The organism is Streptomyces sp. bgisy130 (genome assembly GCF_057708345.1).
The window spans coordinates 1-54,733 of the sequence record NZ_JBYISA010000042.1; the positions used below are offsets into that span (position 1 = coordinate 1).

Below are 54,733 nucleotides of genomic sequence, written 5' to 3' on the forward strand. Positions count from 1 at the left end.
CAGGCCCGTCACCGCACCCCGACAGCCCCGCGCAGCGGCCCCGCCCGCCGCAGGCGCAACGGCGGGAAAGCCACAAACGTCGGCCGAGGCAAAGCGCAGCGCGAGGGCTCCGCGCAAGCGGGCAACAAACGGCGAGCAACACCCACGGCGGGAAAGCCAAAAACGTGGGAGGAAAAGCACTTGCACAAGACCGTTAGACTGCCCCCATGGCAGTTCTCCCTTGGGTTCATTAGACGGCGTAGCTCGCCCTCGGACCGTCCGTCCAACCCGCCGTCCCTGACCCTGGAGCTTTTCCCGTGATCACCGCCTCCGGCCTTGAGCTGCGCGCCGGCGCCCGCATTCTCATCGAGTCCGCTTCCTTCCGTATCGCCAAGGGCGACCGCATCGGCCTCGTCGGCCGTAACGGTGCCGGCAAGACCACCCTCACCAAGGTGCTGGCGGGCGAGGGCATCCCCGCTTCCGGCACGGTCACCCGCGGTGGCCAGGTCGGCTATCTGCCGCAGGACCCGCGTACCGGCGACCTCGATGTGCTGGCCCGCGACCGCATCCTGTCCGCCCGCGATCTGGACACCGTGCTGCGCAAGATGCGCGAGAACGAGGACCGGATGGCCAACGGCAAGGGCGCCACCCGCGACAAGGCGATGAAGAAGTACGAGCGCCTGGAGACCGAGTTCCTGACCAAGGGCGGGTACGCCGCCGAGGCGGAGGCCGCGACCATCGCCGCCAGCCTCGGTCTGCCCGACCGTATCCTCGGCCAGCCGCTGCACACCCTCTCCGGTGGTCAGCGCCGCCGCGTCGAGCTGGCCCGGATCCTGTTCTCGGACTCCGACGTCCTGCTGCTCGACGAGCCGACCAACCACCTCGACGCCGACTCCATCGTCTGGCTGCGCGACTACCTCAAGACCTACCGCGGCGGCTTCATCGTGATCTCCCACGATGTCGACCTGGTCGAGACCGTCGTGAACAAGGTGTTCTATCTCGACGCCAACCGCTCGCAGATCGACATCTACAACATGGGCTGGAAGCTCTACCAGCAGCAGCGTGAGGCGGACGAGAAGCGCCGCAAGCGCGAGCGGGCGAACGCCGAGAAGAAGGCCGCGGCGCTCAACTCCCAGGCCGACAAGATGCGGGCCAAGGCCACCAAGACCGTCGCCGCGCAGAACATGGCCAAGCGCGCCGACAAGCTGCTGGCCGGCCTGGAGCAGGTGCGGGCCGCCGACAAGGTCGCCAAGCTGCGCTTCCCGGACCCGGCACCGTGCGGCAAGACCCCGCTCACCGCCGAGGGCCTGTCGAAGTCCTACGGCTCGCTGGAGATCTTCACCGACGTCGACCTGGCCATCGACAAGGGCTCCCGGGTCGTCATCCTCGGCCTCAACGGTGCCGGCAAGACCACCCTGCTGCGGCTGCTGGCCGGCGTGGAGACACCGGACACCGGCGAGGTCCGCCCCGGTCACGGCCTCAAGCTCGGCTACTACGCCCAGGAGCACGAGACCCTGGACCCGGACCGCACGGTCCTGGAGAACATGCGGTCCGCCGCCCCGGACATGGACCTGGTCGCCATCCGCAAGACGCTGGGCTCGTTCCTGTTTTCCGGGGACGACGTCGACAAGCCTGCCGGGGTGCTCTCCGGTGGCGAGAAGACCCGGCTCGCCCTGGCCACGCTGGTCGTCTCCTCCGCCAATGTGCTGCTGCTCGACGAGCCCACCAACAACCTCGACCCGGCCAGCCGTGAGGAGATCCTCGGCGCGCTGCACACCTTCACGGGCGCGGTGGTCCTGGTGACGCACGACGAGGGCGCGGTGGACGCGCTGGAGCCGGAGCGCATCATCCTGCTGCCCGACGGCGTCGAGGACCTGTGGGGCCAGGACTACGCGGACCTGGTCGCGCTGGCCTGACCGCGGCGGATGGATCATGCCGTATGGATCATTCGGCCGATGTGTGATCCATCATCTGAGTGAGAACGGCTCGTACACCGGCGAGTCTGCGGCCTACGGCCGGGTCCTTGGGGCCCGGCCGTCGCCTTTTCGGTCGCACCCCACCTGACCTGCCACTTCTCGCGGGCGGCCGGGCGCGGGCGGCCGTCGGCACAGTCGGAATGTGTGATTCCGGCGCGTGCGGCCGGGCGTCCGCCGGCAAACGATGTCGTATCGACCTTGCGGAATGGGTGGCCAGGAAGCCGGGGAGGGGTGATCATGAGAGTCCAGAGCGCACTTCCCACGAGGAGGCACGGGTGGCCGAGACTCTGAAGAAGGGCAGCCGGGTAACCGGCGCCGCGCGCGAGAAGCTCGCGGCAGACCTGAAGAAGAAGTACGACTCCGGTGCGAGCATCCGGGCGCTGGCCGAGGAAACCGGCCGCTCCTATGGATTCGTGCACCGGATGCTCAGCGAATCCGGTGTGGTCCTGCGCGGTCGCGGCGGAGCCACGAGGGGCAAGAAGGCCGCATCGGCCTGACGGCCGCGACTCCGGGTACAGCGGTGTCCCCCCGGTCGGCCGAGCAGTCGACCGGGAGGTTACCGTTCAGTCACTTACGCACGCAGGTGCGGCTGGCTGACTCGGAGGCGCTCATGACTCTGCTCGACAAGGACGGCGTGCGGCTCACCGTGGACGGTGCGATCGCCACGGTGACCCTCGCCAACGCGGCCAAGCGCAACGCGCAGTCGCCGGCCATGTGGCGGGCGCTTGCCGAAGCGGGGTCGCTGCTGCCGGGAAACGTACGGATCGCGGTGCTGCGTGGTGAGGGCAAGTCCTTCTCCGCGGGCCTGGACCGTCAGGCGTTCACGCCCGAAGGCTTCGACGGCGAGCCGTCGTTCATCGATCTGGCGCGCGGCACGGACGACGTACTGGACGCCACGATCGCCGAGTACCAGGAAGCATTCACCTGGTGGCGGCGCACCGACCTGGTGTCCATCGCCGCCGTGCAGGGGCATGCCATCGGTGCCGGCTTCCAGCTGGCGCTCGCCTGCGATCTGCGGGTGGTCGCGCCGGACGTCCAGTTCGCCATGCGCGAGACCAGCCTCGGGCTCGTACCGGACCTGACCGGTACCCACCCCCTGGTCGGGCTGGTGGGCTACGCCCGCGCGCTGGAGATCTGCGCCACCGGGCGCTTCGTACACGCCGAGGAGGCCGAGCGGATCGGCCTCGCCAACCTCGTGGTGCCCGGCGACCAACTCGATGCCACGGTGGCCGACTTGGCGGCGGCGCTCACCGCCGCGCCGCGCGATGCCGTCATCGAGACCAAGGCCCTGCTGGCCGGTGCCGCGGGCCGTACGTACGAGGAGCAGCGCCGCACCGAGCGGGCCGCCCAGGCGCGCCGGCTGCGCGACCTCGCGGGCGTGGGGGAGTAGCACCCCGTACCGCCCGGTTCACCTGCCCGAGCCGCCCGGCCGCGTTCTGCCCCGGCCGGGCCGGCTCATCAGCTCCGGTCCACCGCCGTGACCAGCACCGCGACCGTCGAGACCGCGGGCGGCCCGGCCACCACCGCCTGCCGTACGGCGCAGGCCACATCCAGCGGCCGGTGACCGGGCGCGGTCGCCAGCTGGATCAGCGCATGCCCGTCGGTCAGCCGCACCGGACGGGACGGACCGCCGAGCACCGGCGCCAGCCGGGCCACGCCCGCGACGCCCCGCGCGACGGCGGCGGCACCCGCCGCGCCCTCCTGTGTCGCACCGGTCCGGTCACCCGTCGCGGGCGCGGCGGGCGGCACCTCTCTCTGAGGAGCGGAACCGGCTGACCTGTCCTCCGCCGTGGCCTCGTCCGCTTCCATCAGGCCGGTGACCCGCAGATCCACCACGCCCACCACCAGCCCCAGCCCCTGGATCGACGCCTCCAGCAGCGCCGCGCGCACCTGGTCGGCGAGCACCGGCAGCGGCCGGTCGGCCACCGCGGCGAACTCCGCCTCGATCCGCAGCGGGCCGGGCGGCAGCGCGCTCGGCGGCGCCGGGACCGCCGGTTCCGGGGCGTGGCCGGGGTCGGCGACGGACAGCCGCAGCGAGCCGAGGCGGACACCGGCCGGTGTCCCCGCGGAGGCCCGCAGCGCCCCGGCGGCCGCCTGCTCGGTGATCCACGAGCCGTCCGCAGGCCCGCCGAGCGGCAGCAGCCGGCCGATCCCGAGCTGTGTGCGGACCGTCTGCGCCCACTGGTTCACGGCCACCGCGTCACCCCTTTCCCGGAAGGTCCCCGGACCGTCTCCGGACACGTCCCGGACCACGCCCCCAGCCTGCCGCAGACCCGCCCGCACGGCAGGGCGGTGGGCCCGGTGGCGCCGTATGGAGCACTCGCCTGCCGCATCCCCGGAGCGGGCCGCGGACACCCGGCCTACTGTGGGCAGCGGAGCGGGCGGACCGCTTCTCCCCGCGGAAAGGGATACGGCGATGAGCGAGAGCCAGCAGCACGCAGAGGGGCCCAGGACGCCCGCCAAACGGGGCGGCGGCGACCCCGCGACCCGGGGGCGGACCACCATCGCCGACGGTGTCGTGGAGAAGATCGCCGGTCTGGCGGCCCGGGACGTCATCGGTGTGCATGCCATGGGCAGCGGCCTGGCCCGTACGCTCGGCGCCGTGCGGGACCGGGTGCCCGGCGGCGGCAGGTCCGCGACCGCGACCCGGGGTGTCAAGGCCGAGGTCGGCGAGGTGCAGACCGCGCTGGACCTGGAGATCGTGGTCGACTACGGCGTCGCCATCGCCGATGTCGCACGGTCGGTCCGGGAGAACGTCATCTCCGCCGTGGAGCGGATGACGGGCCTGGAGGTCGTCGAGGTCAATATCGCGGTCAGCGACGTCAAGCTGCCCGACGAGGAAGACGAAGAAGAGGGAGCGGAGCCGCGGCTCCAATAACCGGGCCCGTCCGGAGTGGCAGCGAAGGAGCGCACGATGAGCATGGCCGTGGTCGGCCTCTTGGCCGGCATGGCGCTGGGCTTCGCCGGATACTTCGGCGGCTTCGGCGCCTTTGTCCTGGTGGCGGCGCTGGGCGCGATCGGGTTCGTGGCCGGCAGGTTCCTCGACGGGGACCTGGAGGCCGGCGATTTCTTCCGTCCGCGCGGCGGCGACCGCGACCGGCGGCGGTGAAGCCGGGTGGCGACGGTGTCCCCGCCCGCCGCTGCCACCGCCGTACCGGCGGGTGAGCGGGGCGCGACCAGAATCGCGGACCGGGTGGTGGCGAAGATCGCCGCACGGGCCGCCCGGGAGGCGCTGCGTGCGGAGTCCCCGCACGCCCGCACGGACGCCCATGCGACGGTGACCGTGCACCGCCGCGAGGACCACCTGCACTTCGGAGAGGCGCGGCTGCGGATCGCCGTGGAGCTGGGCTACCCCTCCGACATCGGCGGACAGTGCCGGGTGGTGCGCCGCCGGGTCACCGAGCGGGTGACGGAGCTGGCGAACATGACGGTGCCCGAGGTCGCGGTGGAGGTCGAGCGGCTGCACTCCCCGCTGCTGGACCGTACGGACCGCGGGAGGGTGCGATGAGCGACGAGGACGAGGAGCGGTCCGATACCCGGCGGCTGCCCACGCTCGACAAGACGCCGGACGGGGCGGGCGGGACGGGCGGGACGGACGGGGTGGACAGGACGGGCGGGGCGGACGGGGCGACACCGTCCGGTGCGGACACCGCGGCCACCGGCACCGCCGACCATGACCGAGTGCGGCGCTTCCGGTCGGCCCGGCGGGTGCCGGCCGCCCTGGTCGCGCTGGTGCTGCTGGCCGCCGCGGGCCTGTTGCTCTACGACGTGGTCTCGGTGCGCGCCAACCGCCCCGCGATGACCTGGCGCCGTTGGCTGGCCCGCGAACTGGGCACCCGTCACCTCGACAACCCCTGGATCCTGGCCCCCGCCGCGCTGGCCATGGTGCTCGGCATCTGGCTCGTCGTCACGGCCGTCACGCCCGGACTGCGCCAGGTGCTGCCGATGCGGCCGGCGGCACCGGACATCCGGGCCGGGCTGGACCGCGCGGCCGCCGCGCTGGTGCTGCGCGACCGGGCCATGGAGGTCGCCGGTGTGCAGTCCGTACGGGTGGCCGTCAGCTGCCGTAAGGCCAAGACGCACGCCGTCTCGCACTTCCGCGAACTGGACGAGGTCCGCGCCGACCTCGACACCTCGCTCGGCGAGGGGCTGCGGCAGCTGGGCCTGGCGCACGAACTCCGCCTGACCGTGGACGTCCGGCGCCCGAAGAAGAGGTGAGCGAGCGATGCGCAGGGTCCGCGGAAGGGTCAACCGGGTGCTGCTCGGTCTGATCGGTGTGGTGCTGTTCGGCGTGGGCGGCCTGGTGCTGCTCGGCGGCCTCGATCTGCCCGCGAAATGGCACCTCGGACTGCCCGCCGGCTGGCCCTGGTCCCGTCCGGACCAGGTGCTGCTCTCCGTACGGCAGCGCACCCGCTGGACGGACCAGGGCTGGTGGTGGCCCGTCGTCATCGCCGCGCTCGCCGTCTTCCTGCTGCTGGTGCTGTGGTGGCTGCTGACCCAGCTCCGGCGGCACCGGATGAACGAGATCCTCGTCGACAGCGGCGACGGCGAGGGCGCCCAGCTGCGCGGCCGGGCGCTGGAGGCCGCCCTGACGGCCGAATCGGAGGCGCTGGAGGGCGTCGACGGGGCCGGTGTGCTGCTGACCGGCCGCCGGGGCGAACCGCATGTCCGGGCCGTGCTGGCGCTCGCCCCGCACGCCGACCCGGGGACCGTCGTCCGGCGGCTGTCGGACGAGGCGGTGGCGCACGCCCGCCGCTCGGCCGGGCTGGACCGGCTGCCGGCCGAGGTCCGGCTGCGCCCGGTCAAGCACCGGCCCGAGCGGGTCAGTTAGGGCCTCCGGACGACCGGCCCGGGGCCGCCGTCCGCCCGGTGCGTCAGAACCCGTGCCGGGCCCCGCCGTCCACCGGCACCATCACGCCGTTGATGTACGACGCGGCCGGCGACAGCAGGAAGGCCGCGGTCCGGCCGAACTCCTCCGGCAGGCCGTAGCGGCCCAGCGGGATCGCGGCGCAGTTGCGGGCGCGGGACCCCTCGGGGTCGCCGGAGCGCGCGTCGAGCTGGGTCATCCGGTCGGTGGCGATCCGGCCGGGCAGGACGCCGAGCACCCGGATGCCGCGCGGCCCCAGCTCGTTGGCGAGCGACTTGGCGAAACCGGCGAGACCGGGGCGGAGCCCGTTGGAGATGGTCAGTCCGCCGATCGGCTCGTACACCGAGCCGGACAGCACAAAACCGATCACCCCGCCCTCGGGCAGCTCGGCGGCGGCCGCGCGGGCCAGCCGTACCGCGCCGAGGAAGACCGACTCGAAGGCCGACTGCCACTGGGCGTCGGTGTTGTCGGCGGCGGTGCCGGGTGCCGGGCCGCCCACGCTGATGAGCACTCCGTCCAGCCGGCCGAAGCGTTCCCGGGCCGCGGCCAGCAGGCGGCCGGGGGTCTCCGGGTCGGCGTTGTCGGCCGCGAGGCCCAGGGCCCGCTCGCCGAGCGAGGCGGCCGCCGCGGCCGCGCTCTCCTCGGTGCGTCCGGTCAGCACGACCCGGGCGCCTTCGGCGACCAGTTCACGGGCGGTGGCGAAGCCGAGGCCACGGGTCGCCCCGGTGACGAGGTACGTCCGGTCGGTGAGTCCTAGATCCATGGGCCCTAGTGTGCCCGTGCCCCGTCCTGGAGACCGAAGGCGGTCCCCACCAGGCCGATATGGCTGAAGGCCTGCGGGAAGTTGCCCAGCTGGCGCCGGGCGGCCGGGTCGTACTCCTCGGACAGCAGCCCCACGTCGTTGCGCAGGCCCAGCAGCCGTTCGAACATCTCCTGGGCCTCGGCCCGCCGGCCGCTCAGCTGCAAGGCGTCGACGAGCCAGAACGAGCAGGCCAGGAAGGTGCCTTCGCCGCCCGGCAGCCCGTCGACCGAGACGCCCTCGGTGCTGTAACGGCGTACCAGACCGTCGTGCGTCAGCTCCCGGCGCACCGTGTCGATGGTGCTCAGGACCCGCGGATCGTCCCCCGGCAGAAAGCCGACCCGGGGGATCAGCAGGGTCGCGGCGTCCAGTTCGCTGGAGCCGTAGAACTGGGTGAAGGTGCCGCGGTCGGCGTCATAGCCGCGCTCGCACACCTCGCGGCGGACCTCGTCGCGCATCGCCCGCCAGCGGTCGGCGTCCCCGCCGAACCTCGGATACGTCTCGATCGCCCGCACCGCCCGGTCGGCCGCGACCCAGGCCATGACCTTGGAGTGCACGAAGTGTCGGCGCGGCCCGCGGATCTCCCACAGCCCCTCGTCGGGGTCGCGCCAGGTGGACTCCAGATAGTCCACCAGCGCCCGCTGGATGCTCCAGGCGTGCTGCTCGGCGGGCAGCCCGGCCGAGCGGGCGATGTGGAAGGAGTCGAGGACCTCGCCGTAGACATCGAGCTGACGCTGTTCGACGGCGGCGTTGCCGATGCGTACGGGCGCGGAGTCGCCGTACCCGGTCAGCCACGGCACCTCGGCCTCCGGCAGCCGCCGCTCACCGGCCAGCCCGTACATGATCTGAAGGTCGTCGGGGGCGCCGGCCACCGCGCGCAGCAGCCAGTCCCGCCAGGCGCCGGCCTCGTCCAGATATCCGGCGGAGAGCAGGCAGTTCAGGGTGAGGCTGGCGTCGCGCAGCCAGCAGTAGCGGTAGTCCCAGTTGCGGACGCCGCCCAGCTCCTCGGGCAGCGAGGTGGTGGGGGCCGCCACGATGCCGCCGGTGGGCGCGTAGGTGAGGGCCTTGAGGGTGATCAGCGAGCGCATCACGGCCTCGCGGTACGGCCCCTTGTAGCGGCAGCGCGCGGACCAGGCGTGCCAGTCGTCCAGGGCGTCCTGGAGCGCCGTGAACGGTTCGATCTGGGTCGGCCGGGGCTCGTGCGAGGGGTGCCAGGTCAGCACGAACGCGGCGCGCTCGCCCGCGGCGACGGTGAAGTCCGAACGGGTGCTGAAGTCCTTGCCGTAGGTGGTGCTTTGGGCCGGGGTGCGCAGCCACACCGAGTCCGGTCCGGCGATCGCCACCCGGCAGCCCTCGGTGGCGCGCACCCAGGGCACCACCCGCCCGTAGTCGAACCGCAGCCGCAGCACCCCGCGCATCTCGACGCTGCCGCTGAGGCCCTCGACGATCCGTACGAGGTCCGGCGCCCGGTCGCGCTGCGGCATGAAGTCGGTGACCCGGACGCTGCCGGTGGGGGTCTCCCAGACGGTGTCGAGGATCAGCGAGTCGCCGCGGTAGGAGCGCTGGGCGCGGGCGTCGGGGGAGCAGGGGGCGAGCCCCCAGTGGCCGTTGTCCTTGCCGCCGAGGAGGGCGGCGAAACAGGCGCCGGAGTCGAAGCGCGGCAGGCACAGCCAGTCGATGGACCCGTCGCGGCCGACGAGTGCGGCGGTCTGAAGATCGCCGATGAGCGCATAGTCCTCGATACGTGGGTGCACTCAGCGCCCCTTCCCGCCCGGAGGGTGCGCTACGCGGCGGTGACGGCTGTCCGGGTTACGGGTTGGCCGGGGCCGGCGCCGCCTCGTCGCCGGCGGCCTCGGTCTCCCCGGAACCGGCGGCTTCCTCGGCTTGCCCGCCGTCGCCCGCGGCCGCGGCGGCCTCGGCCTCCCGGGCCTCTTCGGCCTCCTTGGCGGCGGCCGCCGCCCGGTCGCGGCGCTCACGGCGGACGAGGACGATCCAGCCGACCGGCACCGCGGCGGCGAACAGCCACCACTGGACGGCGTAGGCCATGTGCGGGCCGATGGAGTCGTGGTCCGGCTCGGGGACCAGCTCAGGGGTGTCGCCGGCCGGCTTGGGCGCGGTCTGCTCGATATAGCCGCCGAGCATCGTCCGGCCGGTCCGCTTCGCCTGCTCCGCGCTGTTGATCAGCATGACCTGGCGGGCGGGCAGGCCCCTGGTGTCCTTGATGCCGCTGGCGGCGGTGGTCTCGTCGGCCATCATCCGGCCGGTGACGGTGACCTTGCCCCGGGGGGCGGCCGGGACGTCCGGGAACTTGGTGAGGTCGTTGCCGGCCGAGACCCAGCCGCGGTTGACCAGCACGGCCCGGCCGTCGCCGAGGACCAGCGGGGTCACCACGTAATAGCCGATGCTCTGCTCGTCGGCGGCGGTGCGCTGGCGGACCACGACCTCGTGGGCCGTGTCGTAGGTGCCGGTGGCGGTGACCGTGCGCCACATGTCGCGCCGGGGCAGCTCCCGGCCGGGTGCGGTCAGCGCGGAGACCGGAACCGCGTCGGCGGCCAGGCTGCGCGCGATCAGCTGGTTCTGCGCCACCTTGTGCTGATGGCGGTGGAACTGCCAGTAGCCCAGCTTGATCATGACGGGGATCAGCACAAGACCAAGGAGGGTGAGGATCACCCACTGCCGGGACAACAGGAAGCGGTACACGGCTTCGACGGTACCTGGGGCGCCGGAGCCGCCGAGCCGGGGGTCCCCCTGGGGGTACCGCCCGGCGTCCGCCGGGGGAGGCGGCCGGGAGCCGGCCGGGCCCGCCGTGCCGGTCCGGGTGGCCGCCCTGGTGGCCGCCTTGGTGGCCGTCCCCGGTACAGACCCGGTACAGACCCGCTTCGGACTCGGTTCAGACCCGGTCGACGATGCCCACTCTGCCGTCCGAGCGGGCGCAGTGCGCGCCGCAGTACCACTTCTGGTCGGCCTCGACGCCCTGCCCGATGATCTGGCAGCGGCAGTGCTCACAGATCGGCGCCATGCGGTGGATGGCGCAGGCGAAACAGTCGAAGACGTGCACCGCGCCCTGCGCGTGCACCTCGAACGTCATGCCGTATTCGTTTCCGCAGACCTCACAACGTGCCATGCGCCACAGCGTGCGGGCGCCACCCGCGCGCGGCGCGGTGCCGACGGGTGTGTTGGGCGGGCTTCACCCGGACGCAGGCGCCGGGGCCACGTCCTGGAGCAGCTGCATGAAGGCCGCCTCGTCGATGACGACCGTGCCGAACGAGGCGGCCTTGGCGGTCTTTGAGGTCCGGGCGTCGGGGTCGTTGGTCACCAGCAGGCTGGTCAGCCGGGACAGGCTCGTGGCGACATGCAGCCCCGCCTCGATCGCCCGGTCCTCCAGCAGCTCACGGTCCACGGAGGTGTCACCCGAGAAGGCGACCCGCATCCCCTGGACCAGCCGGCCGCCGGACTCGTAACGCCCCGGGTTGGGGTACGGGCACGCCGGGCGCTTACGGGACGGCCGCCAGGACGTGGGGCGGTAGGACGAGGCGGCGGCACGCTGCCGGGGCGCGGGGGTGTCCGACCACTCCGTCAGCGGCTGGCAGCTGAGTAGCGGCAGCCGCAGATTCTCCTGCGCGGCGCGCCGCAGGCTGGGACGGAACGCCTCGGCCAGCACCCGGGCGTCGTCCAGCGCGTGGTGGGCGCGCTCCTGCACCACGCCGTAATGGGCGGCGAGGGACTCCAGCTTGTGGTTGGGCAGCGGCAGCCGCAGTTCCTTGGACAGGGCGATGGTGCACAGCCGCTGCTGCACCGGGGCGGTCGCCGCGGCGCGGGCGTACTCGCGGGCGATCATCGACCAGTCGAACATGGCGTTGTGCGCGACCAGCACCCGGTCCGCCAGGCGCCGGGACAGCTCCGGGACGATCTCCGGGAAGAGCGGGGCATCGGCGAGCACGGTGCTCGTGAGCCCGTGGATCCAGACCGGCCCTGGGTCCCGCTGCGGATTGACGAGTGTGTACCAGTGGTCCTGGACGTCGCCCTGGGCGTCGAGTTGATACACGGCTGCCGAGATGATCCGGTCGTCGCGGGCCAGGCCCGTGGTCTCGACGTCGACCACCGCGTATCCCTGCGGATACGCGGACGGCCAGGGAGCCGGCGGCGTCTGCGGGCCCGGCTGCTGCCCGATCTTCGGCGCGATCGGGTCGGCGGCTGCTGCCATGCGGTCTTCGAGCATGGTCACTGAGGATACGGGCCACCACTGACAGCCACCGAACCGCATCGGATCACCTCGGAGGGACACAGACCTGGCGCCCCCGCAGTTTGCGGGTGGGCGGGGGAGTTGACGGGGTGTGGGGGTGCTCACCTGACCCGCCCACCCCCCGAAGGGGGGTGGGCGGCGGGGAAAAAACAGCAGGCTGCGCGGCGGGGAAAAAACAGCAGGCCCTAGAGGGAGCGCGGGAAGGGGGCCTGCCCCAGGAGCGGAGGCGCCCCAGAAAGTGGACCCGCCCCAAGACGGCGGACCTGCCCGGGGGAAGGAAGTCAGCCACCCGGAACGGCCGAACAACACCCCCTGGAGAAAGGGGGCATATAGAAATCCCCGGAAGGAAGCAGGCAAAACACCCTCCCTCCGTGCCTTGGTGAGAACCACACGAACGGGCGGCTCGGCCCGCCCGAGTGCCGCCACGCGAAGCCCAGCCGCGGGCGAGGCCCCGAGCCGCAAGTCAGGAGCCGGCCACCCCAGCGGAGACCAGTGAGCTGACCAGCGCCTCCAACGAGACGGTGAACAGCCGGCCGGTGTCGGCCGGGCCGGCCAGGGCGCGGGCCAGGGCCGGATCGTGCTCGGCGGTGGGGGAGTCCCACAGCTCGCCCTCGCTCGGATGTTGTTCGGGGGACCGCTCGCGGTTGCGCTCGACCAGGACGAAGCCGACGACCTGGAACTGGACCGCCCGCACCGCCTCGGCGGCCGTCTCGCCGCGCAGCCCGGCGGCGTGCATCTCATGAACCAGTGCTTGCTGCGCGGGCAGGAACATCCGTTCCGTCAGGCCGCGTTCGTGCACCATCGCGATCAGCTGCGGGCGCTCGCGCAGCGCCGAGTGCAGTGCGCGGGCGACCGACACGATGCGGGCGTGCGGGGTGTCCCCGGTGGGGTGGATCTCGCCCATCTCCCGGACGGTGCGTTCGACGAGGGCGTCCAGCAGCGACTCGCGGTTGCCGACGTGCCAGTAGATGGAGGTGACGGCGGTGCCCAGTTCCGTGGCGAGGCGGCGCATGGTCAGCGCGCCGGGGCCGTCCGCCCGCACCAGCCGGGCGGCGGCCGTCAGCACCTCTTCGCCGGTCAGCGCGGTACGTGTCATGTTCCCCCACTGTTCCCATCCGCCGATCGCTCAACTATCGGTCGACTATCGCTCAACTCCCGTGCGTACACGACCCTTTACCCTTCATCCCGCTCGGTGTAACAGTGTTACAGACGCCTCGCACGACCCCCGCAAGTCACCGACGACGATGGGTGGTACGCCATGGCACGCATACGCTACGGAGCACGCACCGCGGCGGAGATCACCGCGGCGCGCACCGCGAGCTCCACGTTCCCCGAGATCTGGTCCACCGGTGTGGTCGCCGTGTGGGAGAGCGACCCGGACGCGGTCGCGGCCGTGCTGCCGCCGCCCCTCGAACCCACCGGGCGCCCGCTGGTCCGGGCCACCATCAGCAAGGTCGAGCTGCCCGGTTACCCCCTGGGCGCCGGCTCGGTCGCCGTCGCCGCCGCCCATCGCGGCGTCGAGGGCTGGTATCCGCTCGTGATGCCGATGACCCACGAGCGGGCCCTGACCGGCGGGCGGGAGGTCTTCGGCGAACCCAAGAAACTGGGAGAGGTCACCGTCGAGCGCGACGGCCCGGTGGTGCGCGCCGCGCTCGCCCGGCACGGCATCGCCTTCGTCGAGGTACGCGGCGCGGTGAGCGGACCGCTGCCGGTCCCCGAGCCGGTCCGGAAGACCGACTTCTACTTCAAGTTCCTGCCCGCCGTGGACGGTTCGGGCTTCGACCTCGACCCGGTGCTGGTGCACTGCCTGCGCCACGAGAAGGTCCGCAGGCTGGAGCGGATCACCGGCGATGTCGTCCTGCGCGAGTCGATGTACGACCCCGTCGCCGACCTCCCCGTCCACACCCTCGTCGAGCTCACTCTCGGCGAGAAGACCACCGACCAGCAGGGCCGGGTCGTCGAGCGGGTGAGCGCCGAGTCCCTGCTGCCGTACATCCACCAGCGCTACGACGATCCGCAGCAGGTCCTCGACGGTCCGCCCGAGGGGAGCGACTGATGCCGCTGCTGCCTGGAGAACCCAGAGAACAACGCCGAGCCCCCCGGCCCGAGAAGCGGTCGGCCCGAGCGGCACGGAGAGGGGAGCGGGCATGGAGCTGACAGCGGGACAGGTCGCGGTCGTCACCGGCGCCGCGAGCGGCATCGGCCTGGCCATGGCGCGCCGCTTCGCCGCGGAGGGGCTGCGGGTGGTGCTCGCGGACGTCGAGGAGGAGCCGCTGCGGGCCGCCGCCGACGAGCTGACCGCGGACGGCGCCCAGGTCCTGGCGCGCACCGTGGATGTCGGGGTGCGCGCCGAGGTCGTCGCCCTCGCGGATGCCGCGTACGACACCTTCGGCGCCGTCCATCTGCTGTGCAACAACGCGGGGGTGGGCTCCGGCGCCGAGGGGCGGATGTGGGAACACGAGCCCAACGACTGGGCCTGGGCGTTCGCGGTGAACGTCTGGGGCGTCTTCCACGGCATCCAGTGCTTCGTTCCCCGGATGCTGGCGGGCGGCGGCCCCGGCCATGTCGTCAACACCTCCTCGACGGACGGCGGCGTCGCCCCGCTGCCCACCGCGTCCGTCTACGCCGTCACCAAGGCGGCCGTGGTGACCATGACCGAATCGCTCTACGCCCACCTCAGGGCCGAGCGCGCCCCCATCGGCGCCTCGGTGCTCTTCCCCGGCCCGCACATGCTCCGCACCGGCCTGTGGGAGTCGCACCGCAACCGGCCCGCGCGCTACGCCAAGTCCCGGCCGCGCCGTACGCCGTACCGCAGCCTGGCGCAGTGGGAAGCGGCGATGAAGGAGGCCGGGCAGGAGGTCGCCTTCACCCCCGTCGAGGACGTCGCCGCGCAGGTCGTGGACGGCGTCCGGGCGGACCGCTTCTGGCTGCTGCCGCCCGCCGCGCACACCGACGCGCAGATCCGGGCGCGGTCCGCCTCGATGCTCGGCCGCACCGCGCCCGACTACCTGGAGCACTTCATCCTCGACCCGGACGACTGAGGGAGGTCCCGCCATGACGGACCCAGACCCCGCGGACCGGCCGGACACCCGTCCCGGCCCGGACGATCCGTACCTGATCATCTCCTCCGACTGCCACGCCGGGCTCCCCACCGAGGAGTACCGCCCCTACCTGGAGGCCCGTTTCCACCGCGACTTCGACACCTTCCTCGGCGAACGGGACGCCCGCCGCGCGGCGGCCACCCGCCTCGGAATCCGCAACGAGGAATTCGCCGCGCGGTGGTTCCAGGACCACGAGGAGGGCCTGCGCGGCGGCTGGGACCCCGCACAGCGCCTGAAGGAACTCGACGGCGACGGGGTGGCGGCGGAGGTCGTCTTCCCGGACGCGGACGCCGTCGACAGCGGCACCGCGGCCCCCTTCGGCGTCGGCCTCGGCCTCTCCGGCGACCAGGACCCGGACCTCGGCATGGCGGGCGCCCAGGCCCACAACCGCTGGCTCGCCGACTTCGTCTCCGGGCACCCCGAACGGCACTGCGGGGTGGCCCTGTTGCCGGTCACCGCCGACACCGGCCGGGTCGTGGCCGAGATCTACCGCGCCAAGGAATCCGGGCTCGGCGCCCTGATGATCCCGTCCATGTGGGTCGACAAGGAGCCGTACCACGACCGCCGTTACGACCCGGTGTGGGCGGCGGCCGCCGAATGCGCGATGCCGGTGCTGACCCACTCCGGGGCCGCACCCCGCCACGAGTACGGCGACCACCTCGGGATCTATGTCTCCGAGGTGACCTGGTGGCCCGCGCGCCCCCTGTGGTTCCTGCTCTGGTCCGGGGTCTTCGAACGCCATCCCGGCCTGCGCTTCGGCGTCGCCGAGTCCGGCTGCTGGTGGCTGCCCAACCTGCTGTGGTTCATGGACCGGCTCTACCTGGGCGCGCACGGCGGCAAGAAGCTCTCCCCGTTCGCCGCCCTCACGCGTCCGCCGCACGAGTACCTGGACCGGCAGGTCTTCGTCTGCGCCACCAACACCAAACGCCGGGAACTCGCCCAGCGTTACGAGATCGGCGTCGACAACATCCTCTGGGGCAGCGACTTCCCGCACCCCGAAGGCACCTGGCCGGACACCCGTGCCTGGCTGACGAAGACCTTCCATGACATTCCGGTCGCCGAGACCCGCCGCATGCTCGGGCTGTCCGCCGCCGAGGCGTTCGGCTTCGACACCGCGCGGCTGGCCCCGCTGGCCCGCCGTATCGGCCCCACCCCGGCCGAGCTCGGCCAGAGCGCCGACCAGCCGGCGGTCGAGGCCGCCTGGGCCCGCTCCCGCGAGGTGGGCCGCCACTGGCTGACCGACCACGACTTCCCGGTACTGGGGGCGCAGTGATGACCGACGACCGCTACACCGTGATCTCCGCCGACTGCCACGCCGGTGCCGACCTCCTCGACTACCGGCCCTACTTGGAGTCCCGCTACCACGAGGACTTCGACGCCTGGGCGGCCTCCTACGTCAACCCGCACGAGGACCTGCTCGCCGACACCGCCGACCGCAACTGGAACTCCGCCCGCCGGCTGGCCGAACTGGAGGCCGACGGCATCGTCGCCGAGGTCGTCTTCCCGAACACCATCCCGCCGTTCTTCCCCAGCGCCGCCCTCATGGCCCCCGCGCCCACCCGCACGGACGCCGAGCAGCGCTGGGCGGGCCTGCGCGCCCACAACCGCTGGCTCGCCGACTTCTGCGCCGAGGCCCCCGGCCGCCGGGCCGGCGTCGCCCAGATCCTCCTCAACGATGTCGACGAGGCCGTACGGGAGGTCCGCCGTACCAAGGAAGCCGGCCTCACCGGCGGCATCATGCTCCCCGGCACCCCGCCCGGCTCCGGCCTCCCCGAACTCCACTCCACGTACTACGACCCCCTCTGGGCGGTCTGCGCGGAACTGGACGTGCCGGTGAACCACCACGGCGGCTCGGCCTCCCCGCCGCTCGGCGACGAACCCGCCGCCCGCGCCGTGTTCATGGTCGAGACGACCTGGTTCTCCCACCGGGCCCTGTGGCACCTGATCTTCGGCGGCGTCTTCCACCGCCATCCCGGCCTCCGGCTGGTCCTCACCGAACAGGGGTCCGGCTGGATCCCCGGCGTCCTGGACATGCTGGACTACTACCACGGGCGGCTGGTCGCGGCCGCGTCCCGGGCCGCCACCGCCGAGGCCAAGTTCGGCGTCGGCCTGGCCGCGGCCATGGGCGACTCCCCGGCCGGAATCTGGCGCGACCACTGCTTCGTGGGCGCCAGCTTCATGCGCCCGCACGAGGTCCCGCTGCGCCACCGCATCGGCCTCGACAAGATCATGTGGGGCAGCGACTACCCCCACGACGAAGGCACCCACCCCCACTCCCGCGAGGCCCTCCGCCTCGCCTACGCGGACGTCCCGGCCGACGAGACCGCCGCCATGCTCGGCACCAACGCCGCCCGGGTCTACGGCTTCGACCTCGCCCGCCTCGCCCCTCTCGCCGCCCGCGTCGGCCCCAGGATCGCCGATATCGCCGAGCCCCTGGAGAAGATCCCCCCGGACGCCACCAGCCCGGCGTTCGCCCGGGGCGGGTCGGTGCGGGTGTGGTGAGGGGGCGAGTGGCCGCACGACGGCCGCGGGGCGCCCCGCCGGCCAGGCCCTGAGGACTCCTCACCCCATGCCGCTCGAAGCCGGCGCGGTCCGTCCCCGCCGGTTCCTGGCTCAGCGCTTCCGGTGGTTCACAAGGACCCGGGCGGGCCTCCCCGGCCGGCCGCGTCGAGCAGCAGTTGCGCGGCCAGCGTCGCCCCGTCGGTGCGGATCGTGCCGGCCACGGCCCTTGCTCGTGCCCCGGTCTCCGGGGCCAGGGCCGTGCTGAGCGCGGCGGACAGGGAGCCGGCGGTCGGGGCCGGGCCGTCGTGTGCCGCGCCGATGCCCAACTCGGCCACCCGGGCGGCCCAGTGCGGCTGGTCCGCGATCTGGGGCACCACGACCTGAGGCGCACCGGCCCGGGCGGCCGTCGTCGTGGTGCCCGCGCCGCCGTGGTGCACGACGGCGGCCACCCGGGCGAACAGCGCCTGCTGGTTCACCTCGCCCACGACGAAGCAGTCGTCCCGCTCGTCGATCCGGGCCAGCCCCGCCCAGCCGCGGGCGAGGAGGACGCGGTACCCCTGGGCGCGGACCGCCTCGACGGCCACCCGGGCGAGGTCCTTCGAGGTGTGCAGGGCCATGCTGCCGAAGCCCACGTACACCGGCGGTTCACCGGCGTCCAGGAACGCCTCCAGGCCGTCCGGGAGGGGGCGTTCGTCCGGCAGGATCCACGCCCCGGTCTGCACCAGGTCGAGCTCCGTCATCTCCTGCCACGGCCCCAGCACCGGGTCCGCCGCCAGCCACGGCCGGCCGGTGAGGACATGGTCACGGACGTTGTCCACCGGCGGCAGGCCGATCGCCGCCCGGTGACGGTTGAGCGCCTCCCCGTACAACGCGTTCACGCGCTGGGCGTCCTGCTCCCACAGCACCTTGAGGTCGGTCTCCTCCTGCGGCGACGGCGTGCCCGGCCGCGCCCCTGGACGGAAGTGCCGCGAGGGCAGCCCGAACGGATGGAAACACGCGAGCACGTAGGGGATGCCCAGCTTCTCGGCCACATCCCGGGCGCCGGCCGGCATCAGGCCGGTCGCAAGGAGCGCGTCACACCCGTCGGCCGCCGCGCTGAGCGTCTCGAACCGCGCGGCGACCAACTCGGGCGCGAGCCGGAACGCGTCCTGCGCCGTCGGCGGCCGCTCCCCGGTCACCACCGAGCGCACCGACGGGCCGAGCGGCACCAGCTCCACGCCGACACCGGCCAGCAGCGCCGCGAACTCCTCGTCCGGCGGCGCACACACGCGTGCCTCCGCCCCGAATTCCCGCAGCCGCACCGCCAGCGCGGCCAGCGGTTCGACGTCCCCGCGCGACCCCCATGCCGACAACACCACACGCATAGCGCAAATCCCCCATTTCCCCAGGTTCTGGTTTCGGCCGCCCATCTTGCGGCACGACCCGGGTCTTGCCGCAAGCCCCCTGGTGCGCTATAGGTTGAGAGTGGCAGGGAGGTGAACCTCCTTGCCTTTGTTGTGTGTCGTCCGCTCCGGCCGGGCCGCCTCCTTCGCGACGCGGCGGCCGCAGTGGAGCGGCCTCTGTGCGAGGCCCTATGCCCCCAGCAGTCGCGCCGGCCGTGCCTCCTCCGTCACCGCGCCGTCCGCGTCGACGCTCACCCGGCGGAGGGCGGCCCCCGGCTTCCGGCTGACCACCTCCACCAGGTGGCCGTCGGTGAACACCCCCGCGGCGCCGTCATCGACCGCCCAGCCCCCGGGTAGCGCACGGTTCTTGACCGCCGCCAGATAGCCGGGCCGCCGCTCCGGCTCGCTGTCGTAGTGCGGGCACAGACTGCCCGGCAGCAGCCCCAGCCCGTCGGCGAGCGGCGCCGGCGGACCGAAGGAGTCGGAGAACGCGGACTCGAACCAGCAGCACGCCCCGGCACTGATGCCGCACAGCAGCACCCCGGACGCGTAGGCCTCGCGCAGGATGGAGTCCAGGCTGTGCGTCCGCCAGACGGCGAGCATGTTGGCGGCCTCGTTTCCGGTCGTGAGGGGGTGCCGGCGGCGGACGATGCGGCCCAGCTGACGGCACGTCTTACATACTTCTCAGTAACAACCCCTAGCGGCACGCCCGTCAACGCCTTTATGGTGCGGGACATGCCGCACCTGCCCGATGTCCTGTTGTGGTCCGTTCCGGCCTTCGTCCTGCTCACCGTGGTGGAGATGGTGAGCTACCGCCTGCATCCCGACGAGGACGCGGAGGGCTACGAGGCGAAGGACGCCGCCACCAGCGTCGGCATGGGGCTCGGGAGCCTCGTGTTCGACGCGCTGTGGAAGATACCGATCGTGGCGATCTACGCCGCGATCTACGAACTCACCCCGCTGCGGGTGCCCGTGGTGTGGTGGACGCTGCTCCTGATGCTGCTCGCCCAGGACTTCTTCTACTACTGGTCGCACCGCGGCCACCACGTCATCCGCGTCCTGTGGGCCTGCCACGTGGTGCACCACTCCAGCAAGAAGTTCAACCTCACCACCGCGCTGCGGCAGCCCTGGACGACCTGGACCGTCTGGCCGTTCTACGTCCCGATGGTCGCCCTCGGCGTCCACCCGGCCGTGATCGCCTTCACCTCCGGGGCCAACCTCGTCTACCAGTTCTGGGTGCACACCGAGCGGATCGACAAGCTGCCCCGGCCCTTCGAGTTCGTGCTCAACACCCCATCCCACCACCGCGTCCACCACGCCTCACAGGGCGGCTACCTGGACCGCAACTTCGGCGGGATCCTGATCATCTGGGACCGGATGTTCGGCTCGTTCGTCGCGGAGACCGAGCGGCCGGTCTACGGGCTCACCAAGAACATCGAGACCTTCAACCCGCTGCGGGTGGCCACCCATGAGTACGCCGCCATCGCGCGGGACATACGGGCCGCGGACAGCTGGCGCGAGCGCGCCGGCCGGGTGTTCCGCGGGCCGGGCTGGCAGCCGGCCGAGCGGGCCCTCGCGGCGAAGGCCCCGAAGGACGGCCCGTCCGGGAACGTGGCGCCCGCCTCCATCGAGGAGCCGGCCGCGTGACGGCACGGTGGCCGCGGGCCGTATCACCGCTGCTGTGGGCGTTCGTCCTGCTGAGTGTCGTGCACCTCGGGGCACTGCTGGCGGGAGTCCTGCCCGTCGTGCAGCTCACCAAGCCCGTGCTGATGCCGGTGCTCGCCGGCTATGCGCTGGCGCGCGGCGGCCCCCCGCTGCTCGCCGGTGCGCTCCTCTTCGGCTGCGGCGGCGACACCTTCCTCCAGATCGGCGGGGATATCGCCTTCCTGGTGGGGATGGGCTCGTTCGCCGCAGGACACCTCTGCTATCTGCTGCTTTTCGCCCGTTACGGGGCGGCTCCGGCGGGCGGCCGACGGGGACCGACCGTGGCGGCCGGTGTCGTGTACGCCGTGCTGCTGACCGGCACGGTCGTCCTCCTGTGGCCGGACCTCCCGGCGGAGCTGCGGATTCCGGTCGCCGGGTACAGCCTGCTGCTCACCGCGATGGCGTTCGGCGCGCTCCGGGCGGGCCCGTGGGCCGCGGCCGGCGGGCTGCTGTTCCTGCTCTCCGACACCCTGATCGCCGGCGGGATCGCGCACTGGCCGCAGCTCCCGGCCCCGCAGTTCTGGATCATGTGCACCTATGCCGCGGCCCAGTGGGCGCTGGCCGAAGGGGTGCTGCGGTCCGCCACCACGGCTCCGCGGCCCACGCCACGGCAGGCACGGAAGCTGCGGGCGGCGGGCGCACCGTAAAGCGCCGAGGGCGGGCCGGTGCGCCGCCGGCCCGCCCCCGACTTGAGTCTCCCTCCGGGGGAGACCCGACAGTGGACGGCATGAACGAGGACGGCACGGGTCTGCTCACCATCGGCGAACTGGCCGGGCTGACCGGTGTCCCGGTCAAGACCATCCGCAGTTGGTCGGACCAGGACCTGCTGCCGCCCGCCGCCCGCACCCCCGCGGGCTACCGGCTCTACGGCCCGGACGCCCCGGCCCGCCTGGAGATCGTGCGCAGCCTGCGCGCACTGGGCATCGGGCTGGCGGACATCCGGTCCGTACTGCACCGCGAGCGGACGGTCGCCGAGACGGCGGCGCAGTGGGCGGACGCGCTGGACGCGCAGATCCGCACCCTGCGGCTCCAGTCCGCGGTGCTGCGCTCGGTGGCCACGCGGGGCAGCGCAGCAGAGGAGCTGCCGTACATGACCGAACTGGCCCGTCTGTCGGCCCGGGAACGCCGCCTGATCATCACGGACTTCGTCGAGGACGCCCTCGACGGGGTGGACGCCCCCGCCTACCGCAGCGGTCTGCTGGCCGCCACCCCCGATCTGCCCGACGACCCCACCCCCGAGCAGATCGGCGCCTGGCTCGAACTGGCCGCCCTGGTCCGCGAGCCGGAACTACGGGCGGCACTGCGCCGGCTGGCCGAGTACAGCGCGCGCACGGCGGAGGCGGCGGGAGAGCCGGGCGCTCCGGGGGAGTCGCAGGCGGGTGAGCCGGACGCCCCGAGCGAGCCGCCCGCCCCGGGGGCTCCGGATGAGCAAGCAGCCATACGGGTCGCCGAGTTGATGCGGGTACGCGGTGAGGCGGCCGTCGCGGCCGGTATCGCGCCGGACTCCCCGGCCGCCGAGCCCGTCATCGCCGAACTGGTCGCCGCCTGGCTCCCCACCCAGACCGGCACCGCCGACCCGCCCACCGAGGACGGCCCGGCGGCCCGCGCCCGGCTGCTGGAGCAGCTGGAGACCGCCGCCGAGCCGGTGGTCGAGCGCTACTGGCAGCTGCTGTGCACGGTCACCGGCCGCCCCGCCCCGCCCCGCTGGGACACCGCCGGTGCCTGGACCACGGCCGCTCTGCGCGCCCACCCCGGCCCGTACGAGCTGGACCGCTCCGCGTTCGACGGCACCGAACCGGACCGGGTGCTGCGCGCCTACGCACAGGTGACCCGGGACGTCGCCTCGCTGGTCGCCGCCGTACGGCCCGAGGACCTCGCGCTGCCGACACCGTGCGCCGGCTGGACCGTACGGGAGCTGCTCGACCACATGGTGTGGGAGAACCTGATGGCCACCTCGATCGCCGAGGTCACCCCGCGCGCCGACCACACCGCCGACCACCTCGGCGACGACCACCGCACCGCCTTCGCGGACTCGGTGCACGCCGCCCGCGCCGCCTTCACCGGCAGCGGGATGCTGCACCGCACCTACGGCCCCTATGAGGCGCCCGGCGCGATGATCGTCCAACAGGTCGTGGTCGAACTCCTCGCGCACGGCTGGGACTTGGCACGGGCGCTCGGCGCGCCGACCGGGCTGGCGCCAGAGGCCGCCGAGGAGACCCTGGCCGCGGCACGCCGGATCTATGGCGCGGCGCCGCGTACCGAGGGCAGCTCGTTCGCCCCGGAGCGCCCCGCTCCGCCCGGCGCGGGCGCCACGGACCGGCTGGCGGCCTTCCTCGGCCGCGACCCGGCCTGACCGGCCACGGGCCCGCTCCCCTCCCGGGAGGCAGGAAAGAGGGCCGGGTGGTGATCACCCGGCCCTCTTCCGCAACGGCCGTCACCGGCCCGGGAGTTACTTCTTCACCGCGTCCAGCGCATCGACGATGCCGTAGCCGTAGTGGCTGTTGACATGCTTGGTGCCGGTGCAGGTCGTCTCACCCGTGGGGCAGCCGGGGTTGTCCGCCTGCTCCTTGAGGAGCCACTGGATCTCCTGCGGGCTGGACTTCGGGTGGGCGCTCTTGAGCAGCGCCGCGACACCCGCGACATGCGGGCTGGCCATGGAGGTGCCGGCCAGGTAGGCCCAGTCGCCGCCCGGCATGGTGGAGAGGATGTTGCCGTTCTTGGCGGGCAGCTCGGGCACCTGCCTCGTGTCACCGCCCGGCGCGGCCACATCGATCTGGTTGAGGCCGTAGTTCGAGTAGTACGACTTGAGCTTCTGCACGCCGCTCGCCGCGACCGTCACCGTGCCCGGCAGCTGGGTGGGCACGTCCCAGCAGGTCTTCGGGGTGACCTTGCGCTCGACGGGGGTGGTGTCGTTCGGGCTGGAGGTGTCGGTGAGCTGGGCGGCGCCCAGGTCCATGGCGGAGTTGCCCGCCGCCGCGACATTGATCGCGCCCTTGCGCTGCGCGTAGCTCGCCGCACGGCCGACCGCGTCGATGATGGCGGCCTGGTCGGCGTCGTCCTTGCAGTTGAACATCCACGGGTCGACGTAGTAGCTGTTGTTGGTGACCTCGACGCCGTGGTCGGCCGCGAAGACGAAGGCGCAGACCACGCTCTCGGCGTAGAAGAGGCTCGTCTCCGGCTCGCTGACCTTGAGGGCGGAGATCTTCACGCCCGGGGCGACGCCCGACACGCCGACGCCGTTACGGGCCGCGGCGATCGTGCCGGCGACATGGGTGCCGTGGTAGTCCTCGTCCGGGTTCCAGGGGCGCCAGGCACCCTTGGAGGTATCGGCCACGCCGCCCACGCAGTTGGCGGACTGCTTCGCGGAGAAGTTGGGCTTCAGGTCGGGGTGGGTGTCGTCCACGCCGGTGTCGATGACCGCGACGGTGACGTTCTTGCTGCCCGGGTTCACCTTCGCGGCCTTGTCGGCCTTGATGGCGGGCAGGTCCCACTGAAGCGGTTCCAGCGGCTCCTCGCCATTGGCCTTCGCTGCCTGGCCGGCCGCCTTGAGCTGGGACTTCGGCAGGTCGAGCTTCTGCGGCTTGCCGACGTCGGTGGTGCCCTGCGCCTTGAGCGGCGCGGTACGGGTCGCGCCCGCCGACTGCACGCCCGGCACCGTCCGCACGGTGGCGGCGAACTGCGGGTCGGCCGAGTGGACGACGATCACGCCTATCTGCTCATGGGCGACGACCACCTTCCCGCCGGCCTGGGCTATCGCCTTCTTGACCTTGCCGACCGTGGTGTGGCCGGGCGTGGTGTTCACGACGTACGAGAGCAGCGGGCCGTCGGCCGAGGCCGCTGCGGCCGGGGCGGAGTCCTGGGGTGCGGCGGTGGCCGCGTTCGGCAGGAATCCGAGCGACGCCGTCAGCGCCAGTCCGAGCGGTACGGCCAGCGCCCGCATGCGTCTTGAGCGGGGATGTGCCATGGATACTCCACATCATCCGTGAGACCGCCCGGGCGCGGATTTGCGCACGGGCGGGTGCAATGAGCGTGAAGCTATCGGCGATCACTCGCGGGCAGCAATGGAAACGCAAAAAATCGGGGCGAAAAACCTGGCGCGGGGGTCAAGTTGACGAAGGGTCAGCCGATCTTGGCCTGATCCGGACGGCGACCCGCTCAGCCGGGGCGCCGCAGCGTCGTGATGCTCAGCGGGGGCAGCGCGATCCGCGGGCCGTACCAGCGGCGGGCGGCCGCGGCGGTCCCCGGCCGGGGCTCCGACGGGGGGACGGTGAGCGGCGCCGGCAGCCGGACACTGCCGTACGGGCGCCGACGGGGAGCGGGTGGCTGCGGGGCCTGTTGGGGCGGCGGATTCACACCGGGCTCAACGAAGCGCCCCGCGCGCGGTGGCGGCCGGCGCGGGCATTCCCCGGCTTCTTCTGGGATTCAACCAACGACCCCCCTGTCGGATCGTGTGCCACGCCTCTACGATGCGTGATCCAGTTCACTTATATGAGCCTTATGACCGGCGGGGTGCTCCCGCGCAGATCCCGGACCGGTCCCTGGGAACCCGCCCCCTCGCGTCAGGAGATCCCGTGAGCGCCGCACCGACCCTCGACCCGGGGACGCATGAGCCGCCCGACTACCTCCAGGTGCAGTCGAGCGCGGAATTCGATGAACTCCGCCACGCACACCGCTCGTTCGCCTTCCCGCTCACCGTCGCCTTCGTGCTCTGGTACCTCGGATATGTGCTGCTGTCGAGCTACGCCGGCGGCTTCATGGCCACCAAGGTCGCCGGCCACCTCAACGTCGCCTTCGTCCTCGGCATCGCCCAGTTCGTGACGACCTTCCTCATCGCCTGGTGGTACTCCCGGCACGCCGCCGCCAAGCTCGACCCGAAGGCCGAGGCCATCAAGTCCCGCCTGGAGGGCGTCACCCTCCACAAGGAGGGCGACGCATGAACCTCACCCAGCAGCCGTTCGCGCAGCAACTCGCGGCCGGCGGCGCGGGTGAGCACCGCGCCCTGATCATCACCCTCTTCGCGGTCTTCGTCGCCGCCACCCTCGGCATCACGGTCTGGGCGGGACGGCAGACCAAGGGCGCGGAGGACTTCTACGCCGGCGGCCGGCAGTTCAGCGGGTTCCAGAACGGACTGGCCATCTCCGGCGACTACATGTCCGCCGCGTCCTTCCTCGGCATCGCCGGCGCCATCGCCCTCTTCGGCTACGACGGCTTCCTCTACTCCATCGGCTTCCTCGTCGCCTGGCTCGTCGCCCTGCTCCTGGTCGCCGAACCACTGCGCAACTCCGGCCGGTTCACCATGGGCGACGTCCTCGCCTACCGGATGCGCCAGCGCCCGGTCCGTACCGCCGCCGGCACCTCCACCATCATCGTCTCGATCTTCTATCTGCTCGCCCAGATGGCCGGCGCGGGCGCCCTGGTCACCCTGCTCCTGGGCATCACCAGCGAGGCGGGCAAGATCCTCGTCGTCGTCCTCGTCGGCATCGTGATGATCCTCTACGTCACCATCGGCGGCATGAAGGGCACCACCTGGGTCCAGATGGTCAAGGCCGTGCTGCTGATCGCCGGCACCCTGCTGATCACCTTCCTGGTGGCGCTCAAGTTCCACTTCAACCTCTCCGACCTGCTCGGCGCCGCCGCCGAGAACAGCGGCAAGGGCGCCGCCTTCCTGGAGCCCGGCCTCAAGTACGGCGCCACCGCCACCTCGAAGATCGACTTCATCTCGCTGGGCCTCGCCCTCGTCCTGGGCACCGCGGGCCTGCCGCACATCCTCATCCGCTTCTACACGGTCCCCAGCGCCAAGGCCGCCCGTAAGTCCGTGAACTGGGCGATCGGCATCATCGGCGTCTTCTACCTGATGACCATCGCGCTGGGCTTCGGCGCCGCGGCCTTGATCAAGCCCGGGACGATCACCGCCTCCAACAAGGCGGGCAACACCGCGGCCCCGCTCCTCGCCGAGGCGATCGGCGGCGGCCCCGGCTCCACCGGCGGCGCCATCCTGCTCGCCGTCATCTCGGCCGTCGCCTTCGCCACCATCCTCGCGGTGGTCGCCGGCCTCACCCTCGCCTCGTCCTCGTCCTTCGCGCACGACCTGTACGTCAACGTCCTCCGCAAGGGCAAGGCCACCGAGAAGGAGGAGGTCGGCGCGGCGCGCTGGGCGACCGTCGGCATCGGCGCGGTCGCCATCGTGCTGGGGGTCTTCGCCCGCGGGCTGAACGTCGCCGGCCTGGTGGCGCTCGCCTTCGCGGTCGCCGCCTCCGCCAACCTCCCGACGCTCCTCTACAGCCTGTTCTGGAAGCGCTTCACCACCCAGGGCGCGCTGTGGTCCATCTACGGGGGCCTCGCCTCCTCCGTCTTCCTGGTGCTCTTCTCCCCGGTCGTCTCCGGCAAGGAGACCTCGATGTTCCCCGGCGCGGACTTCGGCTTCTTCCCGCTGGAGAACCCGGGGCTGATCTCCATCCCGCTGGGCTTCCTGCTCGGCTGGCTGGGATCGCTGCTGTCGAAGGAGGAGCCGGACGCCCGGAAGTACGCCGAGCTGGAGGTCCGCTCGCTGACCGGGACCGGCGCGCACTGACGCGGCCCGGCTGAGGCATCCACACAGGTCCGGGCAGGGGTGGTGTCGTAGAGATCTACGACACCACCCCCACCCACCTCGTGCTTCTCATCTCTGCTCGCTGTCACACCCATCGCGTAGGCTCGAAGACGTACTGATCCACCGAAGGACAGGTACCGAGCCATCACTCTTGGGGAGGGGGCCCAGTGCTCATCGACACGTACGGCCGCGTGGCCACCGACCTGCGCGTTTCGCTCACCGACCGGTGCAATCTGCGGTGCACTTACTGCATGCCGGAGGAGGGCCTCCAGTGGCTGGCCAAGCCCGATCTGCTCACCGACGACGAGATCGTCCGGCTGATCACCATCGCGGTGCGCGACCTGGGCATCGACGAGGTCCGCTTCACCGGCGGTGAGCCGCTGCTCCGCCCCGGTCTGACCGGCATCGTCGAGCGCGTCGCCGCCCTCGAACCGCGCCCCCAGATGTCGCTGACCACCAACGGCATCGGCCTCCAGCGCACCGCCGCCGCCCTCCGCGACGCCGGCCTGGACCGCGTCAATGTCTCCCTCGACACCCTCCGGCCGGAGGTCTTCCAGGCCATGACCCGCCGCAAGCGGCACGAGGACGTCCTCCGCGGCCTGGAGGCGGCCCGCGACGCCGGTCTCACACCGGTCAAGGTCAACACCGTCCTGATGCCGGGCCTCAATGACGACGAGGCCCCCGACCTGCTGGCCTGGGCGATCGCCCACGACTACGAGCTCCGCTTCATCGAGCAGATGCCGCTGGATGCCCAGCACGGCTGGAAGCGCGACGGCATGATCACCGCGGGCGACATCCTCGCCTCGCTGCGTACCCGCTTCACGCTCACCCCCGAGGGCCAGGAGGAGCGCGGCGCCGCGCCCGCCGAGCGCTGGATCGTCGACGGCGGCCCGCACCGCGTCGGAGTGATCGCGTCGGTCACCCGCCCGTTCTGCCGGGCCTGCGACCGCACCCGCCTGACCGCCGACGGCCAGGTCCGTACGTGCCTGTTCGCCACCGAGGAGACGGACCTGCGCACCGCCCTGCGCTCCGAAGCCCCCGATGACGAGATCGCCCGGATATGGAAGACCGCGATGTGGGGAAAGAAGGCGGGCTCCGGTCTCGACGACCCGTCGTTCCTCCAGCCGGAGCGCCCGATGTCCGCGATCGGCGGCTGAGCCGGCCCGGCCTCAGTGACCGGCGGCCGAGGCCTCCCACTCCGCGAGCGTCACGACATCCTTCAGAAAGCCGCGCACCCCGAGGAACTGCGACAGATGCTCCCGGTGCTCCTCGCACGCCAGCCAGGTCTTGCGCCGGTCCGGAGTGTGCAGCTTCGGGTTGTTCCAGGCGAGCACCCATACGGCCGCGGCGCGGCAGCCCTTCGCGGAGCAGATGACGGCGCTGTCGGCGGAGTCCTGGGGATTCGGGGAGTTCACGGCCTCAACCCTACGTCCTGGCCCCCCGGCCCCGGCCCGGCGCTCCCGCCCGCAGGCCCTGCGGACATGACGACGCCGGGCAGCCACGGGGGGAGCCGCCCGGCGTCGGTCTGTCGCTCCGACGGGGGATGCGGAGCGCGTACGCAGTATGTCACGGGGGATGGTGCGGAGTGCACCGGAACTCCATGATTGATCTGAGCTTTTCTTGAGCTTTGCAGACCGCGAGATGATCAGCTGGGGTCGTGTTGCGGCCCGGAAGCGCCCGCCGCCGGACGCTCCGGAACGGACTCCGCGGGGGTGTCGGAGGCGCCCGGCTTCAGCATCGGCCTGGTCGGGCCCGCGACGAACGTCTTCGGGAGCGAAGGGGCGTTCTCCCGGCCCGCGTTGGCGATGACGACCGCGATATAGGGGAGCGTCAGGCCCAGTACCAATGTCGCGATGGCCACCGGCCGCTCGATGTTCCACAGCACGACGGTCAGCACCACGGCCACCGTCCGCACCGCCATCGAGATCACATACCGGCGCTGCCGCCCGCGGACGTCCTCGGACAACCCCTGCCGGGCCCCCGTGATCCGGAAGGTCTGGCTGCTGCTCTGCTTCCGCATCACGCTCCACCACCTGGTCAGTCATGCCGGATTCTCCCCGGTATCCGGTCGCTTTCCACGGTACGCCGCGACTGCGCCGCCTTCGAGACCGGGTCGTGCCACGCTGCGCCCGGGTCGGCCGGGCCACCGTGCGTACCACCGGCTCCGGCGTGCGCCGTAGTCGATGCGGGGCGACACTGACGGAGCGACCGTCATCTGCACCGCGCCGCAGGAGGAGTCGACATGACGTGGTTGTGGGCCATCATCGTGGGCCTGGTGCTGGGCCTGATCGCGAAGGCCATCATCCCGGGCAAGCAGCAGATCCCGCTCTGGCTGACCGTGATCTTCGGCATGCTGGGCAGCGTGCTCGGCAACTGGCTGGCCACGGGCATCGGGGTCGCCGACACCAAGGGCATCGACTGGATCCGGCATCTGCTGCAACTGGTCGGCGCGGTCTTCATCGTCGCCGTCGGCGACCGCCTCTGGGTCTCCATGCGGAGCCGCAAGAAACACGTGACCTAGGGCGTGTCGAGGATCGGTACGGGCTGATCCGAACGGCACCGACCAGCCGACTCACGCCACGGGCGGCCGGCGCGCACTCCGCGCACCGGCCGCCCGTGGTGTCCGCCGTCTCAGCGCCCTTCGAGCTGGGCCAGCTTCCGGCCCGCCTTCAGGTACGCGACACCGGGGGCGTCCGCCAGCTTCTCGGCCAGCACCTCGCCCAGCGGCCGGGCCGCGTCGGCCTCCGCCAGGACCACGGCCTGCTGGCCGCCCTCGCCCTCCACGACCAGCCGCAGCGCGTTCTGCTTGGCCAGCCGCCGCGCCGCTGAGGCGCTCGGGGTGAACTCCAGCACCGTCGTCAGCACCGCCGCCACCGTCTCCGCGCCGTGCGCCGCGACATCCACGGACGGCAGCGACTCCACATCGGAGAACGACTTCTTGGAGAACTGCGCCACGAAACCGGCCCGCGCCGCCATCGCCGCGTCCAGCCCGTACAGCGCGGCCACGACCTCGCCCGCGAGCACCTTCTTGAGGTCCATCGGGTGCATCGAGCGGTCCGCGACCCGGCCCAGGACGAGCGCGATCTCCTCGTCGGTCCACTCCGTCCAGGCCCTCAGGTACGGCTCCATCAGCCGGTCCGGCACCGACATGATCTTGCCGAAGACATCGTCGGCCGGCGCGCTCAGCCCGACGTAATTGCCCTTGGACTTGGACATCTTGGCGCCGGTGCCGTCCGTGCCCTCGATCAGCGGCATGGTCACCACCAGCTGCGGCCGCTGCCCGCGCAGCTCCATCAGCTTGCGGCCCATCTGAAGATTCAGCAGCTGGTCGGAGCCGCCCAGCTCCACATCGCACTCCAGCGCCACCGAGTCCAGGCCCTGCGCGATGGGGTACAGCAGCTCCGTCATGGTCAGACCGGACCCGGCCGCCAGCCGGTTGCGGAAGTCCTCGCGCTGGAGCAGCTGCGAGGCCGGCACCTGCGCGAGCAGCGCGAGCAGCTCCGGGAAGGTGTACGGCGCCAGCCACTCGCTGTTCTGCCGGAAGCTGACCTTCTCGAAGTCGAAGAAGGGACGGACCTGTTCGCGGTACGTGGCGAGGTTCTGCGCGATGTCCGCGTCGGTCAGCGGCGGGCGCTCGGCCGTACGGCCCGACGGGTCGCCGATCTTGGCGGTGAAGTCACCGATGATCAGTGTGACGTCATGGCCCAGCCGCTGGAACCGGCTCAGGATGATCAGCGGCACCGCATGCCCGAGGTGCACATCGGTCGCCGTCGGGTCGATACCCAGCTTGATGTGCAGACCCTGGCCGGCCGCCCGGCGCTCCTCGATCCGCTCGGCCAGCTTCTCCACGCCCGGCAGGACCTCGACCGTACGGGCCGCGATCAGCTCGGCCTGCTCCTTGGCGGGCAGGTCCGTCAGATCCAGATAGCGCCGCGCGCCCGTCTCCTTGAGCAGCTCCTGGACCGTGGCGTCCGAGGAGAGGTCGGAGGAGAGCAGAGTGCTGGCGCGGGCGACGGATTCGCCGAGGCGTGTCATGGCGTTCCTGATCGATCGTGGTTCCCCGAGGGGAGGACAAGCGGACAGTCTATTAGCCCCGTACGACACTCCCGCGCCGTCCGCCCGCCCGGCCCGCCGTGACGGGCCGGGCGCACACCTGCCTCACACCCCGCGGCTGACCGAGCTCATGTTGAAGTCCGGGATCCGCAGCGCCGGCATCGCCGCCCGGGTGAAGTAGTCGCCCCACTCGCGCGGCAGGGTCCGCTCCGTACGGCCCGCCTCCACCGCCCGGGACAGCAGATCCACCGGCGACTCGTTGAACCGGAAGTTGTTGACCTCGCCGACCACCTCGCCGTTCTCCACCAGATAGACCCCGTCCCGGGTCAGCCCGGTCAGCAGCAGCGTCGCCGGATCCACCTCGCGGATGTACCACAGGCAGGTCAGCAGCAGCGCGGGACCGTCATGGCCGGCCGCCGCCACCATCTCGTCCAGCGAGCGCGAACCACCGCCCTCCAGAAGGAGGTTGTCGATGGCCGGGGCCACCGGCAGGCCGGTCAGCCCGGCACTGTGCCGGGTGGTCGGCAGCCGGTGCAGCACCCCCTCGCGGATCCAGTCGGTGGCCGTCAGCGGCAGCCCGTTGTCGAAGACCGAGGCATCGTCGCCGGAGGAGTGCGCCAGGACGAACGGTGCGCACTCCAGACCCGGCGCCCCCGGGTCGCTGCGCAGCGTCAGCGGCAGCTCACTGAGCCGCTCGCCCAGCCGGGTGCCCGCCCCCGGCCGCTCCTCGCCGTCCCCCGGCCGGGAGAAGACCGTACGGCCCTCGGCGGCGTCCCGGGCCCCCGACGACCACATCTGGTAGATCAGCAGGTCGGCGACGGCGGTCGGCGGCAGCAGCGTCTGGTACCGGCCGGCCGGCAGCTCGATGCGCCGCCCGGCCCAGCCCAGCCGCCGGCTCAGCTCGCCGTCCAGCTCCCGCGGGTCGACATCGGTGAAGTCGCGGGTCGCCCGGCCGGCCCAGGCCGAGCGGGGTACGGACTCGCCGGAACCCGCTGACTTGGCGTTCAGCTCCAGCGTCCCGGTGGGCTGGTCGTGCCGCAGCCGCAGCCCGGTCGAGGTGCCCAGATACGACGAGACGACCTCGTGGTGGGCGAAGCCGTACAGCTCCCGGCCACCGGAGCGGGCCTGCCGGAAGGACTCGCCGAGCGCCGGCGCGAACGCCGCGAACACCTCCGAGGAGGTCTCGGCGGGCGCCTCGGTGAAGTCGGCGGACGCCTTCTCGCCACCGACCAGCGGCTGCGCGTCCTCGGCGGGCCCGGCCTCCCGGGCGGCCGCCTCGGCGGCCCGGACCAGCGGCTCCAGGTCGTCCGCGGTCACCGCCGAGCGTGAGACGACACCCGACGCGGCGCCCTGCCCGCCGTCCACGGTCGCCACCACCGTCAGGGTGCGGCCCCGGGTGACGCCATTGGTGGTGAGCGCATTGCCCGCCCACCGCAGATTGGCGCTGGAGTGCTCATCGGCGATGACCACACAGCCGTCGGTCCGGGAGAGCTCCAGCACCCGCTCGACGATCTCGTGCGGCGTATTCGTACGCGACCTGCGCGCGCTCATCGACCGGCCTCCTGCGTCGTGTTGAGACTGTGCTTTCCCGGGGGGCGACCCCCGGACCCCCGGCCGGCTCCGTGGTGGCGGCTCATCGACCGGCCTCCTGCGTCGTGTTGAGGATGTTCACGCCCTGGAAGAGAGCGGAGGGGCAGCCGTGTGAGACGGCGGCGACCTGGCCCGGCTGGGCCTTGCCGCAGTTGAAGGCGCCGCCCAGTACATAGGTCTGCGGGCCGCCGACCGCGGTCATCGATCCCCAGAAGTCGGTGGTGGTCGCCTGATAGGCGACGTCCCGCAGCTGCCCGCACAGACGGCCGTTCCGGATCGCATAGGCCCGTTGCTGGGTGAACTGGAAGTTGTACCGCTGCATGTCGATGGACCACGAGCGGTCGCCGATGACATAGATGCCGCGGTCCACCCCGGCGATCAGCTCCTCCGTGGACGGTCCGTCCGCCGCCGGCCGGAGCGAGACATTCGCCATCCGCTGGACCGGCACATGGCCGGGGGAGTCCGCGTACGCACAGCCGTTGGAGCGCGGGAAGCCCGTCAACGCGGCGATCCTGCGGTCGAGTTGATAGCCGACCAGGGTGCCGTCCTTGACCAGGTCCCAGGACTGGGCGGCCACCCCCTCGTCGTCGTAGCCGATCGTGGCGAGCCCGTGCTCGGCGGTCCGGTCGCCCGTCACATTCATCAGCGCGGAGCCGTACGCCAGCTTCCCGAGCTGGTCGAAGGTCGCGAACGAGGTCCCCGCGTACGCCGCCTCGTAGCCCAGCGCCCGGTCCAGCTCGGTGGCGTGCCCGATCGACTCATGGATCGTCAGCCAGAGGTTGGACGGATCCACCACCAGGTCGTACGCACCGGCCTCGACGGTCGGTGCCTGCATCTTCTCGGCCAGGTGCTCCGGGATACGGGCCAGCTCGCCGTCCCAGTCGTAGTGGCCGCCGGTCAGATACTCCCAGCCGCGCCCGACCGGCGGGGCCAGGGTGCGCATCGAGTCGAAGTCACCGCTCGCCGGGTCCACCGCGACCGCGGTGAGCTGCGGATGCAGCCGTACCCGCTGCTGGGTGGTGCTGGTGCCCGCGGTGTCCGCGTAGAACTTGTTCTCCTGGACGGTCAGCAGCGAGGCATCCGCATGGGCCACGCCCTCGGCGGCCAGCAGCCGCGCGCTCCACTCCGCCAGCAGCCCGGTCTTGTCGGTGTCCGGGACGTCGAAGGGGTTGATCTCGTACGAGGAGACCCAGGTGCGGTCCGGATGCGCGGGCTCCGCCGCCAGCTCGACTCTCTCGTCGGAGCCCGCAGCCCGGATGACCTTCGCCGACAGCTTCGCCATCGCCACCGCCTGCGCGGCCACCCGCGCCGCCGCGTCCATCGTCAGATCCACCCCGGACGCGAACCCCCAGGCGCCGCCGTGCACCACCCGCACCGCGTACCCCAGGTCGGTGGTGTCCGAGGTCCCGGACGTACGGGCGTCCCGCAGCCGCCAGGACGCGCTGCGGATCCGCTCCAGGCGGAAGTCCGCGTGGTCGGCGCCCAGCGCGCGGGCGCGGGCCAGCGCGGCATCGGCCAGCGCGTGCCGTGGCAGCGCCAGGAATGTCTCGTCAACGGCATGGGGTGCAGGCAAGGATTCCTCCCGTGGTCGGCGCCTGCATCATGCCCTGTGGCGGGCCCGTGGCCCAGAGTGCACCGGGGTGCCGCGCCGTGCCGCCGGCCGGGGTGGCGCGGGCGGCGGGGGCCGTGGCGACACGGCCGGCGGGGGCCGTCGCCGTACGGGATTCCGCCGTGGTTCTGTGGAGACCCGACAGGGACCGGCGCACGCGCCTGTCCGTGCTCGATTCCCCGGAAGTGCTCCGTGACCGATAGTTTCGTATCGAAACGCTGGACGGACAGGAAACGGAAAGGGTGATCTCTTGAGCCGCTCGGTTCTGGTCACCGGAGGTAACCGCGGCATCGGCCTCGCCATTGCCCGTGCCTTCGCCGAGGCAGGCGACAAGGTCGCCATCACCTACCGCTCGGGCGAGCCCCCCGCGGGATTTTTGGCCGTGAAGTGCGACATCACGGACAACGAGCAGGTCGAGCAGGCGTACAAGGAGATCGAGGAGAAGCAGGGTCCGGTCGAGGTGCTGGTGGCCAACGCCGGCGTCACCCGTGACCAGCTGCTGATGCGGATGTCCGAGGAGGACTTCACCTCGGTCCTGGAGACCAACCTCACCGGCACGTTCCGGGTGGTCAAGCGCGCCAACCGCGCGATGCTGCGGGCCCGCAAGGGCCGGGTCGTGCTGATCTCGTCCGTGGTGGGCCTGATGGGCGCGCCGGGCCAGGCGAACTACGCCGCCTCCAAGGCCGGCCTGGTGGGCTTCGCCCGCTCGCTCGCCCGGGAGCTGGGCAGCCGCAACATCACCGTCAACGTCGTCGCCCCCGGCTTCGTCGACACCGACATGACCCGGGTGCTCACCGAAGAGCAGCGGGAGGGCATCGTCAAGCAGGTACCGCTCGCGCGGTATGCGCAGCCCGAGGAGATCGCCGCCTCGGTCCGCTTCCTGGCCTCCGACGAGGCCGCGTACATCACCGGAGCCGTCATTCCTGTCGACGGCGGATTGGGCATGGGTCACTGATCAGCATGAGTGGAATCCTCGCAGGCAAGCGCATCCTCGTCACGGGTGTCCTGACCGAGTCGTCGATCGCGTTCCAGGCGGCCAAGGTCGCCCAGAACGAGGGCGCCGAGGTCATCCTCACGGGCTTCGGCCGGCTCTCCCTCGTGGAACGGATCGCCAAGCGGCTGCCCAAGCCCGCCCCGGTCATCGAGCTGGACGTCACCAACCAGGAGCACCTGGACGGCCTGGCCGACAAGATCCGCGAGCACCAGGGTGAGGGCGCCCGCCTCGACGGCATCGTGCACTCCATCGCCTTCGGCCCGCAGGGCGCCTTCAACTTCCTGGAGGCCGAGTGGTCCGACGTGGGCACCGCGGTCCAGGTCTCGGCGTACTCCTACAAGTCGCTGACGATGGCCTGCCTGCCGCTCATGGAGCACGGCGGCGCGGTCGTCGGCCTCACCTTCGACGCGCAGATCGCCTGGCCGAAGTACGACTGGATGGGCGTGGCCAAGGCGGCGCTGGAGAGCACCAACCGCTACCTGGCGCGTGACCTGGGCCCCAAGAACATCCGCTGCAACCTGGTCTCGGCCGGCCCGATCAAGTCGATGGCCGCCAAGTCCATCCCCGGCTTCGAGGAGCTGGCGGACGTGTGGAACCACCGCGCCCCGATCGGCTGGGACCTGGCCGACCCGGAGCCGGCCGGCCGCGGTGTCGTCGGCATGCTCTCCGACTTCTTCCCGCGGACGACGGGCGAGATCGTGCACGTCGACGGCGGCGTGCACATGATGGGCGCCTGACGCCCCACGTTTCCTCCGTACTGCCCGTCCCGGTGCGCTGGGGCGGGCAGTACGTGTGTGCGGCGGGGGGATGCCATCTGCGCCTGCCCGCTGTGGGAGTGCCATCGCCCCTGCCCGCCGGGGGAATACCGCCCCGGTCCGCCCGCTGCGGGAATACGACCCCCGCCCGTCCCGTTGTGGCCCCGCAGGGGGCGCCGGCATCCCCTACGGGAACTGTTCGACCCTCCCCTCAGGGCCCCGGCTGGTACGGCTCAAGGCCCCGGCCGGTACTGCTCAGCGCCCCGGTACCGTCAGCCGGCAGCCGAAGGGGTGCGCGCTGGCCTCGGCGGCGGCCCGGTCGGCGTCGCCCGCGCGGATCGCCTCCACCAGTCGGGCATGGTCCATGTGTGCCTCGGGCCGCAGCTCCTCGCCCACGTCGGCCCGCAGGAAGTCCCGCAGCACGCCCCCGAGGTCGGCGTAGATCTCGGCCAGCACCTCGTTGTGGGAGGCCGACACGATCGCCATGTGCAGATTCGCGTCCGCCTCCACGAAGGCCTCGGCCGCACCGGATTCCCAGGCCCGCTCGCGCCGCTCCAGTAGGGCGTCGATCTGCCGCAGGTCCTGTGCGGTGCGGCGCTCCGCGGCGAGCCGGGCGGCCGATGCCTCCAGGGCGCTGCGCAGTTCGGCGACGTGACCGGGCTCGGCCGCCGCGAACCGGCGGTTCATCACCCCGGCCAGCTCACTGGTGGCCACCACGTAGGTGCCCGAACCCTGGCGGATGTCCAGCAGCCCGTTGTGGGCCAGCGCCCGGACGGCCTCACGGACGGTGTTGCGGGCCACCCCGAGCTGCTCGACGAGTTCCGGTTCGGTCGGGATACGGGATCCCATCGGCCACTCGCCGGACGTGATCTGGGCGCGCAGCTGCGCGATCACCTGGTCCGCCAGCGCGGACCGGCGGGGCGAGGTCAGAGGCATGGCTGCGCTCCGGGGGAAGAGGCGGACGGACGGCGGTGGTGCGGCGCCCGCCGGACCCTGTCGGCTCCCGGCGCCGCCCGGGACAGCAGAGGCTATCGGCATCGGCTGCATCGGTTGGACAGGGATTCATCCCATGATTCTATGATGGGCCTATGGCAGACGACGACCTCGCGACCCTCGGCCCCGCCGCCGGGCCCCGTACGACCTCCACCGACCAGCCGGCTGCCGGACCGGAACACCCGCAGCCGGGCGACGGAGCCGCCCCCGCGAACGGGCCGGCCGGCCGCTGGCTGCCGCGCCTCGTGATCGCCGGTCTCGTCCTCGCCGCGCTCAACCTCCGCCCGGCCATCACCAGCCTCGGCGCCCTCCTGGAGGAGGTCCGGGACGGCCTCGGCATGAGCGGCACCGTCGCCGGGCTGCTGACCTCCGTCCCCGCCCTGTGCTTCGCCGCCTTCGGTATCGCCGCACCCCGGCTGGCCCGGCGCTGGGGGCCCGGCGCGGTCGTCTGCACCGGCATGGTCGCGATCACCGTGGGCGTGGTGGCGCGCCCGTACGCGGGCGGCACCGGCGGGTTCCTCGCCGCCAGCGCGCTCGCCTTGGCCGGAATCGCGGTCAGCAATGTCCTGATGCCGGTCGTCATCAAGAGCTGGTTCCCGAGCCGGGTCGGCCCGATGACCGGGCTCTACTCCATGGCACTGGCCCTGGGTACCTCGCTCGCCGCGGCGCTCACCGTCCCCATGACGGGGGCGCTGGGCGGCAGTTGGCGGACCGGCCTGGCGGTGTGGGGGGCGCTCGCCGCGGTCGCCGTGCTGCCCTGGCTCGTGGTGGTGCGGCAGCGCCGGGCCGCCGCCGGAGCGGCCGGTTCCACCGCGGCGCGGCCCGCGGAAGCCCCGGTGCGGATCACCGCGTCGCCGACCGCCTGGGCGCTGGCCGTCTTCTTCGGTCTCCAGGCCACCGCCGCGTACATCACCATGGGCTGGATGCCGCAGATCTTCCGCGACGCCGGGGTCTCGGCCGGTACCGCGGGGGTGCTGCTCGCCGTCACCATGGCGATGGGCGTGCCGCTCTCCTTCGTCCTGCCACGGCTCGCGGCCCGGATGCGGCACCAGGGCCCGCTCGCGGTGCTGCTCGGCCTCTGCGGCCTGGCCGGCTACGCCGGGCTGTGGCTGGCACCGGCCGCCGGCGCCTGGGCCTGGGCGCTGCTGATGGGCATCTCCAACTGCGCCTTCCCGCTGGCCCTGACGATGATCGGGATGCGCTCGACCAGCTCCGCCGGTGTCGTCAAGCTCTCGGCCTTCGCCCAGAGCGTCGGCTATCTGATCTCCATCCCCGGACCGCTGCTGGTCGGCACGCTCTACCAGCACAGCGGCGGCTGGGGGCTGCCGATCGCCCTGATGGCCGGGCTCATGGTGCCGCAGATCGCGGTGGGCGTGCTGGCCGGCCGGGACCGGCGGATCGAGGACGAGGTGTGAGTGCGACACTGGGGCCATGCCAGTGCTCGAACCGAATCCGCAGGGCGGACAGAAGAAGCTGCTCCTCGTCCTGGGCGCCATGCTCGGCGTGACCGTCGTCGTCGCGATCATCGCGAGCGTGGTCGCGCCCTAGGGCTGGTCATCGCAGTCGCGCCTACCGGGCCGGGGCCAGGATCCCGCGGCCCCGGGGTGGGGAAGGCCCCACCGTCCCCTAGGGGGCAGGCATCAGGGGCAAGTGGGTGGCTTCCCGGGTAGGAACGGCCGCCGGTGATCCGTAGCGTCGAAGTACACCGCAGACAGCGGTGGGCGCGCCGCGGTCCGCGGTTGCGCCGCCCGTCGACGCACCTCGGAGGCGATCCGCATGTCCGCCGTGTTCCGCCGGTCACCCGCGCCAAGCGCGTCCCGCTTGCGGACGCGGCTGCCGTGGTGGGCGCTGGCCCTGCCGGTGGTCTCCTTCATAGCCCTGCTGGCGCTGGTCGTCGGCTCCCCCGAGGCGAGCGCCGCGAGCGGCGGGCAGGGCCTGGCTCCGCTGCTGCGTTTCCTGGTCCAGCTGCTGCACGGTGCCGCGTGGTGATCACGCACAGCGCTGCGTGGTGATCGGCCGTGCCCGCGTCCCACCCTGCGGAACGAGCGCTTCAACACCCCGCGCCCCGCGCCGCCTTTCGTGCGAAGCTGGGACGCATGAGCGCCGATACACCCCGCCGGATTGTCCTCCTCCGACACGCCAAGGCCGAATGGTCGGACAGCAGCGACCATGAGCGTCCGCTCGCCGGCCGCGGCCGCACGGATGCCCCGGTCGCCGGCCGCTGGCTGGCCGGAGCCGGGATCACCCCTGATCTGACCCTGTGCTCGACGTCAGTGCGGACCCGCGAGACATGGAAGCTCGCCGTCCATGAACTCCCGCAGCGCCCCAAGACCGTCTACGAGGAGCGGATCTACGAAGCCTCTCTCGGCGAGCTCATCGCCCTGCTGAACGAGACCTCCGACGAGGTGAACGACCTGCTGCTGGTCGGGCACAACCCCGGTGTGCACGCCCTCGCGGACGCCCTCTCCGGTGAGGCCGATGGCGATCTGCTGCCGCGGATGAACCGCAGCGGCTTCCCGACCGCCTCGGTGGCCGTGCTGACCTTCAACGGCTCCTGGAAGTCCGTCGAGCACGGCGTCGGACGGCTGGTCGCGTACTGGACGCCGCACGACTGAGCCCGGTGCCTCCGCACGCCCGGTGCGCGCGGGGAGCGGAGACGACGAGGGCCCCGGCAGAGGTTTCTGCCGGGGCCCTCGGATGTGCCAAGGACGGGTTCCCGCCGGCCCAAGGACGGGTTCCCGCCGGGCCGTGCCGGGTCTGGTCGTGCCGGGCGCGGTCGTGCCGGATCTGGCCCTGCCGGATGTGGCCGTGCCCGTGCGGGCAGCGGCCCTGCGGTCACCCGACGTGGGTGTCGGCCGCCTCGACCTCGTCGCGGGTGATGCCCAGCAGGTACAGCACGGTGTCCAGGAACGGCACGTTCACCGCGGTGTGCGCCGCCTCCCGCACCACCGGCTTGGCGTTGAAGGCGACACCGAGCCCGGCCGCGTTGAGCATGTCGAGGTCGTTGGCGCCGTCGCCGATCGCCACGGTCTGTGCGAGCGGCACCCCGGCCTGCTGCGCGAAGTCGCGCAGCAGCCGGGCCTTGCCGGCCCGGTCCACGATGGGGCCGGTGACCCGCCCGGTGAGCTTGCCGTCGACGATCTCCAGGGTGTTGGCGGAGGCGAAGTCCAGCCCCAGCTCCTCCTTGAGCGCATCGGTGACCTGGGTGAAACCGCCCGAGACGACGCCGACTTGATAGCCGAGCCGCTTGAGGGTCCGGACCAGGGTGCGGGCCCCGGGGGTGAGCCGCACCTCCTTGCGTACGGCGTCGACCACGGAGGCGTCGAGCCCGCCGAGCAGCTCGACCCGGGCGTGCAGCGACTGCTCGAAGTCCAGCTCTCCGCGCATCGCGGCGGTGGTGACCTCGGCGACCTCGGCCTCACAGCCGGCGTGTGCCGCGAACAGCTCGATGACCTCGTCCTGGATGAGCGTCGAGTCGACGTCCATGACGACCAGCCGCTGTGCCCGGCGCTGGAGCCCGGCCGCCACTACGGCGACATCCACGCCGAGCTGTGCGGCCTCGGGCGCCAGCACACTGCGCAGCGCCTCGGTCGCCGCACCGGAGACCGCGAACTCGACGGCCGTCACCGGATACTTGGCGAGCCGGAAGATGCGGTCGATGTTGCCGCCGGTGGACGTTATGGCGGCGGCGATCGCGGCCGCCGACTCGGCCGTGAGCGGATGCCCCAGCACGGTGACGTGCGAACGTCCGGTGCCGCGCGGACGGTTGTCACCCCGGCCGGAGATGATCTCCGCCTGGAGGTTCAGGGACTCGGCCCAGCTGTGCACGGTGGCCCGCAGGTCGCCCTCGGCGGAGCCGGAGCCGCCCTGAGCGGGGGAGGGGGCGGTGACCAGTGCGCACAGTGTGATGCGTCCCCGGGTCACCACCTGTTCGATGTCCACGACGTCGACGGAGTAGGCAGCCAGGGTGTCGAAGAGGCCTGCGGTGATGCCGGGCCGGTCCTTCCCGAAGATCTTCACGAGGAGGGTCGGTACGTCATCGCCCGGTACGGCGGTGGCAGGCGGGGTCTGCGATGCGCTCATGGTGCCCTTACGGTAGCCGCCGGGCGGGCGGGGCCGTACGGGTGTCCGGGGTTCGGACCGGCGCGGCCCCGTTCCTCGCGCCCGCACCCCGTGGCTCCCGGCCCCGGCCTCCGCCGTCGATCGTTATGGAGTCGTGTCCGGCCCGCCCCGGGCCGTTGGCCAGGGCATCCGCTCGGCATGCCAACGACCGTGCCGGGCCGGAGCGTTCGACAGGCCGAGGGAGCGCGACCGCGGCGGGCCGCGCTGCCGCTCGGGTATTCGTCCGCTTCATCCCATCATGCGGCCTCCGGGGCGGACGTGCATGGCGTACTCGGCGGCCGCCGCCGCTCCCCGCCGCAGCCGGGTCCGTCCGTAACACCCGGTATCCGATGATCTCTGCCCATCCATGGGTTCTTCCCGTGCTCCGGGAGCGTTTGGCGCACCGGCGCGAACTCCTTGCACCCCGGTCCCGTCCCGGTTTCCGGTCGGTGGGCCGAGCCTGAAATAGTTCCTCACGATGTTCGCAACCCTGGACTTCCCATACAGGGCGTCACTCGGGGGACTATGTAATGGGGCGTGGAGTGCCTGAACTCGTACTCGAATTGAACGGAAGGACCTGGACGCTCGACCCGTCCCGGTCCTACAACGTGGGCCGTGATCCGCAGGGCGACATGGTGCTCGACGACGCCAGGGTCTCCTGGCGGCACGCCACCGTGAGATGGGCCGGCCGCAGCTGGATCATCGAAGACCAGGGCAGCACCAACGGCACCTACGCCCAGGGCCAGCGGATCCACCAGATGGAGATCGGCCCCGGCTCGACCGTGCATCTGGGCAATGCCACCGACGGCCCCCGGGTGACCCTGTCGGCCCCGGCCGCCGACGCCTTCAGCGCGCCGCAGCAGCAGGCCGCGCAGGGCTGGCAGGCACCCCCCGCGCACCAGCCGGCCCAGCAGCCGCCCGCGCACCAGCCACCCGCCCAGCAGGGCTGGCAGGCGCCGCCGCAGGCCCAGCAGCCGCCCTACCTCCCGCCCCAGCAGGCGCAGCAGCCTCAGCACGCACAGCAGGCCGTGCCCCCACAGCAGGCTCGCCCGCAGCAGGAGCGCCCCGCGCAGCAGGCGGGCGGACCGGCCCGCGGCGACCGCAGCCCGACCACCTTCCACCGTCTGGACATGGGCCGGGTGATGCGCATCGGCCGTGCGCTGGAGAACGAGCTGGTCGTCTCCGACCTCCAGGTCTCCCGCCACCACGCCGAGTTCCGCGCCACCCCCGACGGCCGCTTCGAGATCCATGACCTCGGCAGCCACAACGGCACCTACGTCAACGGCCAGCCGGTCCCCAAGTCCGGCAAGGCGCCGGTCGGCCCGAACGACATCATCGGCGTCGGTCACTCCACGTTCCGGCTGGTCGGCGACCGCCTGGAGGAGTTCGTCGACACCGGCGAGGTCTCCTTCTCGGCCCGCCATCTGACCGTCACCGTCGACGGCGGCAAGCAGATCCTCAAGGACGTCTCCTTCGGCGTCCCGGAGAAGTCGCTGATCGCGGTCATCGGCCCCTCGGGCTCCGGTAAGTCGACCCTCCTCAAGGCGCTGACCGGCTATCGGCCCGCCAACCAGGGCGATGTCCTCTACGACAACCGGAACCTCTACAAGCAGTTCGCCGAACTGCGTCAGCGCATCGGCCTGGTCCCGCAGGACGACATCCTGCACAAGGAGCTGACCGTCCAAAAGGCGCTGCGCTACGCCGCCAAGCTCCGCTTCCCCGGCGACACCGCGGAGTCCGAGCGCGAGGCCCGGATCGACGAGGTGCTGCGCGAGCTCAAGCTCGACATCCACAAGGACAAGCGGGTCACCTCGCTCTCCGGTGGTCAGCGCAAGCGGGTGTCGGTCGCCCTGGAGCTGCTCACCAAGCCGTCACTGATCTTCCTGGACGAGCCGACCTCCGGACTCGACCCGGGCATGGACCGCGATGTCATGCAGCTGCTGCGCGGCCTCGCGGACGACGGCCGTACGGTCCTGGTCGTCACGCACTCGGTGGCCGAACTCGGGATCTGCGACAAGCTGCTGGTGATGGCCCCGGGCGGCGGCGTGGCCTACTTCGGCCCGCCGGACGAGGCGCTCAACTTCTTCCAGTACGACTCCTGGGCGGATGTCTTCTCGGCGTTCGAGAACTACCGCGACTACGACTGGATGGGGCGCTGGCGCGGCTCCCCGCACTACCAGATGTACGCCGCCGACATCGACGCCGTCGCCCCGCAGTCGGTCAATGTCCAGGTGCCGCCGGCCCGGATACAGAAGTCCCAGAGCTGGGGCTCACAGCTGTGGACGCTGATGCGCCGCTATGTCTCGGTGCTCGCCTCCGACCGCGGTTTCCTCGGGCTGATGCTGATCCTGCCCGCGGTGCTCGGTGTGGTCTCGATGCTGATCCCCAGCGACTACGGCCTCGGCTACGGTCCGCTGAACAGACACCGCACCAACCGCGACGCGAGCACGATCATGCTGATCCTCGCGGTCGGTATGTGCTTCTCGGGCGCCGCCAACTCGGTCCGTGAGCTCATCAAGGAACGCGTCATCTACGAGCGCGAACGGGCCACCGGCCTGTCGCGGTCGGCGTATCTGATGTCCAAGGTGATCGTGCTCGGGGTGGTCACGGCCTTCCAGGGCGTGATCATCGCGGCGATCGGCTTCTCGACCCGGAACATGCCGGACGAGGGTCTCCTGGTGGCGAAGGTCCCGGCGATCGAGATGGCGCTGGCGATCATCGCGCTCGGCTTCACCTCGATGATGTTCGGCCTGATCATCTCCGCGCTGGTCAAGACCGCCGAGAAGACCATGCCGCTGCTGGTCATGTTCGCCATCGTCCAGGTCGTCTTCACCGGCGTGCTCTTCCAGCTGTTCGACACGGTGGGCGTGGCGCAGTTCGCCTGGCTGATGCCGTCGCGCTGGGCCGTCGGCGCGATGGGCGCGACCGCCGATATGAACACCCTGCTGCCGTGGGAGCCGGGCAACCCTGACCCGCTGTGGAAGCACCAGACCGGCGTCTATGTGATGGACATGATCATCCTGATCGCGCTGGGCATCGGCCTCGCCTTCGCCGTCGCGCGGCTGCTGCGCCGCCACGAGCCGGAGGTCATGCGCAAGTAACGCCGCGCACCGCAGGAAACGCCGAGGGGCGGCACCCGTTTCGGGTGCCGCCCCTCGGCGGTGTGCGCGTGTGCGCGGACTGCGTCAAGCGCCGGCTCAGTACGCCGAGTTGACGTTGTCCATCGAGCCGTAGCGGTCGGCCGCGTAGTTGCAGGCGGCGGTGATGTTGGCGACCGGGTCGTACAGGTTCCAGGAGGTGCCCTCGACGTGGTACGCGTTGAAGGTCGGCTGGATCACCTGGAGCAGGCCCTTGGACGGGGTGCCGTTGATGGCGTTGATGTCCCAGTTGTTGATGGCCATCGGGTTACCGCTGGACTCGCGCATGATGTTGCGGTGGATGCCCTCGTAGGAGCCGGGGATGCCCTTCTTGGCCATGATGTCCAGCGACTCGCGGATCCAGCCGTCCAGGTTGTCCGGGTAGACCTTGGCGGCGGGCTTGGCGGCCGGCTTCGGGGCGGCGGCGGGGATCGCGGTGCGCACCTCGGAGCGGTTCGCGGCAGCCTTCGCCGCGCGCGCCTTCTCGGCCTTCGCCGCACGTACCTTCTCGGCCTTCGCCTTCGCCGCGGCGGCGGCCTTGGCCTTGGCGGCCTTCTCGGCGGCGGCCTTCTTCGCGGCGGCCTCGGCCTTGCCCTTGGCGGCGGAGGTGTCGGCCTGGTGGGTGATCGTGGCCTGCTGTGCCTTGGCGGCGGTGTCCACCGCGCTGAAGGCGACCGGCTTCACGTTCTCGACGGCGGTGGCCTGGCTCTTGCCCTCATCGGCGCCGGCACCCGGAACGATGCTGAAGACCAGTGCGGCGGCGCCGGCGGTGGCGACACCGGCGACGGAGAGCTTGTGGGTCCGGGACAGGCGGGGGAGACCAGAAGTGAGGTGCTTAGGCATGGCGGGACAGACCTTCCGAATGGGGGGAGGTCGCACGGGCCTTGAGCGGGGCGAACGCCGAGTTTTCCGACCACGGCGCCGAGCGACGAAAGCCATTCTTAGCGGCAGGAAATTGCCCCGGCAAAGGTGTGACGTACGATGCGACTTAGTGGAACCACGGTGCGGAATATTCCGTCCCGGATAGAAGCAGCCCAGCTCACACCGTATTTACGGTTCCACTACCCCCGCTCGTAAGTGACCTGCGTCCTATGGGCGGCGTCACAGTGGCTACGGGTTTGTCTCGCCAGACGTAATTGCAAATGCACAGCCTGTATGTGTCGGAACTCGCCCGCGACTCAATCGAGGGACTTTCTGGTCAAAACGGACACTTCGCATTCCGGTGCGGGGAAAGTGGGCCGGAATCACCCGCGGCCCCCCGGAGCTCAGTCCGGCAGCACCAGATGCAGATCCCCGAATTCGTGCCACAGGTAGCGCCGCCGCACCGCCGCCGCGTAAGCGCGCCGCAGCGCCTCTCCGCCCGACGTCCCCGCCGTCGCCGACGCCACCGCCTCCAGCATCAGCAGATGGGAAGCGGTGGGCTCGTGCAGCCCGGTGAGCAGGCCGTCCACCGCCCGCACCCCGCGCTCCGGCGTCACCACCAGATCCGTCCAGCCGGCCGCGGGCCGTACCCGCCCGTCCGGACCGGCCGCCGACTCCAGGGCCCGTACGGCCGTGGTCCCCACCGCCACGATCCGCCCGGCCGGGGTACCGCCCGCCGCCCGGCCCTGCCGCACCGCCGCCCTGCGCCGCGCCCGTGCAGCGTTCACCAGCCACGCCGTGACCGGCGGCACCACGAACCGCTCCGGGTACGGCGGCTCGAACGCCTCTGCCGACGCGACCCCCGTGTCCAGCGCGACCGGCGCGAACTGCACCCCCTTGCTCACCAGCCGCGCCACCAGCTCTGCGGTGAAGGGACGGGCGGCGCTCGGCATCTCCGCGCTGCCGCCGCCGGGCGCGTCCACTGCGAACACCGTCTGGTACGCGGCCAGCGGCTGGTCCCGGTCCGTGTAGCCGTAGCGGATCGGCCGCCCGTGGCGCCGCATCAGCTCCGGCACCCGCGCGCCCGTCACCCGCGCCCACCACAGCCGTACGCCCCCGGGGTCCACCGGCGCCTCCAGGGCCAGCCGCGCCCCGCCGGGCAGCCGCACCACGGTGCCCGCCGGGCCGCCCGCCCGCGGCCGGGTGCTGCCGTGCCCGTCCGGGCTGCGCAGCTCCACCGCCCAGCGGCCGGCCGCCGCCCGGCCCGCCGGATGCCACCGGTCGCCCCGGGTTGAGAAGTGCACCACCACCGGCTCGCCGCGCCCCCGGCCGTCCCCGGCCCGGCCGTCCACCGCCGCCGGCAGCGTCCGTGAGGTGTTCACCACCAGGACGTCCCCGGCCGCCAGCAGCTCCGGCAGCTCCGCGAAGCTGTGGTGGCCGACCTCGGACGCGCCCCGGCTCACCAGCAGCCGTACGGCGTCCCGGCCCAGACCGGGCCCCCGCTGCTCGGCGGGGACCCGGGCCGACAGCTCGTCCGGGACCCGCGGCAGATTCGCGATCACCCGATCCGCGATCACCGGGAGCTCACCCCGCCGGGCGTGGCCGCCGCCGTATACCGCCCGCTGGGGGCGCCGCCGTCCAGCAGCCGCAGCAGCCCCGGAACCACCGTCCCGGGCAGCGGGCGCCCCGAGGCGTCGTCGTCCGGGACGGCGGCCGCGTAGAGATCGGTCCGCATATCGCCCGGGTCCACCCACCACACCCGCAGCCCCGGTTCCTCCACCGCGAGCACCGCCGACTGCTGGTCCAGTGCCGCCTTGGTGGCCCCGTATCCGCCCCAGGTCGGATAGCCCTCGACGGCCGCATCCGAGCTGATGTTGAGAATCGCCCCACCTGTCCCTACATAAGGGTACGAATCGGACGAACCGGCATTTCGGGCATTACTGGTATTGGGGTGTGAATCGTATGCCTTGTCATTGCCGTCACCGCCTCCCGAAAGGGCGCCATCTATATAGGGAGCGACTTCCTCATACGACGGCGAATAGGAGGACATGCGCAAAAGGGGCAAAGCTTCCTGAACGAGTCCCAGTGGCGCCACCACATTCACTTCCAGCGCCGCCCGCAGCCCGTCCAGCGGATGGTCCGCCAGCCGCACCAGCGGCTCGGCCCCCAGCACGCTCGCGTTGTTCACCAGCAGATCGAGCCCGCCCAGCTCACCGGCCGCCGCCACCAGCGCCGCCCGGTGCCCGGCGTCCGCCACGTCCCCGGGCAGCGCCACCACCCGTGGCGCCGTCCCCCGCCCCGCCCCTTCTCCCGCCCCGCGCAGCTCCCGTGCCGCCTCCTCCAGCGGCCCCGCCGACCTGGCGTCCACCACCAGATCCCAGCCCCGCCCGGCCAGCGCCGCGGCGAGCGCCCGGCCCAGCCCCTTCGATGCCCCCGTGATGATCGCCACCGGCATGATCACATCCCCTTTCGGCCCGGACCGGGACCCCGGCCCTCGCCCTCACGGTAGGAACGGCACCGCGCCCCGGGCGTCGGCCGCCGGACCGGCCGTGGCCAGGGCATTCGGCCTAGGCCGGGGGGCGTAGGCGGCAGCCGTCATCGGACCGATACGGGCTGGTCGCGCCGCCGGTACGGTGAGCCCATGACCAATGGACCGGGGGCCGGGATCCCCGCGGTGAGCACCGCGATCCTGGCGATGAGCAGGCATCTGGAGGTGCGCGACGTCCTCAAGACGATCGTGGCCTCGGCCCGCGAGCTGCTGGACGCCGAGTACGCCGCCCTGGGGGTGCCCGACGATCACGGCGGCTTCGCCCAGTTCGTGGTGGACGGCGTCAGCGCCGAGCAGTGGAAGGCCATCGGCCCGCTGCCCCGCCAGCACGGCATCCTCGCCGCGATGCTGCACAACGCCACCCCCGAGCGGCTCGCCGACGTCCGGACGGACCCGCGCTTCGGCGGCTGGCCCGCGGCCCACCCCGATATGTCCGACTTCCTCGGTCTGCCGGTCGCCGATGGTGACGAGATCCTCGGCGCCCTCTTCCTGGCCAACAAGCGCTGCCCCAAGCCGGCCGGCCGCTGCGGCTTCACGGAGGAGGACGAGCGGCTGCTCGGGATACTCGCCCAGCACGCCGCCATCGCCCTGACCAACGCCCGCCTCTACGAGCGCAGCCGCGAGCTCACCATCGCCGGGGAGCGCGCCCGGCTCGCCCACGAGCTGCACGACGCCGTCGCCCAGAAGCTCTTCTCGCTCCGCCTCACCGCCCAGGCCGCCACCGCCCTGGTCGACCGGGACCCGGCCCGCGCCAAGGACGAGCTGCACCAGGTCGCCGCGCTGGCCGCGGAGGCCGCCGACGAACTGCGGGCCGCCGTCATCGAACTGCGCCCCGCGGCCCTGGACGAGGACGGCCTGGTCGCCACCCTGCGCTCGCAGGTCCAGGTCCTGGACCGGGCCCACTCCGCACGGGTCACCTTCGAGGCCCACGGCGTCCGGGCGCTGCCCGCCGCCCAGGAGGAGGCCGTTCTCCGGGTGGCCCAGGAGGCGCTGCACAACGCCCTGCGGCACTCCGGCGCCAAGACCGTCGAGGTGAGCCTGGCCCGCGACGGCCAGGGCGCGCTGCTGCGGATCGCCGACGACGGCTGCGGTTTCGACCCGCGCGCGGTCCGCCGGGCCGGCCGCCACCTCGGCCTGGTCTCGATGCACGACCGCGCCGGCGGCGTCGGGGGGAAGCTCACCGTGGAGTCGGAGCCCGGCAAGGGCACCGCTGTGGAGATGGAGGTGCCCGGTGGCTGAGAGAGACAGGGACGGTGCAATGGGGCGTCCCCGGGACGACGGCCGGGAGCGTCCGGGCCGCCGGGCGACCGGCGAGGGGCGGGCCATCCGCGTCCTGCTCGTCGACGATCACCAGGTCGTGCGCCGCGGGCTGCGGACGTTCCTGGAGGTCCAGGAGGACATCGAGGTGGTGGGGGAGGCGTCCGACGGGGCCGAGGGCATCGCCGCCGCCGAGGAACTGCGCCCCGACGTGGTCCTGATGGACGTCAAGATGCCCGGCATGGACGGCATCGAGGCGCTCCGCAAGCTGCGCGAACTCGACAACCCCGCCCGGGTGCTGGTCGTGACCAGCTTCACCGAGCAGCGCACCGTCGTCCCGGCGCTGCGCGCGGGCGCGGCCGGCTATGTCTACAAGGACATCGATCCGGACGCGCTGGCCGGCGCCATCCGCTCCGTACACGCGGGCCATGTCCTGCTCCAGCCGGAGGTGGCCGGCGCGCTGCTCGCCCAGGAGGAGAACAACGGCGGCCAGGGGCGCGGTACGTCACTCACCGACCGGGAGCGCGAGGTCCTCGGCCTGATCGCGGACGGCCGCTCCAACCGTGAGATCGCCCGCGCGCTGGTGCTGTCCGAGAAGACCGTCAAGACCCATGTCTCCAACATCCTCATGAAGCTCGACCTCGCCGACCGCACCCAGGCCGCCCTGTGGGCCGTACGGCACGGCATCGGGGCCTGACCGCCGTACGGGAGAACCGCAGCCCCGCGGTCTCCTGTACGGCCCCGGCGCCCTTGTACAACGACAGCAAGCGGAATGTCGTCTTCAGATCCGAGATTCATACTGTCGTGTAGCCGTAGCCCGTTTGGCGTATCCCTTCCCGGGCCGGGCCGTTGTCCAGTGCAGCCGTGGCGGCTGGCCACGGCAACGGCAACGAGGAGCTAGAGAAGTGAAGAACATCAAGCGCGCAATGGCCGTCACGGTGGCGGCGAGCGGTCTCGCCCTCGCGGGCGCCGGCATCGCCTCGGCGCACACCCCGCAGGCGCAGGGCGGCTCGGTGGACTCCCCGGGCATCGTCTCCGGCAACAACATCCAGGTCCCGGTGCACGTCCCGGTGAACGCCTGCGGCACCACCGCCACCGTCATCGGTGCGCTCAACCCCACCTTCGGCGCCCCCTGCCTCAACCCCTGAGCAGGGGCCTGCCCGCAGGATCCGGCTGACCCGCGCGACGCCACGGTCCGCGCGGGTCGCCCCGGACCGGCCCGCCCCTCAGGGCGCGGGGCCGGTCCCCTTCCTCCGCCGGCGTTATGTGTCGTCGGTGCGCTCAACCCCACCTTCGACAACATCAGCTCCCACAACTGAGGTTGTCCGATCTGGGATGCCCGGCTCCGCCTGCCCAGAGCCGTGCGCCCCACTTCGGCACGGGCCCCGTCGACCACACAATGGTCCGGCGGGGCCTGTCCCGTTTCAGCCCCGGTTCCGCTCCCGCTCCTCCACCGCGGAGTTGTACGCCGCCACCTGCGCCCGCCGGGCCGTACGCTCCACCGGCCGCAGCGCCTCGGCACGGGCCGCGATCTCCGACGAGCTCACCGCCGCGCCATGCTCCCGGCCGTCCCCGCCGGCCTGCTGCGCGATGCCGATCAGCGCACCGACGCGCTGCGCCAGCTCCAGCACCCGCACCGCACGCGGCGGATACCCCGGAGCGAGCACCTGCCGTCCGGCCTCCGCCCGCGCCCGGTACGCCGCCAGCGCCGCCTGCGCCACCGGGCCGGACCCGGCCACGTCCAGCCGCGAGAGCAGCGCGGTCGCTTCCTGGAGCGCCTCCGCCAGCTCCCGCTCCGCCTCGCCCAGCGACGGCACATCGGCGGGCGGCGCCTCCCGCACCGGCAGACAGCGCCAGACCACCTCCACATGCACATCGGGCCCGGCGCCGCCCTCCGGCCCGGCCTCGTACGTCTCCGGAATGAGCCCGAGCCCGGCCCCCGAGGCGATCACCGCCTCCTCGGCCTCCAGAGCCCGCGCGTTGAATTCCGGCGGTCCGCACAGTCCCAGCGGATGGCCGGGCACCGGCAGCGCCACCCGCAGGCCGACCGCCCCCAGGGCCCGCAGCCGCCCCAGCGCGAGTGTCAGCCCGACCGGCGCCGCCTCTCCGGGCAGGCCCTCCACGCGGTGCACCGCATCGTCGTCCGCGATCCGATGCGCGGCTTCATCAGGTGAGACAAGTCCGGCCAAAAGGGCATTTCCCCATGCTGCCAGCCGTCCTGAACGAGGTTCATCGAGCATGGTCCCCAGCCTAGGGAAGAGCACCGACAACGAGTGGCGTAGGTTTGCAGGGGGGCTGCGCCTACAGGTGTACGCGACGACCGAGAAGCAATGGGAGACAACGCGCTCATGAGCGATGTGCTGGAGCTGGTGGACGTATCCGTGGTCCGCGAAGGACGGGCTCTGGTGGACCAGGTCTCCTGGTCGGTGAAGGAGGGGGAGCGCTGGGTCATCCTCGGCCCCAACGGGGCGGGCAAGACCACCCTGCTGAACCTCGCCTCCAGCTACCTCTTCCCGAGCTCCGGCAGCGCCTCGATCCTCGGCGAGCAGCTCGGCAAGGTCGACGTCTTCGATCTGCGCCCGCGCATCGGCATCGCCGGTATCGCCCTCGCCGACAAGCTCCCGCGCAGCCAGACCGTGCTCCAGACCGTTCTCACCGCCGCGTACGGCATGACGGCCAGCTGGCAGGAGAACTACGACGACATCGACGAGCAGCGCGCCCGGGCCTTCCTGGACCGCCTCGGCATGACCGCCTACCTGGACCGGAAGTTCGGCACCCTCTCCGAGGGCGAGCGCAAGCGCACCCTGATCGCCCGCGCCATGATGACCGACCCCGAGCTGCTCCTGCTGGACGAGCCGGCCGCCGGCCTCGACCTCGGCGGCCGCGAGGACCTGGTGCGCCGCCTCGGTCGCCTCGCTCGCGACCCGTACGCCCCCTCCATGATCATGGTCACCCACCATGTCGAGGAGATCGCCCCGGGCTTCACCCACGTTCTGATGATCCGTCAGGGAAAGGTGCTGGCCGCCGGCCCGCTCGAACTCGAGCTGACCTCCAGCAACCTCTCGCACTGCTTCGGCCTCCCGCTGGTCGTCGAGCGCAACGGCAACGACCGCTGGACGGCGCAGGGTCTGCCCCTGACCTGAGCGCCGCCGCCCGGCCAACTTGAGGCGCCAGGTCCCCACCGCTGACCGATCGTGCCCTGTCCCGGGCCGCCGCACGGATCTACCATGAAGCCGTGGATCCATGGGTGTGGTGGCTGATCGCCGCCGTAGGACTGGGCATTCCCCTCGTCGTGACCGCGATGCCCGAATTCGGGATGCTCGCGGTCGGCGCCGTCGCAGGCGCCGTCACCGCAGGCGTCGGTGGCGGCACCGTCCTGCAATTCATCGTCTTCGCCGCCGTATCGGTCGCGCTGATCGCGGTCGTACGCCCCATCGCCAACCGCCATCGCGGCCAGAGCCCCCAACTCGCGTCCGGAGTCGACGCGCTGAAGGGCCGCAGCGCCACGGTCCTGGAGCGGGTCGACGGCGGGGGCGGCGGCCGCATCAAACTCGCCGGCGAGGTCTGGTCCGCCCGCGCCCTCGACGGCAACCAGGTCTACGAGCCCGGCCAGCAGGTCGACGTCGTCGAGATCGAAGGCGCCACCGCTGTCGTCATCTGACCCCAACACGCTGCGCGACGAGCCACGTCTCTGAAAGACTGATCAACGGCAAGCCGGTCGCCGGCCGGCACGGACCAGCAACGAAGGGCACGGGAGCCGCTGTGGAACCGATCATCATCGTCCTGATCATCCTGGTGGTGCTCGTGTTCATCGCACTCATCAAAACGATCCAGGTCATCCCACAGGCCAGCGCCGCCATCGTCGAACGGTTCGGCCGCTACACCCGCACCCTCAACGCCGGCCTGAACATCGTCGTCCCGTTCATCGACTCCATCCGGAACCGCATCGACCTCCGCGAGCAGGTCGTCCCGTTCCCGCCGCAGCCGGTGATCACCCAGGACAACCTGGTCGTGAACATCGACACCGTCATCTACTACCAGGTGACCGACGCCCGCGCCGCGACGTACGAGGTCGCCAGTTACATCCAGGCCATCGAGCAGCTCACCGTCACCACGCTGCGGAACATCATCGGCGGTATGGACCTCGAACGGACCCTGACGTCCCGCGAGGAGATCAACGCGGCGCTTCGCGGCGTCCTCGACGAGGCCACCGGCAAGTGGGGCATCCGCGTCAACCGCGTCGAGCTGAAGGCCATCGAGCCGCCGACCTCCATCCAGGACTCGATGGAGAAGCAGATGCGCGCCGACCGCGACAAGCGCGCCGCCATCCTCCAGGCCGAAGGTGTCCGGCAGTCCCAGATCCTCACCGCCGAAGGTGAGAAGCAGTCCTCGATCCTGCGCGCCGAGGGTGAGGCCAAGGCCGCCGCTCTGCGCGCCGAGGGCGAGGCCCAGGCGATCCGGGTGGTCTTCGAGTCGATCCACGCCGGAGACCCGGACCAGAAGCTGCTCTCCTACCAGTACCTCCAGATGCTCCCGAAGATCGCCGAAGGCGACGCCAACAAGCTCTGGATCGTGCCGAGCGAGATCGGCGACGCCCTCAAGGGCCTCGGCGGCGCCATCGGCAACTTCAACCCGACGGGCGGCGGCGGTGGCTCCATCCCCAAGCCCAGCTCGCCGAACCGTGAAGCACCGCCGATCGACTGACACCGCCGCGCCTCTGGTGCATGATCGGTCGGAAGCGTACCGATCATGCACGGGGGAATTCGCGTGACCATCTGGGAAGCCGTCGCCGTCCTGGCCGCCGGAATCGGCGCCGGCACGATCAACACCGTCGTCGGGTCCGGCACCCTGATCACCTTCCCGGTGCTGCTCGCCTTCGGCGTGCCACCGGTCACGGCCAACGTGTCCAACACCCTGGGCCTGGTGCCCGGTTCGATCAGCGGCGCCATCGGCTACCGCCGCGAACTCGCCGGCCAGCGCGGCCGGATCCTGCTCTTCGCCGCCTTCGCCCTCGTCGGCGGCCTCGGCGGCGCGATCCTGCTGCTGGCGCTGCCCTCCCAGGCCTTCGACACCATCGTCCCGGTGCTGATCGCCGTCGCGCTCGTCCTCGTCGTCGTGCAGCCCCGGCTCGCCGCGATGATCCGCGCCCGACGCGAGCGCAACGGCACCACCGCCCACCGCTACGGCGGGCCGGCCCTGCTTCTCGGCCTGATGCTGGCCAGCGTCTACGGCGGCTACTTCGGCGCCGCGCAGGGGGTGATCTACCTGTCCCTGATGGGCGTGCTGCTCCATGAGGACCTCCAGCGGATCAACGCCCTCAAGAACGTCCTCGCGGCCGTCGTCAACGGCGCGGCGGCGGTCCTCTTCCTCTTCGTCGCCCACTTCGACTGGACCGCCGTCGCGCTGATCGCGGTCGGCTCGACCCTCGGCGGCCAGCTCGGCGCGAAGGTGGGCCGCCGTCTGCCGCCCACCGCCCTGCGCGCCCTCATCGTCGTCGTCGGACTGCTCGCCATCACCCAACTCCTCCTCAAATAAGGCGAGTCGGGTGATGGCTCACGCGGCGGCCGGACCGGCCCCGGGCTGCGCGGGCAGCGCCAGCCACTCCGGCAGCGCCTCCCGCACCGACACCCCCAGCGTCGACAGCAGCGCATCCGCCGGCGTCGGCTCGAACGGCCGCCGCAGCAGCTGCATCC

Annotated in this window: 56 protein-coding genes (1 of these 56 cut by a window edge); 33 read left to right on the forward strand and 23 right to left on the reverse strand. The window is 72.1% G+C overall.

Annotated elements, in window-relative coordinates:
• Window positions 1-296: 296 nt before the first annotated feature.
• The 3 genes from AC3EUV_RS32965 to AC3EUV_RS32975 all read left to right on the forward strand — a co-directional run bounded on the left by AC3EUV_RS32965 (window position 297) and on the right by AC3EUV_RS32975 (window position 3,345).
• Complete coding sequence (locus AC3EUV_RS32965; protein WP_387246930.1) at window positions 297-1,895, forward strand: ABC-F family ATP-binding cassette domain-containing protein; 1,599 nt, start codon at window positions 297-299, stop codon at window positions 1,893-1,895.
• A 335-nt stretch (window positions 1,896-2,230) separates the two neighbouring features.
• Entirely contained in the window at window positions 2,231-2,452 is a 222-nt protein-coding gene (locus tag AC3EUV_RS32970) for a helix-turn-helix domain-containing protein (protein WP_006606369.1), read from the forward strand.
• Window positions 2,453-2,565: 113 nt separating this feature from the next.
• Entirely contained in the window at window positions 2,566-3,345 is a 780-nt protein-coding gene (locus tag AC3EUV_RS32975) for an enoyl-CoA hydratase/isomerase family protein (RefSeq protein ID WP_432146173.1), read from the forward strand.
• A 68-nt stretch (window positions 3,346-3,413) separates the two neighbouring features.
• On the opposite strand, the gene AC3EUV_RS32980 is transcribed toward AC3EUV_RS32975, so the two are convergent.
• Window positions 3,414-4,151, reverse strand: a complete 738-nt coding sequence (locus tag AC3EUV_RS32980; protein ID WP_435604516.1) for a hypothetical protein — start codon at window positions 4,149-4,151, stop codon at window positions 3,414-3,416.
• 220 nt (window positions 4,152-4,371) lie between these two features.
• On the opposite strand from AC3EUV_RS32980, the gene AC3EUV_RS32985 reads away from it, so the two are divergent.
• The 5 genes from AC3EUV_RS32985 to amaP are packed head-to-tail and all read left to right on the forward strand — an operon-like array spanning window position 4,372 to window position 6,786.
• A complete protein-coding gene (locus AC3EUV_RS32985) occupies window positions 4,372-4,833 on the forward strand; it encodes an Asp23/Gls24 family envelope stress response protein (protein ID WP_432146175.1) in 462 nt (153 codons plus the stop codon).
• Window positions 4,834-4,869: 36 nt separating this feature from the next.
• Window positions 4,870-5,064, forward strand: coding sequence for a hypothetical protein (locus AC3EUV_RS32990; protein ID WP_085927247.1), 195 nt, complete (start codon window positions 4,870-4,872; stop codon window positions 5,062-5,064).
• Window positions 5,065-5,070: 6 nt separating this feature from the next.
• Entirely contained in the window at window positions 5,071-5,463 is a 393-nt protein-coding gene (locus AC3EUV_RS32995) for a hypothetical protein (protein WP_432146176.1), read from the forward strand.
• Window positions 5,460-6,173, forward strand: coding sequence for a DUF6286 domain-containing protein (locus AC3EUV_RS33000; protein WP_435604517.1), 714 nt, complete (start codon window positions 5,460-5,462; stop codon window positions 6,171-6,173). The genes AC3EUV_RS32995 and AC3EUV_RS33000 overlap by 4 nt, the downstream gene beginning before the upstream one ends.
• Before the next feature lie 7 nt (window positions 6,174-6,180).
• Window positions 6,181-6,786, forward strand: a complete 606-nt coding sequence (gene amaP, locus AC3EUV_RS33005; RefSeq protein WP_432146178.1) for an alkaline shock response membrane anchor protein AmaP — start codon at window positions 6,181-6,183, stop codon at window positions 6,784-6,786.
• Window positions 6,787-6,829: 43 nt separating this feature from the next.
• On the opposite strand, the gene AC3EUV_RS33010 is transcribed toward amaP, so the two are convergent.
• From AC3EUV_RS33010 to AC3EUV_RS33035, 6 genes are all read right to left on the reverse strand, one after another.
• On the reverse strand, window positions 6,830-7,585 hold the full coding sequence (locus tag AC3EUV_RS33010) for an SDR family oxidoreductase (protein WP_435604518.1): 756 nt from the start codon (window positions 7,583-7,585) through the stop codon (window positions 6,830-6,832).
• 5 nt (window positions 7,586-7,590) lie between these two features.
• Complete coding sequence (locus tag AC3EUV_RS33015; protein WP_432146180.1) at window positions 7,591-9,375, reverse strand: glycoside hydrolase family 15 protein; 1,785 nt, start codon at window positions 9,373-9,375, stop codon at window positions 7,591-7,593.
• Between the two features lie 55 nt (window positions 9,376-9,430).
• A complete protein-coding gene (locus AC3EUV_RS33020; RefSeq protein WP_435604519.1) occupies window positions 9,431-10,321 on the reverse strand; it encodes an SURF1 family cytochrome oxidase biogenesis protein in 891 nt (296 codons plus the stop codon).
• Window positions 10,322-10,511: 190 nt separating this feature from the next.
• On the reverse strand, window positions 10,512-10,745 hold the full coding sequence (locus tag AC3EUV_RS33025; RefSeq protein WP_006606380.1) for a hypothetical protein: 234 nt from the start codon (window positions 10,743-10,745) through the stop codon (window positions 10,512-10,514).
• Window positions 10,746-10,808: 63 nt separating this feature from the next.
• Window positions 10,809-11,840: a DEDDh family exonuclease gene (locus AC3EUV_RS33030; RefSeq protein ID WP_432146182.1), complete on the reverse strand. Its 1,032-nt coding sequence runs from the start codon at window positions 11,838-11,840 to the stop codon at window positions 10,809-10,811.
• Between the two features lie 487 nt (window positions 11,841-12,327).
• Complete coding sequence (locus AC3EUV_RS33035; RefSeq protein WP_432146183.1) at window positions 12,328-12,960, reverse strand: TetR/AcrR family transcriptional regulator; 633 nt, start codon at window positions 12,958-12,960, stop codon at window positions 12,328-12,330.
• Between the two features lie 162 nt (window positions 12,961-13,122).
• Between AC3EUV_RS33035 and AC3EUV_RS33040 the strand changes: the two genes are divergently transcribed.
• The 4 genes from AC3EUV_RS33040 (at window position 13,123) to AC3EUV_RS33055 (ending at window position 17,467) form a co-directional block, all read left to right on the forward strand.
• A complete protein-coding gene (locus tag AC3EUV_RS33040; RefSeq protein ID WP_435604520.1) occupies window positions 13,123-13,920 on the forward strand; it encodes an acetoacetate decarboxylase family protein in 798 nt (265 codons plus the stop codon).
• A gap of 91 nt (window positions 13,921-14,011) precedes the next feature.
• Window positions 14,012-14,905 (forward strand): SDR family NAD(P)-dependent oxidoreductase, encoded by an 894-nt coding sequence (locus AC3EUV_RS33045; RefSeq protein WP_435604521.1) that lies wholly within the window; start codon window positions 14,012-14,014, stop codon window positions 14,903-14,905.
• A 13-nt stretch (window positions 14,906-14,918) separates the two neighbouring features.
• Window positions 14,919-16,238: an amidohydrolase family protein gene (locus tag AC3EUV_RS33050; protein ID WP_435604522.1), complete on the forward strand. Its 1,320-nt coding sequence runs from the start codon at window positions 14,919-14,921 to the stop codon at window positions 16,236-16,238.
• The gene (locus AC3EUV_RS33055; protein WP_435604523.1) at window positions 16,238-17,467 is read left to right on the forward strand and encodes an amidohydrolase family protein; all 1,230 of its coding nucleotides are present in this window, start codon (window positions 16,238-16,240) and stop codon (window positions 17,465-17,467) included. Before AC3EUV_RS33050 ends, AC3EUV_RS33055 begins: the two co-directional genes overlap by 1 nt.
• A gap of 128 nt (window positions 17,468-17,595) precedes the next feature.
• On the opposite strand, the gene AC3EUV_RS33060 is transcribed toward AC3EUV_RS33055, so the two are convergent.
• Together AC3EUV_RS33060 and AC3EUV_RS33065 are read right to left on the reverse strand one after the other, a co-directional pair.
• Window positions 17,596-18,831, reverse strand: a complete 1,236-nt coding sequence (locus AC3EUV_RS33060; RefSeq protein WP_435604524.1) for a glycosyltransferase — start codon at window positions 18,829-18,831, stop codon at window positions 17,596-17,598.
• A gap of 207 nt (window positions 18,832-19,038) precedes the next feature.
• Window positions 19,039-19,509: a Type 1 glutamine amidotransferase-like domain-containing protein gene (locus AC3EUV_RS33065; RefSeq protein WP_435604535.1), complete on the reverse strand. Its 471-nt coding sequence runs from the start codon at window positions 19,507-19,509 to the stop codon at window positions 19,039-19,041.
• A gap of 75 nt (window positions 19,510-19,584) precedes the next feature.
• Between AC3EUV_RS33065 and AC3EUV_RS33070 the strand changes: the two genes are divergently transcribed.
• From AC3EUV_RS33070 to AC3EUV_RS33080, 3 genes are all read left to right on the forward strand, one after another.
• On the forward strand, window positions 19,585-20,496 hold the full coding sequence (locus AC3EUV_RS33070; RefSeq protein ID WP_432146190.1) for a sterol desaturase family protein: 912 nt from the start codon (window positions 19,585-19,587) through the stop codon (window positions 20,494-20,496).
• Window positions 20,493-21,200, forward strand: coding sequence for a lysoplasmalogenase (locus AC3EUV_RS33075; RefSeq protein ID WP_435604525.1), 708 nt, complete (start codon window positions 20,493-20,495; stop codon window positions 21,198-21,200). The genes AC3EUV_RS33070 and AC3EUV_RS33075 overlap by 4 nt, the downstream gene beginning before the upstream one ends.
• An 80-nt stretch (window positions 21,201-21,280) precedes the next feature.
• On the forward strand, window positions 21,281-22,906 hold the full coding sequence (locus tag AC3EUV_RS33080) for a TIGR03086 family metal-binding protein (protein WP_435604526.1): 1,626 nt from the start codon (window positions 21,281-21,283) through the stop codon (window positions 22,904-22,906).
• A gap of 96 nt (window positions 22,907-23,002) precedes the next feature.
• Here AC3EUV_RS33080 and AC3EUV_RS33085 read toward each other — a convergent pair whose 3' ends face one another.
• Both AC3EUV_RS33085 and AC3EUV_RS33090 read right to left on the reverse strand, forming a co-directional pair.
• Window positions 23,003-24,517 (reverse strand): S8 family serine peptidase, encoded by a 1,515-nt coding sequence (locus AC3EUV_RS33085; protein ID WP_435604527.1) that lies wholly within the window; start codon window positions 24,515-24,517, stop codon window positions 23,003-23,005.
• A 191-nt stretch (window positions 24,518-24,708) separates the two neighbouring features.
• Window positions 24,709-24,906, reverse strand: a complete 198-nt coding sequence (locus AC3EUV_RS33090; protein WP_432146194.1) for a hypothetical protein — start codon at window positions 24,904-24,906, stop codon at window positions 24,709-24,711.
• A 218-nt stretch (window positions 24,907-25,124) separates the two neighbouring features.
• Here AC3EUV_RS33090 and AC3EUV_RS33095 point away from each other — a divergent pair, with 218 nt between their 5' ends.
• The 3 genes from AC3EUV_RS33095 (at window position 25,125) to moaA (ending at window position 28,299) form a co-directional block, all read left to right on the forward strand.
• Complete coding sequence (locus AC3EUV_RS33095) at window positions 25,125-25,490, forward strand: DUF485 domain-containing protein (protein ID WP_432146195.1); 366 nt, start codon at window positions 25,125-25,127, stop codon at window positions 25,488-25,490.
• Complete coding sequence (locus tag AC3EUV_RS33100) at window positions 25,487-27,124, forward strand: solute symporter family protein (protein WP_432146196.1); 1,638 nt, start codon at window positions 25,487-25,489, stop codon at window positions 27,122-27,124. The genes AC3EUV_RS33095 and AC3EUV_RS33100 overlap by 4 nt, the downstream gene beginning before the upstream one ends.
• A 185-nt stretch (window positions 27,125-27,309) precedes the next feature.
• Window positions 27,310-28,299 (forward strand): GTP 3',8-cyclase MoaA, encoded by a 990-nt coding sequence (gene moaA, locus AC3EUV_RS33105; RefSeq protein ID WP_432146197.1) that lies wholly within the window; start codon window positions 27,310-27,312, stop codon window positions 28,297-28,299.
• Between the two features lie 12 nt (window positions 28,300-28,311).
• On the opposite strand, the gene AC3EUV_RS33110 is transcribed toward moaA, so the two are convergent.
• Together AC3EUV_RS33110 and AC3EUV_RS33115 are read right to left on the reverse strand one after the other, a co-directional pair.
• Entirely contained in the window at window positions 28,312-28,557 is a 246-nt protein-coding gene (locus tag AC3EUV_RS33110; protein ID WP_432146198.1) for a hypothetical protein, read from the reverse strand.
• Window positions 28,558-28,787: 230 nt separating this feature from the next.
• Window positions 28,788-29,162: a DUF3099 domain-containing protein gene (locus AC3EUV_RS33115; protein WP_432146199.1), complete on the reverse strand. Its 375-nt coding sequence runs from the start codon at window positions 29,160-29,162 to the stop codon at window positions 28,788-28,790.
• Between the two features lie 222 nt (window positions 29,163-29,384).
• On the opposite strand from AC3EUV_RS33115, the gene AC3EUV_RS33120 reads away from it, so the two are divergent.
• Complete coding sequence (locus AC3EUV_RS33120; protein ID WP_432146200.1) at window positions 29,385-29,663, forward strand: GlsB/YeaQ/YmgE family stress response membrane protein; 279 nt, start codon at window positions 29,385-29,387, stop codon at window positions 29,661-29,663.
• 110 nt (window positions 29,664-29,773) lie between these two features.
• Here AC3EUV_RS33120 and tyrS read toward each other — a convergent pair whose 3' ends face one another.
• The 3 genes from tyrS to AC3EUV_RS33135 form a co-directional block, all read right to left on the reverse strand.
• Entirely contained in the window at window positions 29,774-31,177 is a 1,404-nt protein-coding gene (tyrS, locus tag AC3EUV_RS33125; protein ID WP_432146201.1) for a tyrosine--tRNA ligase, read from the reverse strand.
• A 123-nt stretch (window positions 31,178-31,300) separates the two neighbouring features.
• The gene (locus AC3EUV_RS33130) at window positions 31,301-32,746 is read right to left on the reverse strand and encodes a metallopeptidase TldD-related protein (protein WP_432146202.1); all 1,446 of its coding nucleotides are present in this window, start codon (window positions 32,744-32,746) and stop codon (window positions 31,301-31,303) included.
• An 82-nt stretch (window positions 32,747-32,828) separates the two neighbouring features.
• A complete protein-coding gene (locus AC3EUV_RS33135; protein ID WP_432146203.1) occupies window positions 32,829-34,358 on the reverse strand; it encodes a TldD/PmbA family protein in 1,530 nt (509 codons plus the stop codon).
• A 286-nt stretch (window positions 34,359-34,644) separates the two neighbouring features.
• On the opposite strand from AC3EUV_RS33135, the gene fabG reads away from it, so the two are divergent.
• Both fabG and fabI read left to right on the forward strand, forming a co-directional pair.
• A complete protein-coding gene (fabG, locus tag AC3EUV_RS33140) occupies window positions 34,645-35,349 on the forward strand; it encodes a 3-oxoacyl-[acyl-carrier-protein] reductase (RefSeq protein ID WP_398738304.1) in 705 nt (234 codons plus the stop codon).
• Between the two features lie 5 nt (window positions 35,350-35,354).
• Window positions 35,355-36,125 carry an enoyl-ACP reductase FabI gene (gene fabI, locus AC3EUV_RS33145; RefSeq protein WP_006606409.1) on the forward strand — a complete coding sequence of 257 codons (771 nt, stop codon included), beginning with the start codon at window positions 35,355-35,357 and terminating at the stop codon, window positions 36,123-36,125.
• Between the two features lie 273 nt (window positions 36,126-36,398).
• Here the strand turns inward: fabI and AC3EUV_RS33150 are convergent, their stop codons facing one another.
• Window positions 36,399-37,079, reverse strand: a complete 681-nt coding sequence (locus tag AC3EUV_RS33150; protein ID WP_432146204.1) for a FadR/GntR family transcriptional regulator — start codon at window positions 37,077-37,079, stop codon at window positions 36,399-36,401.
• Between the two features lie 152 nt (window positions 37,080-37,231).
• Here AC3EUV_RS33150 and AC3EUV_RS33155 point away from each other — a divergent pair, with 152 nt between their 5' ends.
• The 4 genes from AC3EUV_RS33155 (at window position 37,232) to AC3EUV_RS33170 (ending at window position 39,751) form a co-directional block, all read left to right on the forward strand.
• Entirely contained in the window at window positions 37,232-38,551 is a 1,320-nt protein-coding gene (locus tag AC3EUV_RS33155) for a CynX/NimT family MFS transporter (RefSeq protein WP_435604528.1), read from the forward strand.
• Window positions 38,552-38,567: 16 nt separating this feature from the next.
• Window positions 38,568-38,684: an SGM_5486 family transporter-associated protein gene (locus AC3EUV_RS33160; protein ID WP_251085181.1), complete on the forward strand. Its 117-nt coding sequence runs from the start codon at window positions 38,568-38,570 to the stop codon at window positions 38,682-38,684.
• 228 nt (window positions 38,685-38,912) lie between these two features.
• Window positions 38,913-39,125, forward strand: a complete 213-nt coding sequence (locus AC3EUV_RS33165) for a hypothetical protein (protein WP_432146206.1) — start codon at window positions 38,913-38,915, stop codon at window positions 39,123-39,125.
• 107 nt (window positions 39,126-39,232) lie between these two features.
• Window positions 39,233-39,751, forward strand: coding sequence for a SixA phosphatase family protein (locus tag AC3EUV_RS33170; protein ID WP_435604529.1), 519 nt, complete (start codon window positions 39,233-39,235; stop codon window positions 39,749-39,751).
• Window positions 39,752-39,971: 220 nt separating this feature from the next.
• Here AC3EUV_RS33170 and serB read toward each other — a convergent pair whose 3' ends face one another.
• Window positions 39,972-41,219, reverse strand: a complete 1,248-nt coding sequence (serB, locus tag AC3EUV_RS33175; protein ID WP_432146208.1) for a phosphoserine phosphatase SerB — start codon at window positions 41,217-41,219, stop codon at window positions 39,972-39,974.
• A 548-nt stretch (window positions 41,220-41,767) separates the two neighbouring features.
• Between serB and AC3EUV_RS33180 the strand changes: the two genes are divergently transcribed.
• On the forward strand, window positions 41,768-44,338 hold the full coding sequence (locus tag AC3EUV_RS33180; protein ID WP_435604530.1) for an ABC transporter ATP-binding protein/permease: 2,571 nt from the start codon (window positions 41,768-41,770) through the stop codon (window positions 44,336-44,338).
• Window positions 44,339-44,434: 96 nt separating this feature from the next.
• On the opposite strand, the gene AC3EUV_RS33185 is transcribed toward AC3EUV_RS33180, so the two are convergent.
• The 3 genes from AC3EUV_RS33185 to AC3EUV_RS33195 form a co-directional block, all read right to left on the reverse strand.
• On the reverse strand, window positions 44,435-45,217 hold the full coding sequence (locus AC3EUV_RS33185) for a transglycosylase SLT domain-containing protein (RefSeq protein ID WP_432146210.1): 783 nt from the start codon (window positions 45,215-45,217) through the stop codon (window positions 44,435-44,437).
• A gap of 422 nt (window positions 45,218-45,639) precedes the next feature.
• Complete coding sequence (locus tag AC3EUV_RS33190; protein WP_432146211.1) at window positions 45,640-46,812, reverse strand: S-adenosylmethionine:tRNA ribosyltransferase-isomerase; 1,173 nt, start codon at window positions 46,810-46,812, stop codon at window positions 45,640-45,642.
• Window positions 46,809-47,690: an SDR family NAD(P)-dependent oxidoreductase gene (locus AC3EUV_RS33195; protein WP_435604531.1), complete on the reverse strand. Its 882-nt coding sequence runs from the start codon at window positions 47,688-47,690 to the stop codon at window positions 46,809-46,811. Before AC3EUV_RS33195 ends, AC3EUV_RS33190 begins: the two co-directional genes overlap by 4 nt.
• A 186-nt stretch (window positions 47,691-47,876) precedes the next feature.
• Between AC3EUV_RS33195 and AC3EUV_RS33200 the strand changes: the two genes are divergently transcribed.
• The 3 genes from AC3EUV_RS33200 (at window position 47,877) to AC3EUV_RS33210 (ending at window position 50,188) form a co-directional block, all read left to right on the forward strand.
• Entirely contained in the window at window positions 47,877-49,022 is a 1,146-nt protein-coding gene (locus tag AC3EUV_RS33200; RefSeq protein ID WP_432146213.1) for a GAF domain-containing sensor histidine kinase, read from the forward strand.
• Between the two features lie 19 nt (window positions 49,023-49,041).
• Complete coding sequence (locus AC3EUV_RS33205; protein WP_432146214.1) at window positions 49,042-49,737, forward strand: response regulator; 696 nt, start codon at window positions 49,042-49,044, stop codon at window positions 49,735-49,737.
• Window positions 49,738-49,945: 208 nt separating this feature from the next.
• A complete protein-coding gene (locus AC3EUV_RS33210; RefSeq protein WP_432146215.1) occupies window positions 49,946-50,188 on the forward strand; it encodes a chaplin in 243 nt (80 codons plus the stop codon).
• Between the two features lie 276 nt (window positions 50,189-50,464).
• Here the strand turns inward: AC3EUV_RS33210 and AC3EUV_RS33215 are convergent, their stop codons facing one another.
• On the reverse strand, window positions 50,465-51,280 hold the full coding sequence (locus AC3EUV_RS33215) for a hypothetical protein (RefSeq protein WP_387247013.1): 816 nt from the start codon (window positions 51,278-51,280) through the stop codon (window positions 50,465-50,467).
• 90 nt (window positions 51,281-51,370) lie between these two features.
• Here AC3EUV_RS33215 and AC3EUV_RS33220 point away from each other — a divergent pair, with 90 nt between their 5' ends.
• From AC3EUV_RS33220 to AC3EUV_RS33235, 4 genes are all read left to right on the forward strand, one after another.
• Window positions 51,371-52,183 (forward strand): ABC transporter ATP-binding protein, encoded by an 813-nt coding sequence (locus tag AC3EUV_RS33220; RefSeq protein WP_387247015.1) that lies wholly within the window; start codon window positions 51,371-51,373, stop codon window positions 52,181-52,183.
• 104 nt (window positions 52,184-52,287) lie between these two features.
• Window positions 52,288-52,701, forward strand: a complete 414-nt coding sequence (locus AC3EUV_RS33225; RefSeq protein ID WP_042161519.1) for an NfeD family protein — start codon at window positions 52,288-52,290, stop codon at window positions 52,699-52,701.
• 101 nt (window positions 52,702-52,802) lie between these two features.
• A complete protein-coding gene (locus AC3EUV_RS33230; protein WP_432146216.1) occupies window positions 52,803-53,744 on the forward strand; it encodes an SPFH domain-containing protein in 942 nt (313 codons plus the stop codon).
• A 63-nt stretch (window positions 53,745-53,807) separates the two neighbouring features.
• A complete protein-coding gene (locus tag AC3EUV_RS33235) occupies window positions 53,808-54,575 on the forward strand; it encodes a sulfite exporter TauE/SafE family protein (protein WP_435604532.1) in 768 nt (255 codons plus the stop codon).
• An 18-nt stretch (window positions 54,576-54,593) separates the two neighbouring features.
• Here AC3EUV_RS33235 and AC3EUV_RS33240 read toward each other — a convergent pair whose 3' ends face one another.
• A protein-coding gene (locus AC3EUV_RS33240; protein WP_435604533.1) for an HNH endonuclease crosses the window boundary here: on the reverse strand, window positions 54,594-54,733 show its end. It continues 391 nt past the right edge of the window; only the last 140 of its 531 coding nucleotides appear in the window; its start codon lies beyond the right edge, outside the window; it ends in the stop codon at window positions 54,594-54,596.

What these genes read in the sequence shown, in the direction of transcription:
- AC3EUV_RS32975 (WP_432146173.1), top strand. Translation starts at nt 2,566, where the DNA reads ATGACTCTGCTCGACAAGGACGGCGTGCGGCTCACCGTGGACGGTGCG.
- AC3EUV_RS32985 (WP_432146175.1), top strand. Translation starts at nt 4,372, where the DNA reads ATGAGCGAGAGCCAGCAGCACGCAGAGGGGCCCAGGACGCCCGCCAAA.
- AC3EUV_RS32990 (WP_085927247.1), top strand. Translation starts at nt 4,870, where the DNA reads ATGAGCATGGCCGTGGTCGGCCTCTTGGCCGGCATGGCGCTGGGCTTC.
- AC3EUV_RS33000 (WP_435604517.1), top strand. Translation starts at nt 5,460, where the DNA reads ATGAGCGACGAGGACGAGGAGCGGTCCGATACCCGGCGGCTGCCCACG.
- amaP (WP_432146178.1), top strand. Translation starts at nt 6,181, where the DNA reads ATGCGCAGGGTCCGCGGAAGGGTCAACCGGGTGCTGCTCGGTCTGATC.
- AC3EUV_RS33010 (WP_435604518.1), bottom strand. Translation starts at nt 7,585, where the DNA reads ATGGATCTAGGACTCACCGACCGGACGTACCTCGTCACCGGGGCGACC.
- AC3EUV_RS33025 (WP_006606380.1), bottom strand. Translation starts at nt 10,745, where the DNA reads ATGGCACGTTGTGAGGTCTGCGGAAACGAATACGGCATGACGTTCGAG.
- AC3EUV_RS33030 (WP_432146182.1), bottom strand. Translation starts at nt 11,840, where the DNA reads ATGCTCGAAGACCGCATGGCAGCAGCCGCCGACCCGATCGCGCCGAAG.
- AC3EUV_RS33035 (WP_432146183.1), bottom strand. Translation starts at nt 12,960, where the DNA reads ATGACACGTACCGCGCTGACCGGCGAAGAGGTGCTGACGGCCGCCGCC.
- AC3EUV_RS33040 (WP_435604520.1), top strand. Translation starts at nt 13,123, where the DNA reads ATGGCACGCATACGCTACGGAGCACGCACCGCGGCGGAGATCACCGCG.
- AC3EUV_RS33045 (WP_435604521.1), top strand. Translation starts at nt 14,012, where the DNA reads ATGGAGCTGACAGCGGGACAGGTCGCGGTCGTCACCGGCGCCGCGAGC.
- AC3EUV_RS33050 (WP_435604522.1), top strand. Translation starts at nt 14,919, where the DNA reads ATGACGGACCCAGACCCCGCGGACCGGCCGGACACCCGTCCCGGCCCG.
- AC3EUV_RS33055 (WP_435604523.1), top strand. Translation starts at nt 16,238, where the DNA reads ATGACCGACGACCGCTACACCGTGATCTCCGCCGACTGCCACGCCGGT.
- AC3EUV_RS33060 (WP_435604524.1), bottom strand. Translation starts at nt 18,831, where the DNA reads ATGCGTGTGGTGTTGTCGGCATGGGGGTCGCGCGGGGACGTCGAACCG.
- AC3EUV_RS33070 (WP_432146190.1), top strand. Translation starts at nt 19,585, where the DNA reads ATGCCGCACCTGCCCGATGTCCTGTTGTGGTCCGTTCCGGCCTTCGTC.
- AC3EUV_RS33080 (WP_435604526.1), top strand. Translation starts at nt 21,281, where the DNA reads ATGAACGAGGACGGCACGGGTCTGCTCACCATCGGCGAACTGGCCGGG.
- AC3EUV_RS33085 (WP_435604527.1), bottom strand. Translation starts at nt 24,517, where the DNA reads ATGGCACATCCCCGCTCAAGACGCATGCGGGCGCTGGCCGTACCGCTC.
- AC3EUV_RS33100 (WP_432146196.1), top strand. Translation starts at nt 25,487, where the DNA reads ATGAACCTCACCCAGCAGCCGTTCGCGCAGCAACTCGCGGCCGGCGGC.
- AC3EUV_RS33115 (WP_432146199.1), bottom strand. Translation starts at nt 29,162, where the DNA reads ATGCGGAAGCAGAGCAGCAGCCAGACCTTCCGGATCACGGGGGCCCGG.
- AC3EUV_RS33120 (WP_432146200.1), top strand. Translation starts at nt 29,385, where the DNA reads ATGACGTGGTTGTGGGCCATCATCGTGGGCCTGGTGCTGGGCCTGATC.
- tyrS (WP_432146201.1), bottom strand. Translation starts at nt 31,177, where the DNA reads ATGACACGCCTCGGCGAATCCGTCGCCCGCGCCAGCACTCTGCTCTCC.
- AC3EUV_RS33130 (WP_432146202.1), bottom strand. Translation starts at nt 32,746, where the DNA reads ATGAGCGCGCGCAGGTCGCGTACGAATACGCCGCACGAGATCGTCGAG.
- fabI (WP_006606409.1), top strand. Translation starts at nt 35,355, where the DNA reads ATGAGTGGAATCCTCGCAGGCAAGCGCATCCTCGTCACGGGTGTCCTG.
- AC3EUV_RS33150 (WP_432146204.1), bottom strand. Translation starts at nt 37,079, where the DNA reads ATGCCTCTGACCTCGCCCCGCCGGTCCGCGCTGGCGGACCAGGTGATC.
- AC3EUV_RS33155 (WP_435604528.1), top strand. Translation starts at nt 37,232, where the DNA reads ATGGCAGACGACGACCTCGCGACCCTCGGCCCCGCCGCCGGGCCCCGT.
- AC3EUV_RS33160 (WP_251085181.1), top strand. Translation starts at nt 38,568, where the DNA reads ATGCCAGTGCTCGAACCGAATCCGCAGGGCGGACAGAAGAAGCTGCTC.
- AC3EUV_RS33165 (WP_432146206.1), top strand. Translation starts at nt 38,913, where the DNA reads ATGTCCGCCGTGTTCCGCCGGTCACCCGCGCCAAGCGCGTCCCGCTTG.
- AC3EUV_RS33170 (WP_435604529.1), top strand. Translation starts at nt 39,233, where the DNA reads ATGAGCGCCGATACACCCCGCCGGATTGTCCTCCTCCGACACGCCAAG.
- serB (WP_432146208.1), bottom strand. Translation starts at nt 41,219, where the DNA reads ATGAGCGCATCGCAGACCCCGCCTGCCACCGCCGTACCGGGCGATGAC.
- AC3EUV_RS33180 (WP_435604530.1), top strand. Translation starts at nt 41,768, where the DNA reads ATGGGGCGTGGAGTGCCTGAACTCGTACTCGAATTGAACGGAAGGACC.
- AC3EUV_RS33185 (WP_432146210.1), bottom strand. Translation starts at nt 45,217, where the DNA reads ATGCCTAAGCACCTCACTTCTGGTCTCCCCCGCCTGTCCCGGACCCAC.
- AC3EUV_RS33195 (WP_435604531.1), bottom strand. Translation starts at nt 47,690, where the DNA reads ATGCCGGTGGCGATCATCACGGGGGCATCGAAGGGGCTGGGCCGGGCG.
- AC3EUV_RS33200 (WP_432146213.1), top strand. Translation starts at nt 47,877, where the DNA reads ATGACCAATGGACCGGGGGCCGGGATCCCCGCGGTGAGCACCGCGATC.
- AC3EUV_RS33205 (WP_432146214.1), top strand. Translation starts at nt 49,042, where the DNA reads ATGGGGCGTCCCCGGGACGACGGCCGGGAGCGTCCGGGCCGCCGGGCG.
- AC3EUV_RS33215 (WP_387247013.1), bottom strand. Translation starts at nt 51,280, where the DNA reads ATGCTCGATGAACCTCGTTCAGGACGGCTGGCAGCATGGGGAAATGCC.
- AC3EUV_RS33220 (WP_387247015.1), top strand. Translation starts at nt 51,371, where the DNA reads ATGGGAGACAACGCGCTCATGAGCGATGTGCTGGAGCTGGTGGACGTA.